A 51,997-nucleotide genomic window follows, 5' to 3' on the forward strand; every position below is an offset into this window, starting at 1 on the left:
GATGCTTTAGTCCTCTCTCCTAAGGTAGGAGAGAGTTAGAGTGAGGTCTGAAAATGATTTTAAAATTTTTAAATTACATTTTAGACTTGGAGATCTATAAATAATTTTTAAACTAAAACCTAATTTAATATATAAAAATAACTTACATAGGATAGCTCCTATCGTACAACTAACCTACTATTAAATTTACTTACTTTAAAGTATAATATTTCACTCTTTAATTTTATAGGTATCATTATAAATTGTCAAACCTAATAAACTTCATTAAACTAGTACTTTGTTATAAAGTTTAAATATTAATCCAAGGAAAACAAAAATTATATTAGCCTAGAACATATTACCTAAAAAATATCTATATATTTAGAATAAATAATTTAGATAAAAACATCTGCTGTTTAAATTATAAATTCAAGTTAAAAAAAGCTATTCCTCAAAATCATGAAAGGAATAGCATAGAATTATACACCCCTAACCTCTTTTGGTAATCTGGCAATCATAGTATAAGATTATACCTTAGACCCTCAGTTTTGCGACCTTACCTTTCAATAAGTGTGCCCTTTTCAAAAAAAATTAATTATTAATGATTATTCATTTGGTATATCTTAAGTATAATATTTTTAAATATGCTATAACTTAAATGTTTAAGATATCTTAATCTATTATACTAGTTATGTCTTTATACTACAATATCTCTTTAAATATTAATAAATATTTTGAATAATATATGTAAAAATACTTTATTAACAAAGATTTAAAAGTTAATTTATTCAACATAAAGAGAAAGTATAAGAATATTCTTATACTTTCTCTTTATCTCTTTGAGTAAAGACTTTACTTGAATTTATCTAGACCCTCAATTAGGCGATCATTTAAAATTTTAATATATGTTCCCTTCATCCCTAAGGATTTTGATTCTATTACACCAGCACTTTCAAATTTCCTTAAAGCATTAACTATAACAGAACGAGTAATACCTACTCTATCTGCAATCTTACTTGCAACTAACAAACCTTCTGTCCCATCTAATTCTTCAAAGATATGCTCAACAGCTTCTAATTCAGAATATGATAGGGTCTGTAAAGCTATATCTACTGCTGCTTTTTTCCGAGCTTCTTCTTCCATCTTCTCACTTCTTAACCTTAATATCTCCATTCCAACTACAGTAGCTCCATACTCAGCTAATAATAAATCATTGGAATCAAACTCTTTACCAAATCTAGCAGCTATCAAAGTACCTAATCTTTCTCCTCCACCATTAATAGGAACAACTGTTGTGAGCTTATGTTTAAAAATACATTCTTCTTTATCTTTAAATACACATAGTCCCTCTTGTTGTTCATAATTAGAACGAGTATGATAGATACCCAATAGCCAATCATTATAACTTCTAGGGAACTGTTCTGAGCTAATAACCTCCTCAAACATCAAATCACATTCAAAAGCATCAATCAAAGTATACCCTAACAATTTTCCATTTTCATCTACTATGTACACATTAGCCTCAATAGTCTCACTTAAAACATGAGACATCTCTTCAAAGTTAACAGGATGACCAGCAGATCTTTGAATTAACCTATTTATCTTACGGGTCTTATTTAGTAACTCTTCCATAGACTTTTCCCCCTTAACCCTCACCGATTTTACATTGGAGTTAATCAAATTATACACAAATCATACTTTTATTTCAAATAATTATAGTATATATTTACTCAAATCTTTGTCTTCAACTATATTATCCAGTTTATCCTTAACATAGCCCTTATCTATAACAACCTTCTTATCTTCTATCTCTGGAGCTTTAAAAGATAATTCTTCTAATAATTTCTCTATAATAGTATGTAATCTTCTAGCACCTATATTCTCTGTCTGCTCATTAACTCTAAAAGCTATCTCTGCCAATTCATCAATAGCATCCTCCGTAAAGATTATCTCTACATCTTCAGTCTTAAGTAAAGCTTTATATTGTTTAATCAATGCATTCTGTGGTTTGATTAATATCTCCTTAAAGTCCTCTTTTGATAAACTATTTAATTCTACTCTAATTGGGAATCTCCCTTGTAATTCTGGAATTAAATCTGTAGGGCTAGCTACATGAAAAGCACCAGCAGAGATAAATAATATGTGATCTGTTCTTACTGGTCCATATTTGGTCATTACAGTAGAACCTTCTACAATAGGCAAGATATCCCGTTGTACCCCACCTCTAGAAACATCTGTATTAGAAGATGTATTATGCCCTGCTATCTTATCAATTTCATCTAAAAAGATAATCCCTGACTCTTCTACCCTTTTAATAGCTTCTCTACTAACTTCATCCATATCAATTAATTTCTGTGCCTCTTCTTCTTTTAAAATAACTTTAGCTTCTTCAATACTCACTTTACGCTTCTTCTTTTGAGTTGGAAACATTCCTCCAAAGATATCTTGGAAGTTAACACCCATCTCTTCTACACCAGCTCCAGAGAAGATTTCAACCATCTGAGAAGGAGTATCTTCTACCTCAATCTCTACAATTCTATCATCTAATTCTCCTAACTTAAGCTGATGGTATAACTTACTACGTTGTCTTTCAAAACGTTCTTCTCTTTCATCATTAGAATTATCATCTTCTTCTGCTGTTTCTCCAAATAATGCACCAAAAGGGTTGTTTCCTTTCTTCTTAGGTCTTGGTAAGAGTAAATCTATAATTCTATCTTCTGCAAGTTTAATTGCTTTGTCTTCAACTCGCTCCATCTTCTCTTTTTTTATCATTCTAATAGCAATCTGTAATAAATCTCTAATCATAGATTCTACATCACGACCAACATAACCAACCTCAGTAAATTTAGTTACTTCAACTTTAATGAAAGGTGCTTGAACCAATTTAGCTAATCTTCTAGCTATCTCAGTTTTTCCAACACCTGTTGGTCCCATCATTAGGATATTTTTTGGTACAACCTCATCTTTTAATTCATCAGGTAATTTCTTCCTTCTATACCTATTTCTAATTGCAACAGCAACTGATTTTTTGGCATTACCTTGTCCAATAATATATTTATCTAAGCTCTTAACTATCTCCTGAGGAGTTAACTCTTCCATTTTATAACCTCCCTATTAAATCTCCATTACAGTAATATTATCATTGGTATAAATACAGATATCTGCAGCTATCTTCAAAGACTTCTCTGCAATTTCTGCAGGATTTAGATCAGAATATTCTATCAAAGCTCTAGCAGCAGCTAAAGCATAGGAACCTCCTGAACCAATAGCTGTCACACCATCATCAGGCTCAATCACATCTCCAGTTCCTGAAATAACGAGTAAAGATTCTTTATTGGCAACGATTAATAAAGCCTCTAACTTTCTTAACATCTTATCAGTTCTCCACTCTTTAGCCAGTTCTACCGCTGCTCTTTGTAAATTACCACGATACTCTTCTAGCTTCATCTCAAACTTCTCAAACAGGGTAAATGCATCAGCTGCTGCCCCTGCAAATCCAGCCAATACCTTCCCATTATAGATCTTTCTAACCTTTCTAGCTCCATGCTTCATAACAGTATGTTGCATAGTAACCTGACCATCGCCAGCTATAGCCACTGTATCATCTTTCTTTACAGCTATTACAGTAGTTGCTTCAAACATATTTTTCACCCCTTTATTAAGTACAGTGACGGGTAATCAGTAACGAGTAACCAGTGAAACAATAATCATTATCAAAACCTCTTCACTCTTCACTCTTCACTCTTCACTCTTCACTCTTCACTCTTCACTCTTCACTCTTCACTCTTCACTCTTCATACAATCTTTTCATATCCACAATCTTCATTGCTACAGTATAACTTAGTTTCTTTTTTAGTACTTTTTCTTAATAAGAAATTATTTTCACACTCAGGACACTCTTCTTCAACAGGCTCATCCCAACTTATAAATTCACAATCGGGATAATTACTACAACCATAAAAGACCCTGCCCTTCTTGCTCTTACGCTTTACTACCTCTCCATCACCACATTCTGGACAATCTATTCCTACTTTATTCAAGAAAGGCTTAGTGTTCTTACAATCTGGATATCCTGGACAAGCCAAAAACTTACCATAGCGACCATATTTAATGACCATATTCTTTCCACATTTTTCACAGACTTCATCTGTCTCTTCTTCCATTGAAACACTTTCCATATTCTCATAAGCCTCTTCAAGCCTGTGCTCAAAAGGAAAATATAAATCATTTAATAACTTAACCCAATCAACCTTACCTGATTCAATCTCATCTAAATCACTTTCTAATTTAGCTGTAAACTCTATATCAGTAACCTGTGGAAAATGCTTTGATAATAGCTCATTAACTATCTTTCCTAAATCTGTTGCTATAAATTTTCCACTTTGCTTCTCAACATAACCACGGTTTTGAATAGTTCCGACAATGGTCGCATAAGTACTTGGACGCCCAATTCCCTTCTTCTCTAAAACCTTTACTAGCTTCGCCTCTGTATAACGTGCTGGTGGTTGAGTAAAGTGCTGTTCAGGAATAACTTTGAGTAAGTTAATTGCTTCTCCTTCTTTCAACTCTGGTAATAGCTCATCCTTAGTACTTTGTTTACTGCTATCCACCTTTAAAAATCCAGCAAATAACTCTATTGACCCTTTAGCCAATAAAGAATATCTTCCTCCTCTAATATCCACAGTCAAAGTCTTATAGACAGCTGGACTCATCTGACTTGCTACAAAGCGTTCCCAGATTAATCTATATAATTTATATTGTTCCTTATTTAAGTAATCTTTCACCTTATCTGGTGTTCTATGTACCGAAGTAGGTCTAATTGCCTCATGAGCATCTTGAGAGCCTGATTTGGCTTTATAACTCTTAGCTTTTTTAGAGAGATACTTATCACCATACTCACCTTTAATAAAATCTCTTAACTGCCCTTTAGCTTCATCTGAAATTCTTGTAGAATCAGTTCTCATATAGGTAATTAAACCTACAGTTCCATCAGCACCTAATTCTAAACCTTCATATAATTGTTGTGCTACATACATAGTCTTCTTAGTTGTAAAGTTAATCTTATTAGCAGCTTGTTGTTGTAAAGTACTTGTAGTAAAGGGTGGAGATGGATAACGTCTTCTTTTCTTCTCTTCAATCTTAGCAATCTTCAGCTCTTCTTCTTTTAAATTTTGAGCAATCTTATCTGCCTGCTCTTGATTAGCTATTCTAAATTTCTTATTATCGATCCTATGTAACTTAGCATCAAACTCTTCACTGCCCCCTGCTTTTACTTTGGTATCTATTGTCCAATATTCTTCTGCTTCGAATTTATCAATCTCTTCTTCTCTATCACAGATAATCTTAACTGCTACAGATTGGACTCGCCCAGCACTCAAACCCTTTCTAACCTTCTGCCATAATAATGGACTTAACTTATAGCCGACCAATCTATCTAAAATTCTTCTTGCTTGCTGAGCATTTACTCTATCTAAATCAATAGAACGAACCTCTTTTAATGCTTTCTGTATTGCCCCTTTAGTGATCTCATTAAACTCTATTCTACATTCACTCTTCTCATCTATCTTTAAAGCATGAGCTAAATGCCAAGAAATAGCTTCTCCTTCACGATCGGGGTCTGTTGCCAACAATACATCTTCTGCTTTTTTAGCTTTCTTTCTCAAGTTTTGTAGAGTCTTTCCTTTACCTCTAATAGTAATATATTTAGGTTTAAAGTCATTTTCAGTATCCACACCCAATTGACTTTTGGGTAAATCTATTACATGTCCCATTGAGGCTTCTACTTCAAACCCTCGCCCTAAAAACTTACTGATTGTCTTGGCTTTAGCTGGCGATTCTACAATTACTAATTTTTTCTTTTTCTTGGATTTAGGCATCTTAACACCTCCATAGCTTAGATTAATTTAAATATTTATCCTTTGTATCAATTATCTCTTGAAATTCACTAATTTGATTGGTAATAGCAAGTAGCCTCAAATCATTATCAATTACCTCTTCTAATATGTCCCAAAATTCTGTAATATCAATAACTCTAGTCTGCTCTACTAAGGATCTAGCTATTATTCTTTCTAGTTCATCTTCTTTGATTAAATTTAAAGTATTTAGCTTAATAATAATCCCTTGTACCTTTAGACTAAACTTAAACCTCTCTCTAAAATCAAGTACTCTTTGTCTAAACCTATTTACCTTAACTTTAGTTCTTTTCTGTTCTTTTTCTGGTAAATCTATTATTTCCGAAGAAGAAAATATAAATTCAAAAGCTTGGTTAATCTCATCTAAGTCATATCCTTCATCCCTCAAAGAATTAATTAAGCTCTCTTCATCTCTAACAATATCTCCATCATATAATAATCTTCTTACTAGTTGACTAATTATTTCAAATATATTCTGATTCATATTTATGTATGTGTATGGTAAATTCATTTACCATACTTCCTCCTTTCCTTGCCTTTAATAGTTCTTCTTTTATGTAAAAACAAATAATCTCCTATAACTGTTAATTAAGATAAACTCCTAATAACCCTGCTTCTTATTATAACATTTATAGAAATTTATATTTAGAGAATAGATATAAATATAAAAGTATAAATTATACTATACCTTCTAATAATCAACCTTTGAATATAGCTAGCATCACCATATTGTAACCATTATCTACTAAATACAAATTAACTAGCTAAACGAGATCTTTTATAATATTATCATCTACTCCACTATTAATATAATTATGTAAAGATATCTAGAATAGAATTAATTTCAAAAATTTCATAATATTAATACATAAAAATCTAATCTATTCTAAATTGTTCTATAGGTATGTGAATTCAAAATGAAACTTAATGGGGATATTGCGACACTTTTAAAATTAGCGTGAGTGGGTGTGTGAGTGTGAGTGAACCCCAATAAAAAGAAGTTTTACACACACTTACACTCATAGCTCACACTCGACACAAAGTGTCCCATTATCTCTATATAGCATTATGGTTAAATTTTATTCTAGATTCACAAATCTATAAATAATAATTTTAATACAATAACTAAGTTGCTAATTAGCTAATCTAAATCTCTTACCAGGTAACTGCTCTATCAGCCCTTTAAGCTCTAATTCTAATAAAACTGTATTTAACTGTGCTGAATTTAAGGAAAGGGTATTTAATAAATATTCAAACTGTTGAGGGCTATAAGATAATCTCCTATATACTATTTCCTGCTTTTCACTTAATTCATCCATCAATTTATTCTTTCTACTTTCTAACTCATTCCCCTTCTGTAAATTCACACCACATTCTTCATAAGAGGTTTTCATACTTGCTGATAAGGAGAGTTCCTCTAAAATATCATCTATATTCTGTACCAATTTTGCTCCAGATTTGATCAGCTTATTAGTCCCTTTACTCTGTTCTCTTGTGATATCTCCTGGGATAGAAAAGACCTCTCTACCTTGTTCTAAAGCCATTTCAGCAGTAATCAGTGATCCACTTTTTTTGGTAGCCTCTACCACAACAGTTCCTAGTGTCAGACCACTGATTATCCTATTTCTAACAGGGAAGTTTTTAGCAAAGGGCCTAGTACCTAACGGAAATGAACTAATAACAGCTCCTTCTTCACCTATTTGTTTGGCAAGAGTGGCATTTTCAGGAGGATAAATATGATCAATACCTGATCCCAAAACTGCATAAGTTATACCAGCTTCTAAAGCACCTTGATGGGCAAAAGTATCTATTCCTCTAGCCATCCCGCTAACAATATTCATTCCTAACTCAGCCAACCTCTTGCTGAGCTTATTAGCTATCGCCTTGCCATAAGTAGTATACTTTCTAGAACCAACAATCGATAGTGATGGTCTGTTAATCTTAGATAAATCACCTTTATAATATAATATGGGAGGAGAATCATATATCTCCTTTAATAATTTAGGATAACATTTATCTGCCAAAGTTACAACCTTAACTCCAAATTTATTTAAAGTTATGTACTCCTTTTCAAAATCAAACTTCTCCTTTGAAGTAATAATTCTCTTTCCTAAAGAAGTTCCAATTCCTCTAACAGCAGTTATTTCTTCTATATTAGCTTCCCAAATACCTTTAGCATTAGCAAAATAGTCCAATAAATTCTTAACCTTGATAGGACCTAACCCTCTAATCTTATTTAACCAAACCCAGTAAAGCTTATCTTCCATCTTCTTCCCTCCTACTTGTTTAACTTACTTTTTAGATAATAAATATTTATTATTTGTCTATTTAGAGTTTCAAAATTAAACAGTAGGTTATTATCCCAATCACATTACATTTTTATACATTAAATAAAAAATATCCTTTTTAGTCCTTTAAATTAACTTAGATTTATTTTATAGAAAAAAGAAGTCTTACTTAGTAAGACTTCTTTTTTCTATACTCTTCTAAGTCTATTATGTTATCTGTAAAATTTAGCTTTGTTTGAGAATGAGATTTAACTTGCTTTTGATAAGTTTCTTCATTTTCCAAATCATCTAATAACTCTTCAAAGAAGTCTAACAAACCATCTTCATCTATCTCCTCATCACCCTTACCTGATATGAATAATTTATTCTCTGGAAATAAAACATCATAAAGCTCCCTCTCTTTAAAGGATAACTTATTTCTCATGTCACGTTGTGCTTCTTCTTGTTTAGTGAGAATACTATCAAAAAGAACCTTATCTTCACCAGAAAGATTATCTTTAATTTGATTTTCAAATAATTGACTCAAAAACAATCTGTTATCTATTATATCATCTAAACTCCAATCACCTACAAATACCTGTTGAAATTCATTAAAACTATTATAATTACGGATCAAAGCAATCAAATCATCACATTTAATTATCTCCCCATTGGGGAATACAATCTTAATCTTGGCAGAATTAAGCATTAGATATCTCCTTCCTTAATAGTTCAAATTATATTCCATTAATTTATCTTTATTCAAATCAGCTCTAAATGTGAAATCTAAACTACATCTACATAGATTTTATTGATTCTAGGTAGAATATTTGCGATAATACAATAAAAAAACTACTCTTACTCTTTTAATACGATAAAAAGAATCCTTCTCCTTTTCTATTAGAGAAATTTATTAGCTAATTTTAAAATCATAATAATATAATAACACCTTGTATTGTTTAAACAACTGATACAATTTAGAGATAGTGGGACACTTTGTGTCGAGTGTGAGCTATGAGTGTGAGTAAACCACCCTCTCCTAAATCCTCTCCCTGATAAGGAGAAAACTTTAACTTCTTTGTGTTCCTCCCTTTTTAAGGGGGAGGTTAGGTGGGGGTATATTACTAAATTGTCGTAATATCTCCATTAAGGTTCATTTTAGACTTGGACATCTATAATTAATAATTTGATATAAAAACTATAAGTATTGTATAATGATAATAAAGAATTAAAAAAGGAGTTAAGTAATGAATATAAAAATTGTTGTAGACAGTGGTTGTGATTTCAATCAAGAGTTGACGGAGAAAATAAATACAGAATCAGTTCCCCTAACTATCCAATTAGATAATGTTGAATATAAGGATAACCAAAATTTAAACCTTCAAAATCTACTTGAAATGATGAAAAATAGTAAGAACAGCCCTAAAACAGCTAGTCCTTCACCCCATTCCTTTATAGAGGCTTATCAAGGTAAAGAGAGTATCTTTGTAGTGACTTTAACCTCTAAACTAAGTAGCACCTATAACAATGCTCTCTTAGCTAAAGATATCTTCTTAACAGAGGTTGAGGATAAATTCATCCATGTCTTCGATTCTTGTAGTGCTTCAATCGGTGAAGCTTTAGTCAGCTTAAAGGTAAATGAATTAGCAGAACAAGGATTAAAGGAAATAGAAATTATAGATAGAGTCAATAGTTATATCCAACAGATGAAGACCTTCTTCTTACTTGAATCTTTAGATAATCTTATCAAATCTGGTAGAATGAATAAAATTAAAGGCAAATTGGCCTCACTTTTATCAATCAAACCAATTTTAGGTGAGAAAGATGGTGAAATAAGTCTCTTTGATAAAGCTAGAGGGTCTAAACGTGCCTTTAGAAAGTTAGTTGATATTATTGAAAAATATGGAGAGAACCTTGAAGATAAAATTCTTGGTATTGCCCATTGTAATGCTTTAGATAAAGCCGAAAAATTTAAAGCAGAAGTCATAAAGAGATATAACTTTAAAGATATTATTATAGTGCCAACTGGTGGCTTAAGCAGTGTCTATGCTAATGAAGGTGGAATAATCATCTCATTTTAATTAAGTATAGCTATAGTTTCGTGAATCTAGAGTAAAACTTAATCATAACGCTATATAAAGATAGTGGGACACTTTTAGGAATCAGTGACGAGTGATTAGTGTGAGTGTGAGTAAACCACCCTCTCCTAAATCCTCTCCCTGATAAGGAGAGGACTTTAAATTATTTTTGTTCCTCCCCTTTTAAGGGGGACATTTAAAAATTGAGATTCCACGAAGAGTTTTTGGTCTTTTAAAAACTCGTAGGGGAGGTTAGGTGGGGGTATATTACTAAAGTATCGCAATATCCCCGTTAAGTTTCATTTTGAATTCACATACCTATAGGGAAAGTTTTACATAGCTTTAATTTCTATCACCATTAGTTATCTTCTCCATTGCTTCTTTAGTAGAAGAGAAGTAATATTTATTAGCAAAAAATATATTCTCCTCACCAATCTTCTCAATAATTCCAAAATTATTTAAAGGATCATATAACTTTGGACTGATGCCACTTAATAAAACTTCACCATTATTTCTATAAACTTTTTCAATAAAATTATCCAACTCTTTCATAGATGTTATATCAATAACATCTACCTCTCTCATTCTTAAGATAAAGGTTCTACCTTCAATAAAACTTTCATTTAATTGATTCTTTAAATTTTTTGCTGAATTAAAATGCAAATTTCCTGCTAGATTAATTAATATCTCTTGCTTCTTATTTAACTCTTTAGAGTTATGCTGATAAAAGGGATATCTACTATCTGTCTGATAATTCATATAGGTAAAATTAATCTTATCTGTATGGCGTAATACCAAGGTTAAAGAGACTAATACTCCAAAATAAACAGCATAATCTAAACGAGGAGTAGATATTGTAGTTAAAAAGGTAACTAAGAATACTATCATATCAAATCTTGTTATACTAAGCACCTGCTTGATATCCCTAATATCTATCATAGAATAGGCAACTAGTAGCACTAACGTAGCTAGACTAGCCACAGGAACATAATTAATAACTGGACTTAATAAGAGAATAGAGAGAATAATTATTAAAGCTGTAAAGAGTTCAGATAATCTAGTTTTAGCTCCTGCTTGATAATTGCTAAAGGAATTTGTAAAAGAGCCTGAGATAGCAAAGCTACTGAAGAAAGAACAGCATAAATTAATAATACCTTGCCCTATAAATTCTTTATTTAATTCTACCTCCTCTGATGATCTATCTTCTAAAGATTTTGTAATCGATAAGACCTGAATAAAACCTAAGATCGAAATGGAGAGTGCTGAAGCAAACAGCTGATCAATCTGCTCAAGATTAAATTTAAATAAATTAAACCTAGGCAGAGAAGCAGAAAAGTTATCTACTACCGCTACTTTTGTAGATAAATCGAAAGTATATACTACTAACATGGGTATTAAGATTGCTAATAAATAAGCCGGTATCTTAGCTGATATTCTTTGAGAAAGAATAATAATAGTTCCAGATATAATAGCAAGTCCTAACGCATAATAATTAACCCCCCCTAAACCATTGATTATATTGTAGATATTAGAAAAGAGATTAAAACCCGAGTCAATCTCTATGCCTAGAATATTACCTATCTGCCCCACCCCAATTAGCAAAGCAATTCCTGTCGTAAGTCCTACAATTACAGAATGGGGAACATATTTAACGAGGTTACTTAATTGCAAAACCCCTAACAATATCTGTAACAGACCAATCATGCAGGTTAGCAGTAGCAAAGTATTAAAATAGTTCCCTGAACCAACATTAGTCAGAGCGCTGGCTAAAGCTACAGAGATTAAATTGGTAGGACCAACTACCATATAGTTAGAATTTCCAACAAAAGTAGCAACTATCATAGAAACTATAGATGTATATAACCCATAAATAGGATCAACACCAACAATTAAAGCATAAGCCATATTTTGAGGTAAGGCAATCGCTGCTACTGACAGTCCTGCTGAAATATCATATTTTAAAGTATTAAATTTATACTTGTCCCAAAACCCAGATGCTTTCATCAATAATGCTTCCTCCTTTAAACGTAAATTTACGTCTTGTGCTAATAAAGAAACTTGTACAATATAGAGAAAGTGCGACACTTTTTACTTTAGTGTATAGTGTAAAGTTGATAGTGGATAGTTAAATTCAAAACCTTGAAACATAAAGACTTTAATCTTTTTACTATCAACTATACACTATCAACTGTCAACTCAAAAGAAGTGTCCCAATATACTCATAAAAAGATATTATTAAAATATAAATTTAACTAGCATATCAGATTCAAATTATGTTTTGATCTTAACTATATTCCCCAAAAGAAAACAATTCCCAATGATGTAACTATAGCTAATAACAACTGTAATGGAGCACCAACGATCATATAATCTCTGAATTTATATCCACCAGGACCATATACCATTAGATTAGTCTGATAACCTAATGGAGTCATAAAGACTGTACTAGCAGCAAAAGTGACTGCTAAGACAAAAGAAAAGGGATTAAGACCCAATTGATTTGCTGCATTTACAGCTACTGGTAACATCAAGACTACACTAGCATTATTACTAATAATATTTGTTAAAACTGATGTGAGTAGATAAAATAAGATCAAAGTTATAACAGGTGGAAATAAGTTTGAATAGACCAACAATTTATCAGCTATGTACCTGGCAGTTCCAGTCTTTTCTATGGCTATTCCTAAGGGAATTAATCCTGACAATAAAAAGATAATCTCCCAATTTATCACCTCATAGATCTTATTTTGATTGATAGTCTTAGTAGCAACCATAGCAATTACTCCCGCTAAAGCAGAAATAGCTATAGGCAAGATATTGAAAGCAGCTAATAAAACTACAGAGATAATAATTGTTAAGACCGTTGGAATTTTATTGGTATTATAATCTTCAGTATCAAGTTCTTTAGTTATAATAAAGTTACTATTCTTCTGTAAGCGATCTATAGTATTTTCATTGGCTATTAATAACAAGACATCACCAGGTTCAATAACTAAATCACCCATCTTTTGATGTGATAACTTACTACCTCTTCTGATTGCTAAGACAGTAGTGTTATATCTTTCTAAAAAATTTACCTCTTCAAGGGTTTGTCCAACTAAAAAGGACGCATGAGGAACAACAACTTCTAATAACTTTTGCCCTTTAATCGGTTCTTCAAAGTATTTATCATTCACCTTAACTTCTGGTAATAGCTTCAACCCTTCAGCTTTAATTATCTTTAGCAAAGTAGCATGATTACTACGAATAATTAAGTTATCCCCTGCTTTAAGGTCTTTTTCCTTAATTGGCTCTATAAACTTCTCACTATCTCTAACTATCTGTACTACATTTATATCAAGATCAAGTCTATCTAGTGTCTCTCCTATATTCTGATTAATAAGTGTCGAGTCATCTTGAATAACAACTTGGGTTAAAAAATCCTCCATCTGATATTCAGTGATTAAATCATCTTCAGTATCTATTCTTTTAGGTATTAGATGTCTTCCTATGAAAAATAGATATAAAAAACCTACTATTAATATTATCAAGCCCAGCTTAGTGAATTCAAACATAGAGAAGCGATGTCCAATTAAGCGAGCAGAGATATCACTAGCTAACAAGTTGGTAGATGTACCAAGTAAGGTCATCATTCCTCCCATCATAGATGCATAAGATAAAGGAATTAATAGCTTAGAAGGTGAGGTCTTTGTCTTACGTGCTAAATTTGTAACCATGGGAATAAAGGTTGCAACTACTGGAGTATTATTAATAATACCAGCTACTACGCCTGATAATCCCATTATTACTGCTAACTGCTTACTCTCCTCTCCATTTGTTAGCTTGGCAATCTTATCACCTAATATCTGTACTAAGCCACTATTTTTAACTCCCTCACTTAAGATAAACATTGCTAAAACTGTGATTGTAGCTTTATTAGCAAAACCAGATAACACCTCTGTAGTAGTGACCTTAGTCCATGGTTTAAATACAATTAAGATCACCGGAATGCTTAGAGCTAATATATCTAAGCGTAAAGGTTCCCATAAAGATAAGACTACAAAGACCAAGACTAAAGCACTAACTATAAGCATCCCACTGTTAATTCCAGAAATTATATTACTCTGAACATCATTTATTGCTTTAGCATAGGCATTCTGCTCTGATAGTTGAGCTAAACAAAAAATAATCAAAGATATAAATAAAGTAGACCAAGGTTGCTTTATATTAGGATTATCTTTTAGCTTATTCAAGTAATCCCCCCTAATATAGTTATTTAAATCTTATTTTCATTATAGGAGATATCAATTTCAAATGCAAGCTACTATAAGCACTTAACTACATTACTTAACCTAAACCTTAAACCCAAACTGTCATAATATCTCCCTATTAAACTTTCATCTTAAAGTTACAATAACTCACCTACTATTTACTATATCTTTTATTGACCTTCTCAACTAAAAATCATAATAAAGGTTAAAAGCTAGATTAAAATCTTTATCCTGATTATCATAAGCTAAATAGCCTTCTACATCTAAGGGCTTAAGACCTAAAAATCCTAGCTTAGCTCTGCTTCCTACCCCTATTGCTAGTGATGAATTCCTATCTTTTTGATAGTCAGTAAATAAGTATGTCTGCCTATCAGTTAATTTCAATAAATCAATAAATTCTATCTCGTTAACATTTTTATGGTTATAAGCCAAGTTCAATGATAACTGCAACTTAACAAAGGGATTAGGTTTTATTCCATGATAAATTAATGGTGATTCCATCGTCTCTGTATTATTAAAGACAAGCTGAGGTTCTAAAGTCCAAAAACTATTTAATTGATAGTTAATCTGGTGAGATGTCAATATCTTGGGTTCACTATCTTCAACAGGAAATAAGACGTCACTTTCTCCTTCTAATAAAATTGACTCTCCCTTAAATTGATAATTATTATCTAGATATATAAAGTTATTTTGATTTAGATACCCTCTTCCTCCTCCAATAGTATATTTATCATCATAATAGACTAATCCCAACAGATAATCTCGATTATCACTCCATCTATAGTTACTTAGCAAATCAATATCTTCAGTCAATTTTGTCCATCTTACTTTTAATTCAACATCATCTTGTTTATTATTAGCAGTGCTAGAGAGAGTACTTATACCTAAATGTTCTTTATTAAATCTCAGACCATATTGTAGATGGTGTGAAGGTGATTTGATTAACTCTTGTTTAAAGAAAGAATTGTCTTTACCATAATAAAAAATAGGAGCTAGGTTAGTCTTATCAAGTAAGAGCCTATCATATTTAACATCATTAAGCTTATTAGAATAATTGATATTCAAACTTTTATCATTGTTTTCTTTTAAGGAGATATTTTTATCTCTTAATAGCCTCTTTATCTTAGGAATCTCTGCTTTAGTGCTCTTATACCCAATCTCTATATAGTCCTCTAGCGATTTAAAGTCCATAAAGGAGTACTCAGCTACATCACCTTCTATTACTATATCTGCATAGTTTTCTATTATCTGTTCTTTATATCTCTTTTGCACCAAGGATATATACCTGAAAAAAGAACGACCAGGAGTATCATACTCTTTAGATGATGAATTATCAGGAATAATAGTAGCAATAACTATATCTGCTCCTAATACTTTAGTAGACTTAGCAGGACTTATCTCTACAATCCCTGCATCTACTAAGAACTTATCACCTGAATTATACATAGGAAAGTAAAAGGGAATTGAATAAGAACTTTGTATCACCTTAGAAATCCTACCCGTAGTAGCCAAATACTTATCTCCATTACTTAAATCAAAACTTAACAATGCTGTAGGGATTACAAAATCTTCTAAATTATTTGCAAGAGCAATCTCTTCAATAAACTTGTTGACTCTAGCTGTATCTAGCAGAGAAGAAGAAGCAATAAAATTAAATTTTAACATATCCTCAAAGGAAACCTTCATTAAAATATCTTCAATTACAGTTATCGGTAACCCACTTCCATACATAGTACCTACAATTGCGCCCATACTACTGCCAACAATCAAGTCAATTGGAATCCCTTCCTCTTCTAATGCTTTAATTACACCTACATTAAATAATGCTGGTGCCCCTCCCCCTGTCAAAGCCAATCCTACCGCTGGACTCTCTATAGACTTAAATCTTTGATAATCCTCTATAATATATCTATCATTTTCTTCTTTTATATAAGTCAGCCCACTATCTGCAAAACCTTGGGCAATAAATAAATTAAAGATAATAATAGATAAGATTATTATCTTTATAACTTTAAACCCCATAATGATTACACCTCCCCTTTAAGCTATTCAAAAAACCTCTCAATTTCGCTCTGTAATAGATAACTTTTAGAGTAGATGGATATAAATTATATAGTCTATAAATATTCTTATAAAATTCGTATCAGTATTATTCTACTTTATATATAATTCTAAAGTGAAACTTAATAGGGATATTGCGACACTTTTAGATCAGTTGACAGTTGATGGTATACAGTTTACAGTTAAAGAACTAAAAACATGGTTTTGAAAGGTTTGAACTTAACTGTCAACCGTCAACTGTGCACTGTCAACTAAGACACGAAAGTGTCGTAATATCTCTATATAACAATACTAAAGTTGGATGACTATAGAATATTTTAACGCTATAGTATATTTTTATTCCATTAAAAGGGAAATGTGACTACTAAAGAGAAAAAAATAAGCCCCTGCCTTTTGACAGGAGCTTATCTGCTAGTTTTAAAATTCATAATTTACTACCATTGAGATATAATCATTTTCATCAAATTGACCAAATAATGTATCGCCATCACCTTCAAATAATTTATAATTGAACTTGATACTGGTATCATCTTTGACAATAAACTCTAATTGGTTATCTAAAATATAGTCTTGACTTTCTAGATTATACATTAAAGATACTTCTGGTAGTATTCTCTGGTTATTAAAATCATCAGAGACCTTTAATACCATCATATTTGTAAAATAATCTTCACTATAATCTATATCTGCTGGATTATCATCGACCTTATCCTTGTCTAAAATCAATTCACTCTTCATTTGAAGATTAACATTTACATTATGTAATGGAAGGTCTCTATCTCCACCAATAATCCAAGCCAGCTTATTATTATGAACTGTGGGGTCATCCCCATCACTATCATCTGTTAAATAATAAGCTAACTCTCCTCGAGAATTGATACCAAACAGTACTGAGCTGAACTCAGCTCCCAATACCGTCACCTTATCATAATGCAAATCAAGGTCATTTAAAAATGCTTGGGAATCTCGATAGACTCCTTTTTCTAATTTTGCTATAGCACTTCTATCCATACTAAGATTTTTCAAGCGACCTTGATAGATTGAAAAACCATAATCATATCCACCTTTGGAGTTGGTATATCTTAAAGCCAACTGACCATCTTTAAGCTCTTTACTCTCATCACCTACTAAGCTATCTTCTATTTCTAGGGCAGCTGTTAAGCCAAACTCCTTAACAGCTATAGGCTTTAGTTCTTTCATTTTGCTAACCTTAGATAACACCCAATCTCCTTCTCTATCTAATTTGTTTGCTGTAAATTCTGGTGTATAAACTGCTTCTAATTTTCCAGTACCCAAATAATAATTTAATTTGACCATCTTCTCTGCTATTTGGCGATCTAAGTACTCAGGATTGATAAAATCAGTTAAATCCTCTCCATTTAAATTATCTACTACATGTAATTTATCACCTTTACCCCAGACCACCTTCATCTTACCTGCCTCTAGATCAAAGTTATCATAATATAATCGGATAAAGGCTTCATCTAAAGCTACATCTCCATTATCATCAAAGGCTAGTGTAGCCTTTAGATCAGAATTATCTCTGCTATAATCTAATCCTAACTCTAATTCACTCTCAGAGTTACTAGGATAACTTAAGTCACTATCTGACTTTTTATCTAAGATACTTCTAATTTTATATTCCAAGCTTCCTGAAAATTCAAGACTAGAGGTTTTATTATCTCCAAAACCACTGTCACCAGAAGAGCTATCTTGGTCAAAGGCACTTTCAAAAGCACAGATCTTTGCTGTAGATAAACTGAACATTAAAGTAAAAGCAATCAAGAATGTTAATAATCTTCTCATTATTTAACCTCCTTTATATTAAAGGTGGAGTAATTACTCCACCTTTAAGCTTCTATTCCTTAATTAATCTTCTTATCTTCCTGTCTTTAAGAACCTTTTAGTAAATCTTACAGGGCTAATCTTCTTATTATATTCAATATATGGTGCTCCTGATTTGCCCCTAATAATATATAACTTAGTGGAATGTCCACTCTCCATATCTTTCATAAGTGCATCAAACACAGTCCAGATACCATCTATCTTCTTAATGTTATGCTTTACTGTAAGTAGCTTCTGTAAGTCACCTGTCTTTTTACTATACATTTCTACCCTTACAGGTACAAAATGTTCTTTTGTTACCCAAGAGATTCTTTTGGCATATTGAGCATCCTCTGAATTCTTAGGAATACTTTCAACTACATAACAATCATAATCACCTAATTTCTCTTCCCTTAAAATCTTATGGTTATCCTCATCTACTTCTCTACTAGACATATCATCATAGGTAAAATCAGATCCCACAAAGGATTTACTACCTTCAGATGATGAAATCCTTCTAACCCTGCCTAGAGAAGGCAAATAAATCCATTTATCATCATCACGACCGTCATTCTCAACCTGTAAGAACCTTGTCCCTTTAATAGAAGCAGGAGTTCTAAATTCCATTACCACCTTTGACAAGTCCTTAGACTGATTGTAGGTAATCCCCCAAACTTCTATTTTACGAGCTTGCACCTCACCATCATCATCTATCAAATCCATTCCCATTAAAGCATGCATACTGTCACCATCATTAATAATATCCTTTGCTTTATCCATAACATCTCTTCCAGTCATAGCAAATGCCTGACTAGTAAAGGTTAAAGTTATAATTAAAAATAAGATTGATATTCTTCTTCTCATCTTTTAATTACCTCCCACTTATTGATTTAATGTAGCAGAAGCCTCATTACCCTCTACCCTACTATTTTTACTGATAAATTTTGGTTTAATAAGATTCAACAAGATTGGCAAGACAGTCATTGAGGCCACTGATGAGCTAAACATTGTAATACTTACTAATAGCCCTAAATTTACTAAAGGGTTGAAGTTTGAGAATAATAGTACTGCAAAGCCTGTAGCTACTGAAACTGCGTTGAAAACAATCGCCTTTCCTGAACTAAGCAGTGTATTTTTAGTTACTACCTCCAAATCATCAGTCTCTCTTCTCTGATCTTCATAGGTTGATAGAAAGTGAATAGTATAATCGACTCCAATACCAATAGCAATAGAGGCTACCATTGCTGTCCCTATATCCAGCTTAATTCCTAAAAAGCCCATCAATCCAAAATTGACCAACAAGGAGATTACTAGAGGTATAATACCAAATATTCCAGCTACAAATGATCTATAAGAGAGTGCAACAATAATAAATACAATTAGCAGAGATACAATAATACTTCTAATCTGGCTAGATACTATCAAATTATTGACTGCTAAAGACATATCAGCTGTACCAGCTACTGTTACCTCATAACCTTTTGGAAAGTTCTTCTTAACATATTGATCTACTGTCTTCTCAATAGCCTTAGTTGTAATATTGCTTGCAGTTTTAATCTGTACCATCATCCTTGCTTTAGAGGGATCTAATTGATAATTAATTAAGTCATCTAGGCTCCCTGAATACATCAATAAATATCCATTAATTAATTTAGAAAGTTGCTTTTTACTACTCTTGTTATATTTATCTAAATCATAAGGAATTTCATTGTAGGCTTCCCCTTGATAGTTTAGCTTCTTATTGATTAATTCTACAAACTCTTCTGCTGTCAAATTTAGCTCTTTAGCCTTAAGCAAAGCTTGATTAAATAATAGAGCCAGTTCTTTTTCTGATAGTTTTTCAGTTGATGGTCCCTTTATCTTCATCTCTGAACTATTCTGCTTTACAGAGCTATTAGAGTTATCCTCTCCGAAGTTACTAGTTGTTTCTTGGCTAAAGCTATCACTATCTTCTCCAAAACTACTTGTCGTCTCTTGACTAAAACTACTGCTATCTTCTCCAAAGTTACTAGTTGTCTCCTGACCAAAACTACTAGTATTCTCTTCAAAGCTACTATCCTGTTTATCAGTTGTTTTCTCCTTTTGACTAGATGTTTCTGCTGGATAGTGCATAACCTTATTCATCCTTTTCACAAAATCTGCAAAGGAGGTTACCTTGCCTACCTCTGTAAAGTTATCTTTCAAATAAATTCCCAGCTGATCCATCTTCTTTAAGATATCAGGGTCTGTTAATGCTCCCCTCTGATTACCTTCAATCAGCACGTTAAGAATATTTGTACCATTTAAATTGTCATTAGCAAATTTATCAGCCTGTCTAATCTCAGTTTTCTTTTTAAACATCTCCACAAGTATACTATCAGTAACCACCTTTGACATACCTATAATTGAGAGTATAATTATAACTAAGGTAAAGGCTAGAACTTTGATTCGTCTTTTAGAAAAGTAATGATATAAAAACATTAAAATTCTGTCTAACAGATCTTCTTGCTCATCTTCTTTCTCTTGATACTTTAACTCTTTATTTCTTACTATCAAGATTGCTGGTATTAAAGTAATTGCTACTATCAAGGCTGTAGCCACACCTATTGCTGTAAAAATTCCAAAGTGTTTAATTGGCATTATCCGACTTGTCGCCAACGAAGCAAAGCCAACTATTGTTGTTATTCCTGCCAAGGCTACTGGCTTACCCACCTTTTTAACAACTTCTAAGACCATTTCCTTATTCTTCTGTGGACTTAATTCACCTGTAGTACTTCTAATTTCATCATAATAATGGCTGATAATATGTATTCCATAGGCACTTCCTACTGCTATTAATAGTACAGGAATTACTGTAGATACCATAGTCAGATTAATCCCGAATATAGCCATAATCCCTAATGCCCAGACAGTACTAATCAATACTGTCATAATTGGTAATACTACTCCTCCTAAATTCCTAAAGGAAAGGTATAATGATATAAGTACTACCAAAATTACAAAAGGAATCAAGCGCTTTAAATCACTTTGCATATTCTCTCCTAATAATACTGTTACTGCTGGAGAGCCTGCTATATAGAACTTTAAATCATCCTGCTTATATCCTTTTAATATATCCTTAATCTTAAAATAGACATCTTCTTTTGCCTTAATGTCTACTCCAGCCTTTAGTTTAATCATAATTTGGCTTGCTTTGAAATCATTGCTATAAAGATTCCCCTTATAGATATCCCAAGAGATCAACTTTCTTTTTATCTCTGAAATTTCCTGAGAGTTTTTAGGAATTTCTTTGGCTAAAGGTGCTACTTCTAGCCCTTCTGCTGTTCCATCTATATAATCAGCATTAGATAATGACTTAACATCATCGACATCTTTAATATTTTCTAACTTCTCTGTTAGCTCACTAATCAACTTAATATTCTCTTGGTCTAAGATAGTGCTTTTTTTAGCATCAATAGCTATTACCATTGTCTCTGAACCACCATAAATATCCTCCATCTTCCGATTAGCAACTCTTGATGGATGATCATTAGGTAAGAAGATATCAACCTCATTATTTATCTTTAAATCAGGAAGTTGATAGGCAAAAAATGCTGTTAAGATAAAGATTATCACTATAATTAATTTGGAATGATTAAAAATTTTATTCAATTTAACCCTCCTTAAGTAAGATTATAGAATCTTAAATTCGTCATCTTTAATCTTATTGAACAATATCTCTAAATTCTTCAATATAATATCTACCTCTTCTTCTGGAATACCCTCCATTATTATAGAAAACCACTCTCGGTATGTATCTTTAATCAAATTCCTTAGTTTATTTCCATTATCACTTAAATAAATTAAGTAGACCCTTTTATCATCTTCTGAGCGTTTTTTAAAGATATATCCACCTTTAATTAAACTTTTAATTCCCCTGGAAATTGTAGACTTGTCAACCCCCATCTCAGAAGTCAACTCTTCTTGATTAATCCCATCACCATTATTATAAAGATAGATTAAAATGCTAGATTGACTCCGATTTAAGTTATAATCTTTTAACCTCTCACTAATAAATTTTTCATTATGCTTATGAATACCTAAAATCCACTTTCCAACTGGTTTATTTAACTCCATCTTAACCTCCTTAAAGAAAATTAATCAGATAACTGTTTTTTAATTTAGTTGCGTCTGCAACTACTATATTAACATAATTTAGTTGCACTTGCAACCATTGTGCTTTCTATATAGAAACCGATAAAAATTTCATATTAACAGTTATAGTAATACTAACAAGCTCAAATAATTTTTTGCAACGAATCTCACGAATTGACGCGAATTAAAATCAAGGGCTTTTAAATCTTTAATTTAATCTATTAATATCCTAATTCGTGTGATTGACATTAATTCGCACCCCAAGAGTACTTCTTCGGATAAATTACCTTAGAGCGTTGCTAAATTAATTTAAATTCTTTTTCATATTCTATATAGTACCTTTTTATTTAGAAAATATATCTTTAAAATTAAAAAAAGAGCATATATAGGATATGCCCTTATTGTACAAATTAGAATTTAATCCATCTTAAATAATCGATTTTTATCTAAATATCTATTTAGATAAATAATCAATCCTGCCAATAATAAGAAGTATGATATAACCACTCCATAGCCAAATCTAACACCAAATAAATCATTACAAAATCCAATAAATAGATTACCTAAGAGAATAGCTCCTATACTCCCTGTGGTCATCGTCAGACCAATGATAGTGGGAAGATTCTTATCAAAGATTTCAAACATCGTTGCTTGCATTGTGGGGAAATGGGTAGCTATAAATAATCCTGAAATGGAGAAGAAGATAGCAAAGGAGTCAGGACCAAAAATCCCTAATAAGACAGAGATTAAGGAACCGATAGCTGAGATTAATACTAAACGTAAATACCCTACTCTCTCTACTATCACACTTGCCAAAAAACGCCCTGTACTAAATAAGATAAAGAATAATGAAAAATAAAAACCTGCCTCAACTTCACTTCTTCCTTGAATCTCCTTTAAATAAAGCACCAACCAAGTAACAACACCTAACTCTCCACCACCATTAGCCAAGAACATTAAGGCAAAGACTCTTACCCTAGCATCCTTTAATACTCCTCTAAAGCTGATATCTTCCTTCTTTGTATTCTCACTTACTGTATCTGCTTTAGGAAATTTAGAATACATAGTAAAAATAAGAATAGCTGATACCAATATGATTGAAAAGGTATAAATCATCTCCCATTCAAAGCCTAGACCTAAAATGGCATTGGCATAAATAGGAGTAATTACTCCACCTATTCCAAAAAATAGATGTAAGCGATTCATCATCTTACCCTTGTTTCTAGTAAACACTTCAGAGGCTAGAGTATTCATCGAAATATTTATAATACCTAAACCTATACCTATAGTCAAAATAACTATAATAAGTAAATAATACTGACTAATATAGTTAAGCCAGATAAAGCTTAAAATTGACAACAAGGTTCCTGCTATTAGTACCTTCTTTAAACTGAACCTCCGTATCGAGATTCCACTTAAAAAATTAGCAATAATTCCTCCAATAGAGAGACACCCTAGAACAAACCCTAGCTTAGAGTGGTTAATTTGATAATCCTGCTGTATTAAAGGACCAATCTGACCTCTTAAATTACCGATAATACCAAAGATAAACATCATAAAAAATACTAGTATAATCAATTTCTTGCGATTAACATTATCTAACATATCTTATCTGCTCCTATTCTTATATTCTAGAGTTATATTCTTCACTCAATACCACTTACTGATACTTTTATCAAATAAATTTTATTATATACTTAAGTATAATGGCTATATAAGTTGAACTAATGTTTTTCTTTAAAGAATCAGAAAGTCTTTTTTGCAACGAATTAACACGAATAAAAGGCAAAAAGAATAAATTAATAGTTTAGAAATTTCTTTGTTTTAAATTCGCTAGATTCGTTGCTAAATAAGTTGAATTATTGATTTTTAATTAATGAAATTATTTAATTCAATCTATATATGATAAATTTGATTTAGATAAATAAAACCAGATAATCTACCATTTTATTGGTCAATCATCTGGCAAATATGTAGCTTTTATAATATCTTAGAAATTTTCTTTAATATAGTCTACAAACTGCCCTAGGCTTCCTCTCCAATCTGGAATAATCTCTTCTTCTGACTCTCGATCGATTAAATAGTCTTCTACTAAGAAGGTTTTAATCCCTAGTTTACCTGCCACAATATCCTCTTGCAAGTCATTACCAACTAAAATACATGATTTAGCACTAACATTCAATTTATCAATCACCTCTTGAAAGTAGGCTAAATTAGGCTTAGCATGATGCATCTCTTCATAGCTGGTTACTAGCACAAAATCTTCAGGATTTAGACCAGCCCAGCTAATCCTCTGCATGATAGCCTCTCTTGGAAACAATGGGTTGGTAGTTATAGCCATAGTATAACCTAATTCTTTCAATAACTCTATCATCTCTAAAACCTTAGTATTAGCCCTGACATCTTGTCCTAGTAATGGAAATTTATTTTTGTAGAAAGTATCAAATCTCCTTTTGGTACTTTCTATATCATCTACTTCTATCATAGAGAAGAAGGAAGCCATAAAAGCCTCTTCATTGGTCAAAGTCCCATCATTTAATATCATCTCTTGAGTAGACTTCATCAATACCTTGATAAATAATTCTGGTTTAGCCAAATCTGTAAACTCTTCTGTCAATGCCTTAAAATACCTATTCAAGAAATCATCAAAATCTATTCTCAACAAAGTTCCATCTAAATCAAATAAGATCATATCCCTTTTCTCCATCAAACCAACTCCTATTCTAATTGCTACTATAATTAAAATTTTCTCTACACTACTAGATTCTATACTAATCACAACTATCCTGTTGTTAATCTAAATAAATAAAATTTATTATATTTTACACTAGTTTATATAGGATATTCAAGTTTAAAGTGATGCTTAATGAGTATATTGCGACACTTTTAAAATTAGTGTGAGTGGGTGTGTGAGTCTGAGTAAACCCCAATAAAAAGAAGTTTTACACACACTCACACTCATAGCTCACACTCGACACAAAGTGTCGCACTATCTCTATATAGCAATATACTCAAATTTTAGAACTCTAACTATATATGCCAATAAAACAATTATACTGGTTATAGACCCAAAATCAAAATATTGATATTTGACATCAGCTATTATATAATTTTAATGAGAATCATTACCATTTTTCTAAATTTTAATACAAAGGAGCTATTAGTACTATGCTAAAAGACCTCTTTATCAATAGTAGTATTTTAATTTCCTTCTTATTTTTAGGTGGAGAAATCTTTAAAGATACTCCGCTTTCCCCCTCTGCTCCATTTAAGATGAGAATTTTTGGTGGTATTGTTTCAGGGATTTTAGGCAGTATATTAATGATTTTTAGTGTCAGAATTTCTCCTGAAATAGTCTTAGACCTACGACACTTTGCAATTATTATTGTAGCTATTTATGGTGGACTAACATCCTCTATAATAACTGCTCTGATAATAGCTGCTTTTCGTATCTATTATTTTCCTATTGGTTCTTTATCAATAACAGCAGGCTCTATCATTATCTTATTGGGGCTAATTAGTGGACTAATCAGCCAACTGCATATCTCCCAAAAAAGAAAGTGGCTATATATGAATGTAGTTAATACAGCAATTATATCTACAGACCTATTGCTTGTTGTTAAAGAGAATGACTTGGTCTTAGAATCAACTATTTATTTTGTAATGATGTCTATAATTACAGGGCTATTAGTGTATCACTTTTCTAACTACATTACAGTATCAAATAGCCTTTATAAAAAATTCAAAATCGAGGCTACTCAAGATTTTCTGACTGGCCTTAATAATGTTAGAAGCTTTGATAACAAACTCAATGATGTGATAACAAGACTAGATAGAAATAAAGAAGATCTTTCTATTATCATCCTAGATATTGACCACTTTAAAAGAATAAACGATACTTATGGCCATGTGGCAGGTGACTATGTCTTAAAAAAATTGGCTAAAGTTCTATCTAGTTCATGTAGAGACCTTGATATAGTAGCAAGAACTGGTGGGGAAGAGTTCTGTATTCTATTACCTGATTGCCCTAACAAAAAAGCCCTAGCAGTGGCAGAACGGATTAGAAAAAATGTAGAAAAGCATCAATTTATCTTAGCAGATCAACAAAAAATTAATATCACTGTCTCCCTTGGAATAACTACTTATCCAGATAAGACTACAAATTTAAATAGTATAGTTGAAGAAGCAGACTATGCCTTATATCAGGCTAAACAGACAGGAAGAAATAGAGTATGTACAGGTTGATAATTAATAAATCCAAACCATAATAACTCTTAAAGTAGAGTATCCTATGGTTTGGATTTTTATATTCTCTTAAAACAAAGGTGTTTTAGAGCTAATATAGAATTAAAATTAATACATCAAGGAATATTAAAATCGTAGGGAAAGGTGGCTGGTATTTTGTTTAATAATAGAAAAGATCAGAATGAAATAATCGATCTAAATCAAGAGGAAATTGAAATAAGCACAGAAAAGGAGAATGAAAACAAATCTAAAGCTGACTTTGAAGAGAATACTATCATTGATGATAAACCTTTGCTTGAAAGATTCTCATATTATTTTCAAACTGCTTCTTCTTATAGTAAAAGAGCTCTATCAATTTTATTTCTAATAGCTTCAATGCTCTTTACCGGTATACTGATTATAGAATTATATACTAAGAACTTCTCACTACTTTGGTCTGATAAACCAGTTAAGCTGATAGCTCTTGCACTAACTACAACTATACCTGTCTACTCAATCAATATTCTCCTGCTAACTACCCTAAATGCTTTCAAAAACACTCTATTTTCCAAAGAAGAGATCAGCGAATTAAAAGTAAGCTTGACCAAAAATATATTCTCTGGAACCTTATTCTCTTTTACTTTAATCCTAATATTACTAAATTATGACTTCTTCAGCTATAAGGTACTCTTTAGTGATAGAGTCTTAACTATTGCTGACTTTATTAGACATATTCTAGTTTTAGAGGTAACAGTATTTTTAGGAATGTTCTATGAGAAGATTAGAAAGAAGTATCTTCTGTATGGATTGCTAATCATCTCAACTCTGCTGATTTATTTTACTATAAGGTATATTATTTATACTTAGAACTAGCTGTTACTTTGAAAATTAGCTAGTTTGGAGGTAGGTAGTTAGGTCAAACCTAACCGTCCAACCTCCTATCAAAAGTGTTATTTTACTCCCATTAAATGTCACTTTAAACTCAAACTCCACCAATGTACTTCCTATCTAGACTCCGATATTGTATTGCTTCAGCTATGTGTTCTGCTAAGATTATCTCTTCACCTACTAAATCAGCTATAGTCCTAGCCAATTTCAATATCCGATCATAGGCTCTAGCACTTAGGTTTAAGCTGCTAATCGCCTGCTCCAATAAATTAACAGCAGCTTGATTCATAATACAGTATTTTTCTACCATCGAGCTAGTCATCTCTACATTACAGTTAATCTCTTCAGCTTTAAACCTAGCTGCTTGAAGCTCCCGTGCCACTTCTACCCTCTTTTTGATATCAACAGAGCCTTCACTTTTTTGATAATTAGTTAACTCTTCAACCTCCAAGCGAGGAACTTCAAGGTGAATATCAATTCTATCAAGCAAAGGACCTGATATTTTACCAAGATAACGATTAACCTGCTTAGGAGTACAAGCACATTCCTGTTTGATATCCCCATAATAACCACAAGGACAAGGATTCATCGCTGCAATCAGCATGAATTTAGCAGGATAATCTAGACTAGTTAATGCTCTTGAGATAGTAACTCTTCCTTCTTCTAAAGGCTGGCGTAAGACCTCCAATACATTTTTCTTAAATTCAGGCAGTTCATCTAAAAATAGGACACCATGATGAGCTAAACTGACCTCACCAGGCTTTGGAATCCTCCCACCTCCAATTAGACCAACATCAGAGGTTGTGTGGTGGGGACTACGAAAGGGTCGGTTGGTAATTAGAGATTTTTCCTTTGCCAATCGACCGATTATACTGAAAATCCTAGTAACTTCAATAGCTTCTTCTTTAGTCAAGCTAGGCAAGATAGTAGGTAATCTCTTAGCCAGCATCGTCTTTCCTGACCCTGGCGGTCCAATCATAATCAGATTATGACCACCTGCTGCTGCAACCTCCAAAGCTCTCTTAGCAGCTTCTTGCCCCTTAACATCAGAAAAGTCAATCTTATACTCTTGATTATTAGACAATTGATAATTCTCTTTAATAGCCTCAATCTTTAAAGTCCCATTAAGATAAGCAATAGTCTCCTCTAAATTCTTGACAGCAATTACCTCTAATCCCTCTACTACACTAGCCTCCTGAGAGTTTTCAACTGGTAGAATAAAGCCTTTCTTTCCTGACTCTTTTGCTGCTAATGCCATCGATAAAACCCCTTTGACACCTCTAATCTGGCCATCTAAAGAGAGTTCTCCAATCAATGCATAATCATCCAACCTCCTATTATCTATCAGGCCTGAAGCTGCTAAAATAGAGATTGCAATAGGTAAGTCAAAAGCTGCTCCTTCCTTTTTAATATCAGCAGGGGCTAAGTTGACAGTAATCCTCTTAATTGGAAAGGGATAACCAGAGTTCTTAATGGCAGAACGTACCCTCTCCTTGGCCTCTCTAACAGCCACATCAGGCAATCCAACTATATTAAAAGCAGGTAATCCCTTAGCCAAATCAACTTCCACCTCTACCAAATAACCATCTATCCCTAATACTGCATTACTTATCGCCTTTGCTAACATTCTATTTCCTCCTAACAATAAAAAGCATTTTTAAACAATTCTATCTCTCTATCTCTTTTGTCTCCAGAGATTGCCACTACATCAAAGCGAAAATCACTCTCTACTTGCTTATTACTCAAATAGTATCTAGCTACCTGCTCTAACTTCTTCTGCTTTCGATAGTCAACCTTCTCCTGTGGGCTCATATATGATTTATTATTACTTAACTTAACCTCTACAAAAACCAGATATTCCTCTTCTTTAGCTATTAAATCAATCTCTCCATAACGGCACCAGAAGTTCTCTTCTATAATCTGATATCCTTCTTTTTCTAGAAATAATTTAGCTAATTCTTCTCCCATTCTGCCTAAACTTCTTGTATCCAAATTAATACCTCCTAATATCATTACTAGGATATGGTAACCATTCTATCTGTAATTATACATATATATAGAATATTTAGTGGCTAATAAACTCTTTTTTCTCATTACATCTGCCTCGTAACCACTTACTGTCATACAACTTTAAAATTAAATTTAAACTCGTCTCTATATAGAGATAGTGCGACACTTTTTATTAATGATAAATTTACTAGCCACAGGTTTCAACCTGTGGTGATGATGACATGTTACACTACGGGTTAAAACCCGTAGCTAAAACTTAAACTGTCTCAATATCCCCATTAAGTCTTACTTTACAACTTCTTATTCATCTAAAGTTAATTACATTTAATATACAATACTAACATAATCTTTTAAATGAAAGAGTACTTATTTTTCTACTTTTGCATATAATAAGATTAAAGGTAATCTTCGAGGTTACCTTTTAATATAGATAGCCCCATCAAGTTAACTTGATGGGGCTTTTATTTTCTATATATTATTATAATCATTTTCAAATAATACTTCATTTATGAATATAACTTATGTTATAATTATGGTAAATAAGTTAATTTTATAGTTAATAAACCAGATAAGAAGGTGACAATATGGAAGATGATAAAGCTATCCAAGAGTATATTGAAAAAAATTTAGAATATAGTAATTTATTATTAAATTTTACAGAAATGCTAGTAATGATGACAAAAAAAGACTCTACAGTCAAAATTGAAAAGGTTGAGGCTGAAGAGCTAGCAGAAGAATTTGATCAAGAATTATGGGGATTAGACCTTACAATCAGTATAGTACTAGGTAATGAAGCCTATGGAAAGACAGAATTATTCTTATTTGAAGATAAAAACAATAGAGATAACTTGTATGACTATTTAAATCAACTAGTCTCTCTTTAAAAAATCAGAACCTAAACTCTTATATCTATAGAGTTTGAGCCAAGTCCATCATCTTTATTTAAGACTTTAAGCAGCAGCTTACCATTATACCAGCCCTTGATCTTGACTTTAATCTTCTCCCCTTCTGCTAGCTCTGCCTTACAACTTGCTTCAATTGCCCTTCTACCAAATTTAATAACCACACTCTCTGTTTTAACCTCCAATACCGTACCTTCTATGATATCTCCAGCTTTAAGCATCTTATCACCCATTCATGGATTCTCTGACTATCCCAAAGGAAGTACGGTGTAAAGGGGTTATCCCATATCTCTTTAAAGCTTGGATATGCTCTCCTGTACCATAGCCTTTATTTGAAGCAAATTTATACTGTGGATACTTACTATCATATTCAACTAACATTCTATCTCTAGTGACTTTAGCTACAATTGAAGCTGCTGCAATAGAGACACTATGGGCATCTCCTTCAATGATTCCTGCTTGAGCAATAGTGATATCTGGAATCGTTTCAGCATCAACTAATAAGTAATCTGGTCTATGCTCTAAACTATTTATAGCTTCCCTCATTGCCTGATATGTAGCCTGTAGAATATTAATCTCATCAATCCTCTTATTATCAACAATTCCTACCCCTATATCTATTGCCTTCTCCTGAATTATTCTAAAGAGCTCTTCTCTTTTCTTCTCAGATAACTTTTTAGAGTCATCTAAGCCTAAAATCTGTTCATCCTCTGGTAGAATAACTACAGCTGCTACCACAGGTCCAGCTAAAGGTCCCCTGCCTGCCTCATCAATACCTCCAATTACCCTATACCCCTTCTCTTTTACTCTCTTCTCATGGATACTCATCTTCTTATACTTTGCTTTTAGCTCCTCTTCTTTTCTCTGCTGACGTATCAGTTGTTGGGCTAAGCGCTGTACACCCTTTCTTGAATCTAAAGCTAGACTTTCAACTAATTCATCAGTAACCTCTTCCATCTCATCTAACTTAACTTTAATCTCTTTGATACTTAAATTAGATAAATCCATAATTTATCCCCCTTATATAATTCAGTTCAGTAATGAGTAACTAGTGACAAGTAACTACTAATAAGCTACAATAAAAGTTTTTACTCGTCACCCGTAACTTGTTACTTCGTCACTAATCTAATTCCTGTGGCGGTAACTCTAAAGTTAAATTGCCAAACTTGCCATCTCTAAACTCTTTGATAATTATATCTGAAGTTCGGTCCCGATCAATTCGACCACCAGATTGTAAGCAACCACGCTTTCTACCAATATCGGCTACCAATTCATAGTTGTCAGGATTTAAATAATCTAATTTAAATCTCTCCTCTAACTTCTCTGGGGCAACTTCACTTAATAGTTCCACTAATTTATAAGCAAGTAGTTCACTATCAAAGATGGTCTCTTTAATCGCTCCAGCAAGAGCCAATCTAAAACCAACCTGCTGATCTTCAAATTTAGGCCATAAGATACCAGGTGTATCTAATAACTCAAAACCTTTTTTAAGCTTAACCCACTGCTGACCTCTAGTAACCCCAGGTCTATTACCAGTTTTAGCACTACTTTTATTACTTAGTTGATTAATTAATTGGGATTTTCCTACATTAGGGATTCCTACAATCATCATTCTGATATTCCGTTCATTTCTACCTTTCGCTTTTAAAGCTACAAACTCTTCATCCATTAAATCCCTAGCCAACTTCAAAATCTGATTTATCCCTTGTCCTGTCAAAGAGTTGACTGCTACTGTAGGAGCAATCTTGGAGAAGTATCTCTTCCACTCCTTGGTTCTTGCTGGGTCAGCCAGATCGATCTTATTAAGGACTATTATCCTCTTTTGCCCTTTTAACGTATCATCGATATCAGGATTTCTACTACTAAAGGGAATTCTTGCATCTAATAGTTCAATCACTACATCTATTAATTTTAATCTATCCTCAACCTGCCTTTTGGCTCTTACCATATGACCTGGATACCATTGTATTGTCATTAATTTCCCTCCCTAATTAGACCCATCCTATTTAAAGGCCAGAAAATAACAAATGCTTTTCCTACTATATTCTTACGAGGTACAAAGCCCCAAAACCTACTATCTTCACTATTATTACGATTATCACCTAACATAAAATAATGCCCTTTAGGTACTTTAACCTCAGGAAAATCGGTATAGCTTCTTTCTAATGTATAATTCTCTTCTAAAGGCTTATCATTAATATATACCTGCCCTTCAACTATCTTCACTTTATCACCTGGTAAACCAATTAGCCTTTTGATAAACCTACGCTTGGGATCAACTGGCCATCTAAATACAATTATCTCTTGCCTTTTAGGTTCACGAAACCTATAGATAAACTTATTGGCAAAGATTCTATCACCAGGCTTTAAGGTCGGAATCATAGAACCTGATGGGATATAGAAGGCCTGTACCACAAAAGTAATGATAAAAAAAGAGATTAAAAGAGCAATTACTATCGATTTTAAATATTCCTTAAACAATTCAACTCCACTCCCTTATTATAATTAAGTTTTAAGGATAAACCTGAGCATAAATTGGACTTAAACTCATGCTTATCCTTAATTATGTAGAATAGAAAAAAAGGACAGGCTTAAATAGCCAGTCCCTCTTGTAATCTAAGTTAATTAGAATCTCTTTTCTTTTACTTGAGCAGCCTTACCTCTACGTTCTCTTAGGTAATATAATTTAGCTCTATTTACATCTCCACGTCTTGCTACTTCAATTTTAGCAATTTTTGGGGAATGAATTGGGAAAACACGTTCAACTCCAACTCCAAAAGAAATCTTTCTTACAGTGAAAGTCTCTCTGACTCCTCCACCTTGCTTTTTGATAACGATTCCTTGGAAAATTTGGATTCTCTCTTTCCCACCCTCTTTAACTTTTACGTGTACTTTAACAGTATCACCAGAGTTAAATTCAGGAATATCATTTTTTAATTGTTGGCTTTCGATAGCATCAATTATGTTCATTGGTCTTGCCTCCTCTCTCAAAACGTTCTTAAACCCTTGGGGCCAGAGGACCGTCTGTCTTCACACTAGGATATTATAACATAAGAATTTATAGATTACAAGAGAATTTATTAAATTGTCATAAACTTAAATTTAAGATTAAGTCTAAGCTTAAGTAGTTCTTAAATCTATACTTATACTCAAGCTTAGGCTTAACCAAACCAGCTTTCACCTAATAGCCTGTCCAAAATAATAGCTGCAGCACTTCTAACTGATAGATGGTTATAGTCTCCTCTGCCATAGATTGGCTCTAAGATATACTCTGTTGAGTTCATAACCTCTTTAGTCAAGCCCCATCCTGTACCTAATAGAACTAAATAAGGTCTATCACCACTATGTATCTTCTCTCTTAAAGCTTTATATGTTATCGTATTAGGATAAGTTCTAGCATCAGTGGTTATCAAGACTGGGGCTTCTTTTTCTATGCTCTTGATATCAGCTACAACCTCGGCTAATTCTGCCTTAATATCGAGGATACTAAAAGCCTCTTTTCTATCTGGATTATATTCTGCCCCAAAATCACCTGACCAATACTCCTTCATTCTCCCTACTAGCTTCTGCTGTGATTCTAGATGGTTAACAATATAATATTTATTTACATCATAGGTTTTACTAGAACGGGCAATGTCATGTAAATCAAAGTTGGTCACAGTTGTAGTAATAACTTCCATCCGCTTATTATAAACAGGATTATGTAATAATGCTAGATAAAATCTAGGTTCTGCCATCTTAGCCCTCCTTCTGCAATTCTTCTTTAATTTCTGCTAATAGCTCTTTATCTTCTGCAGATAGTTCAATCTCTTCTAACAAATCTGCTCTTCTTAATAATGTCTTCTTTAATGCTTCTTTTCTTCTCCAACGGGCAATCTTTCCATGGTCTCCACTTAATAAGATACTAGGAACCTCTAAATCCCTAAACTCCTGTGGCCGGGTGTATTGGGGATAATCTAATATCCCATGGTAAAAAGAATCTTCTATATAGGACTCATCACTTCCTAACACCCCTGGTAGCATTCTTGAGATAGCATCGACTAAAACCATAGCAGGCAACTCTCCACCTGTCAAAACAAAATCACCAATTGAGACCTCATGGGTAACTAACTCATCTCTAACTCTTTGGTCAATACCTTCATAATGACCACATAACAAGACCAATCTCTCCCTCTTAGCAAAATCCTTTGCCATCTGTTGATTAAAGGTCTTACCTTGCGGTGTTAATAAGATAACTGGAATACCTTCATCTATCTCCAAATCATCAACTGCTCTAAAGATAGGCTCTGGCTTCATCACCATTCCTGCTCCACCACCATAAGGGTAATCATCAGCCTGCTTATGTTTATCAGTAGCATAATCACGAATATTGATAGTCTCTATATCAATTAAATCTCTCTGTTGTGCTTTATTTAAAATACTATTCCCCAAAACCCCTTCGAACATTTCAGGAAATAATGTCAAAATCTCAAACTTCATTATATCACCTTACCTCAATCCTGGTAATAGTTTAACTACCATCTTCTGTGTACTTAAATCAACATTTAAGATAACATCTTTGATCGCAGGTAATAATAGCTCTTCACCATCATTACTTATTATATAAACATCATTGGCGCCAGTCTCCAAGACCTCTTGTACACTTCCTAAATACTCTCCACTTTCAGTATAGACCTCCACCCCAATTATCTCATCTACATAATAATTATCTTCTGCTAACTCCACCTTATCTTCTTCAGCTATCTGGATTAAATAGCCTTTATGGTCAATAGCTTCTGCAATTCCATCAAAGCCTTCAAACTTTAAGATAACAAACTGCTTATGATACCAGACATCCTCTAGATAGACCTCTTTTTTGATTCTATTTTTAACTAAATAGACTCTATCTAACATTTCAAACCTTTCAATAAAATCAGTTAAAGGCTTAACTCTAACCTCTCCTTTATTTCCCTGATAACGAATAATCTCTCCTATAGTGATTAATTTCTCAGTCATAAGAGCACCCCCATTTATTATATCCTATTAGTAGATATAAATTAAAGTATTTATCAGAAATTAGCAAAAGGCTAGAGATTTACTCTAGCCTTTTATCAAATAAGTAGATTTTATAAAATCAATCTATAATCTTAACTAAAACATGTTTGTCTGTTTTAGTTGCTGCTGCACCAATGACAGTTCTAATAGCTTTGGCAACTCTTCCACCTTTACCAATAACTTTACCCATATCATCAGCAGCAACCTTTAATTCTAAAATCGTAGATTGACCTTCTTCTTTTTGATTTATTAGAATCTCTTCAGGATTGTCCACAATATATTTAACGATTGTTCGCAATACCTCTTTCAAAAAGAGCACCTCCAAAGCTAAACTTTAAGCAAAAATTATTTTCTCTTCATCTCGTCAAACTTTTTCATAATCCCTTGACGACTTAAAATATTTCTTACAGTATTAGAAGGTTGTGCCCCATTGCTTAACCAATTTAGTGCAGCCTCTTCATTAACTTTAACTGTTTCTGGATCAGTTGTAGGGTTGTAGTATCCAAGCTCTTCGATGAATCGTCCGTCTCTAGGCTTACGAGAATCAGCAACAACTAATCTATAAAAAGGATTTCTTTTAGAACCCATTCTTTTTAATCTAATCTTAACTGCCATTATACTTCACCTCCTTTAAAGTAGTAATTAGTGTGAGTCTTGAGTGTGAGTAAAATAAATCTGAATTTAATCAATTCACACTCACACTGATTTCTGACATTGTTTTACATAAAAGGTAATTTAAACTTACCTTTCATCTTACCTGAACCTAATCCTTTACTCATCTCACCCATCTGTTTCATCATCTTTCTAGTCTGCTGGAATTGCTTTAATAAACGATTTACATCTTGAACTGTTGTTCCACTTCCCTTTGCAATTCTACGGCGACGACTACCCTTAATCAACTCAGGATTACGACGTTCTTCTACTGTCATAGAATTAATAATTGCTTCAATCTTATCTAACTCTTTTTCATCAACCTTAATTCCTTTCAACTGTTTGCCGACACCAGGAATCATTCCCATTATTTCTTCAAGAGGTCCCATATTTCTGACCTGCTTCATCTGGTCTAAGAAATCCTCAAAGCTAAACTCTTGCTTTCTTAGCTTCTCTTCTAATTCCCTAGCTTTTTTCTCATCAAATTGAGCTTCAGCTTTCTCAATTAGAGTTAGTACATCACCCATTCCTAAAATTCTAGATGCCATCCGGTCTGGATGAAACTCTCTTAAATCTTCTAACTTTTCTCCAAAACCTCCAAATTTAATCGGTTTTCCTGTTACTGAGCTGATAGATAAAGCAGCACCACCACGAGCGTCGCCATCTAACTTAGTTAACACAACACCATCAACACCCAAAGCCTGATCAAAGTTTTTGGCAACATTAACGGCATCCTGCCCAGTCATAGAATCTACCACCAATAATATCTCATGGGGCTTTACAGCCTTCTTAACATTCTTTAGCTCATCCATTAAGGCTTCATCTATATGTAAGCGACCCGCAGTATCTATAATTACTACATCATTACCATTAGACTCTGCATGGCTAATTGCAGCCTTGGCTATATCAACAGGGTCTTGCTTATCCCCCATAGTGAATACTGGCTGCTCTACCTGCTGACCTAATACCTGTAACTGCTTAATTGCAGCTGGTCGATAGATATCAGCAGCTACTAGCAGAGGATTCTTACCTTGAGATTTTAGTAATTTAGCCAATTTACCAACAGTGGTCGTCTTACCAGCACCTTGTAAACCAGCCATCATAATAATTGTTGGAGGATTAGAAGCAAAGGTTATCTTACTTTGAGTTCCTCCCATCAACTCTGTTAGCTCTTCATTTACTATCTTAATTACCTGCTGAGCTGGTGTCAAACTAGTTAATACTTCATGCCCTACAGCCCTTGCTTCAATCTTTTTAACAAACTTCTTAACAACTTTAAAGTTTACATCAGCCTCTAACAAAGCCAACTTTACTTCTCTTAAAGCTGTCTTAACATCCTTTTCTGATAGCTTGCCTTTTCCCTTTAATTTATCAAAAGCTCCTTGTAGCTTATCTGCTAATCCTTCAAAGATCACATCAATTCCCCCTCTTGGTAGGCTTGCAATCTAGCCAAAACATCTTTTAAATTCCTTACATTATCTTCATCCAATCTGGGTTCTATCTTATCTACTATGTTATTTAGCTTATCAAGCTCATCTCGTATACCATCATAATACTTAAGTAATTGCAATTTTTCTTCATAATCCTCTAGGGACTCTTCTGAACGTTTTAAATTATCATAAACTGCTTGGCGACTAATCCCTTGTTGCTTAGCAATCTCACCTAAAGACAAGTCATGATGATAATATAATCGAATAAACTCTTGTTGCCGTTCTGTTAAAAGTGGTGCATAAAAACTGAATAATCTGGCAACTCTAACAACCTTATCTATATTTAACAACAAAATCACCTTCATTTACTGTTAAGGAATTTCCCTTTACAGATGATAATATACCATATGATTAATCTATTGTCAAGAAATAAATTTGACACTTATTGTAGTTATCCAATTTTGGAATGAAGTTTAACTATGACTTTATATATAGATATTAGGACCTTTAGTAACTAGTAACAAGTGACTAATAACTAGTAAAGAACTTAACTTGTCACCTGTCACTCTTCACTCGTTACTGCTTTATTCTCCAAATAATGCTTCAATAAATGATTCTGCCTCAAAGTCTTGCAAATCTTCTGCAGACTCCCCTACACCAATTAGCTTGATAGGAATTCCTAGTTCCTCTTTAATTGCAATTACCACTCCACCTTTAGCTGTTCCATCTAGCTTAGTTAGAGCAATACCATCTATAGCTACTGCATCATTAAACAATTTGGCTTGATTGACAGCATTTTGTCCAGTAGTAGCATCTAATACCAATAATACCTCTACTTTCATCTCTCCAGCTTCACGAGTAATTACTCTCTTAACCTTCTCTAGCTCTTGCATCAAATTTGATTGGGTATGTAGCCGACCTGCAGTATCAACAATTAATAAATCTACTCCTCTAGACTTAGCTGCTTGTACAGCATCATAGGCTACAGCTGCTGAATCTGCTCCTTCTTGGTGGGCAATAATATCTACCCCTACTCTAGAACTCCAAACCTTTAACTGATCAATAGCAGCAGCCCTAAAGGTATCTCCAGCTCCTAATAAAACCTTCATCCCTGCTTCTTTAGTTCTTTGAGCTATCTTACCAATAGTTGTAGTCTTTCCAGCACCATTTACTCCTACCACCATCAAAATTGTGGCTTCGTCACTATCTTCTTTTTCGTCACCTTTACTTAAGATCTCAATTAATTGATTCTTAAATAACTCAGTTAGATCTTTAGGCTCTTTGATATTATCTTTTTTAGCCTTTTCTCTTAAATCATCTACCAAATTCATTGTAGTATGTACACCAACATCTGCTTGAATTAAAATCTCCTCTAACTCTTCAAATAACTCTTCATCAATACTAGTAAATTTACTAAAAAGATTCTCTACTTGTGCCACAAAACCATTTCTAGTCTTACTTAAACCTTTCTTTAATCTACCAAAGAAACTGAGCTTAGTCTCTTCTGGTTGCGACTCTTCAACCTCTACTTCCTCTTTTTGAACTATATCTTCTTCAATTACCTCTTCTTGTTCAGCTACTACTTCTTTCTTTTCACTCACATCTTCTTTAATCTCTTCCTCTGTTTGAGGTTGTTGAATCTCTTCAACTTTAGTAACTTCTTCACCCTTTTGCATCTCTTCTTCTTTCTTCTTCTTTTTCTTAGCAAATCCAAAAATCTTCTTTAACATAATCTCTCCCCCTTACTTCAATTCCAATGACTTACATAAATCTGTATACTCTTGTGCAATTCCAAAACGTCTTTTTCTAATCTCTGCTTCTTGTTCTGGAGTCTCAGCAAGATAATATTTTTGACCTACCTCTTCATATTCATCAGCCAACTCAGCTACCTCTTCTCTTAGCTCAATTACAGTAGCACCTTTGATAGTACCTTCCTTATCATGGCCGATAGCTATTACTGGCCTGCCCCAGCTTCCTGGTCCAGCCATAGCATCACCCATATGCATTACTCCTGTTCCACCAGGATGGGTATGTACAATTGCAATATTGTGAGGAATAATATCTGTATAAGCCTCTTTTAAAGAGATACCTGAAATATCAGTATAGCTAGAAGCCAACATCCTAGAAGGAACATAACCCATCCCTCCAACAACTATCTCTCCTTTTTGGATGATATGACCATCGATTATCTCTCCAATTGCTGCAACTTCTCTTCCTTGTTCTACTTCAGTGGATTTAGCAACCAAGCGCTTAGCAAACTCTTCATCAATAGAATTTACTTCAATTGCTGGTATCTGCCACTCTTTCTCTGGAATTTGGGCTAAGTTCAGCTCTCCTTCTGGAATATCTACTTGCTTTAATTCTTTACAGATATCCAAATAGTTGAGCTGTAAATTGAAGGATTCTCGTAAAATCTCTCTCTCTTCCTCCATAGTCTTAGCTGTCAATCTATGTAACTGAATATCTTCAGATTCAGTAGACAAATCAAAGTACTCCTTTTTAGGATAAATTAATCCTACTCCAGCTGCTTTACCCATCTTAACTCCAATACTAATTAATGGTATATTGAAGATATCAAGACCACCTGTACCTACGATAATACCAGTCTTTCCAGGATTTGTAGTAATAATCACTGCATTTTCAGGTAGCTGATTGATAATTTCTAGTAAAGATTCTCCATCAGTCTTGGCGACCTTAGATAACATCTGTCGATAAGGTAAGCCAGATATCCCACCATTAACTATTTCAGTTATTGAGTCAATATATCCTTCTTGATTAATAAAACCTATCGCTCCTGCAGAACGCCCTTGACTTAAGTGGTTACTTCTATCAACCAATCTATCTATTATAAAACTTGCTATTCCTTTAACTTTCATTATACGCCCTCCTTTGAGACTATATTTTTCCTGTTTATCTAAGACAATATACTAAGATTTTATATTGAAGTAAAAACTGAGATAATAGAAGGATAGTGCGACACTTTTACTTCAGTGTACAGTTAACAGTTGGCGGTTGACAGTTAAGTTCAAAAGCACTAAATCCCTTTAAAGTATAAGGTTTTGTCTTTTTACTGTAAACTGTCCACTGTCAACCGTCAACTCTAAGGAAGTGTCGCAATATCCCCATAGTCCGAATTAAAATTCTGCCTAGTTTCATCACTTGTCACTCATTACTCTTCATAATCTCCAATCTCATCTACCTTCAATGATAATAATTGTGATACTCCAGACTCCTGCATAGTAACTCCATATAAGGCATTGGCTGCTGCCATAGTCCCTTTTCTATGAGTAATTACAATAAACTGGGCAATCTCTGATAATTGATTTAAATAATTAGCAAACCTATTTACATTTGCGTCATCTAAAGGGGCATCAAGCTCATCTAAGACATAAAATGGACTTGGATTAACCTTTAGCAGTGAGAAGATTAATGCTGTTGCTGTCAGAGCCTTCTCGCCACCAGACATCAATGACAACTTCTGTAGCTTCTTACCTGGTGGCTGAGCATTAATCTCAATTCCTGTCTCTAACAAATCATCTTCATCTTCTAATGATAGTTGAGCCTGACCACCTTCAAACAAGTCTGTAAATATCTTTTCAAACTCTACTTTTACTTTATGGAAATTGTCTAAGAACTTCTCTTTCATCTCATCCTCTATCTCGCTAATTACCTCTTCTAAGGACTCTTTGGATTCAACTAAATCCTGATGCTGTTCCTGTAAGAAATTAAATCGTTTACTTAGAGTTTCATACTCTTCAATTGCCCCTAAATTAACAGGTTCTAACCTCTTCATTGATCTCTTGAGATTCTTAATCTCTTTTTCAACTTGGTTCTGGTCAGCAATCTTTTTAATATCAACACTTGCCTCTTCAACACTCAGCTCATACTCTTCTTGTAGCTTGCTTTGAATATTCTCTAATTTAACCTGTAGCTGTGCTACATCAATCTCAACCTTATTATAGTCTTTTTGTAAATTCTCATATTTGGCTCTAATATCTTTAGACTCCTGCTGATAGTCTTGAATCTTAGCTTTAATCTCTGAAATCTCTATTCTAAACTCATCAAGAAGTTTTTTTAAACGGACAACCGCTTTACTCATCTCTTCCTTCTCTTTATCTAGCTCTTGCTTTCTAAAGCTAAGTTGTTTGTCTTTACCTTCTAAACGCTTAATCTCTTCTTTTTTATTATTAATCTCCTCTTTAGCATAAGCTATTGCCTTCTCTTTAGACTCTAGTTCTTCAGATAAGCTACCCTTTTCTTGCTTTAAAGCAGCTATAGCTACCTTTAACTCTGTAATTTCATCTGTATATAAAGCCTTATTCTTCTCAAGCTTCTTTATCTCTTCTTCTAACTTTATGACCTTCTCCTTAATACTAGAATCATCATTATTCAACCTGCTTAATGCTTGGGATAACTCTTTACTTTCAGACTCTAAGTTAGCAACTTCTTGCTCAATTCTTTTTATATTATAATCTTTATCAGCTAGCTCACCTTTTAAACGTTCAACCTCTCTATTAGCCTGCTGATAATCCTTTAAGTAATTCGCCTCTTCTAACTCCAATTGATGGATTCTATCTTCTAACTTAGTCAATTTTTTTTCAGATTCAACTAATCTATCTTTGACCTTTAAACCTAATGCTTCTCTTTCATTTAATCGAAGGTTCAATTCTTCAACCTCATCAGATAAGCTTTCAATCTCTCTTGATCTACCTAATAGATTATTGTTCTGATTTCGGCTCCCTCCAGTCATAGCTCCTCCTGGGTTAACAACATCACCATCTAAAGTTACTACCTTGATCCTTTTGTTAGCAGCCTTAGATACTTCAACAGCAGCATCAATATCTTTAGCAATTACTACCCTACCAAGGAGATTCTCAATAACACTTCTGTATTTAGAATCATAACTAATCAAATCTTTGGCAATACCGATAGCACCCTCTATCTCTAAAGCAGAGAGTTCTCGTTGATTTAAAGAACGAGAAGATATTAAATTGAGAGGAAGAAAGGTAGCTCGTCCACCTTTACTTGATTTTAGGTAGGCAATTGCTGTTTTAGCAACTTGATCATCTTCTACAACTACATTCTGTAAAGTACTACCTAAGGAAACTTCAATAGCAGTTTCATACTCTTGGGGTGTATTAATTAATTCTGCTATTACCCCACAAACTCCTTCTATTTGAGCGGTCTCTTCAATATGCTTGAATAGATTTTTAACACCTCTATAATACCCTTCATAATTCTCTTCCATTCCCTCAAGCACCTTTAGTCTTGATTTCTTAGAATTCAAACTATCTTTTATCTCTTCATATTGATCTCTTAGAGAGTTTAGGTTATTTTGAAGCTGACTATAATTGGATTTCTCTCTGTTATGTTCCTTACGATAACCGTTAACCTTTTCTTTAATCTCTTCAAGCTTACCTTCTTTATTTTCCATCTTTTCTAATGCTTTATCAACTTCTATAATTATAGATTCTTTTTGCTCCAGCAAGGCAGTTATATCCTCTTGATAACGTTTAATATCTCTACTTGCTGTTTCTAATTGATGTTGCTGCCTATTAATTTTGGTGATTTGATTTAGTTGATTATCTTGAAACCCCTTCTTAATCTCAGATTTCTCTTCTAATGATTTAGATAAAGTAGCTAGCTCTCCATTCTTTTTCTCAAGCAATAGAGACTTTGCTTTAACCTTCTCTACTAACTCTGCCTCTTTACTATCTTTTTTAGCAATCTCTTCTTTATTTAAATTAATTCTATCTTCCAAACGGTTAATCTCATTTTCTAATCTATTCTTCTGCTCTATAATATTATCTTGTTGCTGTTTGGCTAAAGCTAACTTGTTATCAATCCGCTCCACACTACTTTTAGCCTCAAAGATATTCTCTTTTTGCTGGTCAGAATCTAGAGTTAGCTCTTCTAGGCGTTTCTTCTCTTTATCTATCCTTAAATCATATTCACTAACAGCTGATTTAGCCTCTGTTAATTGATAGGATAATCTCTGCTTACTAGTAATATCTTGGTCAAGCTTCTCCTCTAATTCCAAATAAATATTAGCTAATAAGTTAACTTCTAACTCTTTTAGTTCACTTCTATACTCTTGATATTTTTTCGCCTTCTTAGACTCTTTCTCTAAAGGCTCTACTTGCCTCTCTATTTCATGGATAATATCCTTTATTCGCTGTAGCTTCTGCTCTGTACTATCTAACTTCTTTTCAGCCTCTTCTTTACGGTTTTTATGTTTGCTGATTCCAGCAGCCTCTTCAAAAAGCTCCCTTCTATCTACAGAGTTTTCACTTAATATAGCTTCAACCTTCCCTTGCCCAATTATCGAATAAGCATCCTTACCTATCCCTGTATCCATAAATAGCTCTTTAATATCCTTTAAACGACAGCTATTGTTATTAATTAAGTAATCACTCTCTCCACTGCGAGTTACTCTCCTACCAATAGTCACCTCTTTATAGTCAATTGGCAAAGCACCATCTCGATTATCAAGGGTTAAAGTAACCTCTGCTAAGCCTAAAGCCCTTCTTTTACCACTACCTGCAAAGATAACATCCTCCATCTTACCCCCTCTTAGGGTTTTGGCACTCTGCTCACCTAATACCCAGCGGATAGCATCAGAAATATTACTCTTTCCACTACCATTAGGACCTATAATCCCGGTAATAGCAGGTTCAAAGTCTACTTTTACTCTATCAGCAAAGGACTTAAATCCTTTGATTGTTATACTCTTTAGAAACATACATTTCCCCCTTTCTTGCATAAAAATCATGAATTCATCCAATAAATCAAATATATTTGTATAATAAAAACATCATAATAATTTTAGTCTAAGATTAAGGTTAATCCTGAGCAAACATGAAAAATTATTTTAATCTTTTGCTTAGACTTAAGCTTAAATTAATTCTGTATTTTATAAAGACTCAAATTTTATTTTAACATAAATATATCAAAAAATAAACAAAACTATAACCTCCTTAGTAAAAACAATAGAGGTTATAGTCTTTATTAAATATTTGTTTTAATTATCTTGGCTCAACAATAAACTTAATAGCCGTTCTTTCTTGACCATCAATCTCAATTTCAGAAAAAGCAGGAATTGCAACTAAATCTATACCATTTGGTGCTATAAACCCTCTTACAATAGCAATTGCTTTTACAGCTTGATTTATAGCTCCAGCTCCAACACCCTGTAACTCTGCTCTACCTTCTTCACGTATTACAGCAGCTAACGCTCCAGCTACAGACTTAGGCTTTGAAGATGATGATACTTTCAACATTTCCATATTATTTCCTCCCTTAATTTAGCCTATTAATTATTCCTTATATTCATATATAGTAAGTTAGTTGTTATATTATTACTAATTTAGAAAATAAATTTTATTTTAATATCTCCCCTTGCTAAAGTATCATCATCGCTAATAATTACCTCTTCAATTTGATATCTGTTATAGAGGTAGGCTAAATTACTGTTTTTCTGTCCTCTTAGGTTAGACATATCTTTAGGATTGATTATCAATTTTAACTTCTTAATAGCTCTTTGACTAATCTCATCTTCAATCTTATTCAACAACAGCTTAGACTCTACTAGCTGTCTGAATGAAGGGTGGAAGGGTCCTGCCAGAACCTCTTTAGAATTGACACCTTCAGAAGGCTGTAAGCCTATTCTAATTACATTAATCCCCGCTTTTTTAAACATCTCTAATAATTTAGCACTGATATCAACTGCTTCTTCTAAAGATAATGGTTGATACTTACCCAATCTATATAGGTTGGCTAACTCAGTATTCCTGATAACCAAGGTAGGATATATCCGTACAAAATCAGGATTAAACTCAATAATCTCTGCTACTGTAGCCAACTCCGTAGCTTCTGTACTATTAGGTAACCCAGGCATGACCTGTAATCCTAATTTAAAACCATAGCTCTTGATTAAAGAGACTGCTCTTTTAACATCTGCTTTACTATGCCCCCTAGTTGAAGCAAATAATACATCATCATCTAGAGATTGAACCCCTAACTCAATAATACCTACACCATACTCCTTTAACCTCTCTAAAATCTCTTTATCTATATAATCAGGTCTAGTAGATAATCTAATACCAGTAATAAAGCCTTTATCTAAAAACATTTTAGCAGCAGAGAGTAGCTCCAACTGATATCTAGGATCAATCCCTGTAAAACTTCCCCCATAAAAAGCAACCTCAATCCTTTTGGCTGATTTAGGAATTGTGCTTAAGTAATCATTAATTTTATCTATAACTTCATCACCAGTTAACTCTCTTTTAATCCCAGTAATCTCCCGTTGATTGCAGAATACACAATCATGAGGACAACCTAAGTGAGGAACAAAAACTGGAATAATATAATTACTCTTGCTCATTTTCCTTTACCTGCCTAGCAATCTCTTTAAGTTCATCAATCTCATCCTTATCTAAAAATCTATATGTACCTAACTTTAAATCTTCATCTAAGGATAAAGGTCCCATTTTAATCCTTTTTAGCTCTAATACTGGATGACCTACTGACTTGAGCATCCTTTTAACCTGATGCTTTCTACCCTCGTGAATCTCTAAAGATACTATAGATTTGTTATTAAACTCTACAACCCTTTCTGCCTTAGCAGGTGCAGTCCACCCATCACCCAATTGCACTCCACGCTCTAGGGCCTTTAATTTAGCATCATTAGGCACACCATCAACGGTAGCCAAATATTCCTTACTGATTTGATGGCTAGGATGGGTTAAAGCATAAGCAACCTCTCCATCATTGGTTAATAATAATAATCCTTCGGTATCATAATCTAATCTACCTACTGGATATATTCTCTCTTTTACCTTAACTAGATCTATTACTGTCTTTCTTCCCTTAGGATCACTTACTGTTGTAACACATTCTCTAGGTTTATTTAACAAAATATAGACCAACTTCTCTTTTCTAATCTTCTTATCATTGACCTCTATATCATCTTTCTGTGGATTAACCTTAAATCCTAATTCCTTTACTACCTTGCCATTAACCTTAACTTTCCCTTGCTCTATCAATTTTTCACTCTGTCTTCTTGATGCTACTCCTGCTCTAGCCATTACTTTCTGTAATCTTTCCATCAACTAACACCTCAATTTATTTATTTATTACTACAATTATTCTTATTCTAGTATAATAGTAAATCTCCTTGTTAAAAATAGATTTGGATTTTAGCTGATAACTTTTTCCAAAAATTATTTACTGCAGTATCTTCAACATAACGATCAGAAATCAACTCTATTCTATCCAATAACTTGTCATCTTGATCATATAAAGCAAGACTTCCAAGCTTCTCCCCCTTCTTGATCGGTAAAGTTATATTCTTCTTGATTTCAATTACTTTTTTTATCTTAGTACTACTACCTTTAGGGAGAACGTAATTAAATTCTTTAGCAGCTTTTAGCTTGACCTCTTGCTCATGAATAGATATTTGGTGAACCTCTTCCCCCTTAGCAATTACTTCTACCTTTTGATAATGGTTGAACCCATAATTTAATAATGCTAAAGATTCATTCCACATAGCTCCACTCTTTAAGACTACACTGACCAACTGCTGACCATCTTTGGTAGCAGAAGAGACTAAACACCTTCCAGCTGCTCTAGTATAACCAGTTTTAACACCGTCAACTATATCAGAACGGGTTAATAGTTTATTAGTATTGGTTAAAATTCTATCCCAACTATGGCCTGGCCACTCGATTCTCTTCTTATGTGTTGAAACTATCTTTGCAAAAAGTGGATTCTGTAGAGCATAACGAGCTATTTGTGCCAAATCATAAGCTGTTGTTAAATGACCTTCTTGGGGTAGACCATTGGGATTTTTAAAGGTTGTATGTAATGCTCCTATTTCTCTTGCTTTAAGGTTCATCATTTTAGCAAAATTTTCTACAGAACCACCAATGTGTTCAGCAATTGCTACAGCAGCATCATTGCCTGATTTTAACAAAAGTCCATAGACCATCTCTTCTAAAGTTAAAGTTTCATTAGGAACTAAATAGATAGATGAGCCACCTTCATAAGCTGCTCGTTTACTAGCAGTGACTTTATCAGAAAGGTTTCCATTCTCTATTGCTAAAATTCCAGTCATAATCTTAGTGGTACTGGCAGGGGCACGACGCTGATGAACATTCTTCTGATAAAGTATCTGACCTGTTTCTACATCAATTAAAATAGCAGATTGTGCCGAAACTTGAGGATATGCTAAAGCAGTTGTATTGATTGCTAATATTAAAGTAAATATCATTGTTAATATTATTAAATATTTTTTGACCATGGTTACACCTCCAAAAATTCAAAGGAAAAGTGAAGGTCTCCCCTTCACTTTAGTCTGTTATAAACTAACCTCTACATCTGTATTATCTTCTTTTTTGTTCTTGTTATTTTGCTTAGTAAGACCTTTGAGATGATCTAATAATTCTGGAGCCAAGTTTACTAAGCGCTCAACAACTGCATTATTATTTACTGGTAATAACCTAACCTGCCCTTCACTGACTACCAAAAAAGCAATCGGTTGTAGCATTACTCCAGCTCCACTACCTCCACCAAAATTTGTACCTTTATTAGATGAGCCTTTTTCCTTATCATCCTCTTCACCACTATTCTCTCTTAATAGATATTCAGCACCACCTGCTGCAAAACCAAAATTAACCTTTGAAACAGGGATGATTACACTGCCGTCCTGAGTCTCTACTGGATCCCCCACAATAGTATTTACATCAACCATAGTTTTTATATTCTCCATTGCTGTAGACATTATATTTTCAATTGGGTGGTCGGCCATTTTTCTTTAACCTCCTTTTAAGCTGAGAAATTAATATCTTCAATCCCATATGTATAATATCACCTATCTTAAAAGTAAATATACCCTCAAACTCCATCCCAAAATCCTGGGGATAATTAAAGGAAGGGTCTACTTTGATAACAGGGGTAGCTTCAAATCTTATAAAATTTTGTAAAATAGAAACAACAGAACCTTTAACTGCCCAAATCATTCCTGTTAAGATTCCTGTGTAAGCCTGATTTACCAATCCAAAATTGGTAACCCACCAAAAATCATCGCATTTATCAATTATTACCACAACATCTTCTATATGTGTAAAGACCTTTTTAACTTGATTAAAGAAGTTAATAATATGTGCTATATCCCCTTTATTTCTCTCTCCTTCTTCTAACTTCTCATCTATCTTTACTTCCCTTTTAAACCTTTCATTTACTCTACCTATAAACTCAAAATCTGAAAAGGAAAACCGTTCCTCAATCTCTACATAAGGTAATTTGAATCTATATTTAAAGAAGGTAAAATTGAGTTTAGCTACCAAATCATCACCTTCTTGCTGGACATTAATATCAATCATAAACCTTATCTTGCCAAAACGTAAAATAATTAAGATTAAAAGGATTAAAATTAATATTATCATGTGACCCCCCTTTCAACCTATAATAGTTATCTTATCCATAGCTTCTAAATTGTATACTAAATTTATTAATTTGCTAAGCTTTCTAAAGCTAAATCTAAGATCTAAAAAGTAAAGATACAATTTCATTATTCCTTTTAGGATAATATAAAATACAGACTAGTAAAAATTTATAATTGTATCTTTAAATGACAAAAGCACTTGAGCTAGCTCAAGTGCTTTAATTTAGATTAAACTATATAAAATATTGATACTCATACAGAGTAAACCTTAATAGAGAAAAAACGACACTTTTTATAATGATAAATTTACTAGCCACAGGTTTCAACCTGTGGTGATGATGACATGTTACACTACGGGTTAAAACCCGTAGCTAAAACTTATTATCAATTGCTTTCTCTAGCTCTTCATCATGTAACTCTGTAAACTCCTGAGCTGGTGGTAGCTCATCTAAACCATTCATCCCCATATACTGCAAAAACTCGACTGTAGTACCATAGAGAATTGGATTTCCGATAGTATCCTTTCTCCCTTGCTCTTCTATTAAACCCCGCTTCTGTAACGTCTTTAAAGCCTTCTCGACATTGACCCCTCTAATATCCTCAACCTCTGCTCTAGTAGCAGGCTGTTTATAAGCAATAATCGCTAAGGTCTCTAAAGCAGCTTGGCTTAAAGTATTATTCATCTCCGGTTTATGTAGTTCTTTGATAAAAGGAAGAAATTCCGCTTTAGTCTGTAATTGATAGCCATTACTGACCTGTACCAACTCAATCCCCTTATCTCCTCTAGTATACTCTGCTTCAAGTAACTCTAAAGCATCTTTGATATCCTTAACTCCAATCTCTAAGACCTCTTTGAATACCTTGATTGGCAAAGGGTCTGTTGCCATAAACAATAATGCTTCTATCGCAGCCTTTACTTCAACTTTACTTAGCACCGACCACCACTCCCTAAACGGTAAATCATAATCTCATCAAAGTTGTTATCCTGTTTAATCTTGACTTCATTGATTTTAATTAACTCTAATAATGCCATAAAAGTAACAACTACCTCTAACCTAGAGCTGAATTGAGAGAACAGGTCCATAAAGCTAATCCCACTATCAATTGCAACCAATTTCTGCATAATATAGCCCTGTTGCTCTTTAATAGTAATCTCTTCTGCTTGTAAATGGTCTAAAGCATCTACCTTATCTTCTTGATTATCACTCTTTTTTCTCTTCTTTTTCTTCAAAGCTTTATGAAAAGCAGAAATAAATTGATCTATCGTAACCCCTTCTAGAGGATTAGACTTTTCAAACTCCAACTCACTTAACAAAGGAGCTACATTACGAGTATATGACTTCCTCTGTTTCTGCTCAAAATCCTGTAGCTCTAAAGCCAATTGTTTATACTTCTTATACTCTAATAGCTTCTCCACCAACTCTTGACGAGGGTCTATTTCTTCCTCATCATCGCCATTTCTCTCTTTAGGCAATAAGGTCTGGGCTTTGATCTCCATTAGCTGTGCTGCCATAATTAGAAACTCGCTAGCTACATCTAAATCTAACCTCTGCATATTAGCAATATAATCTAAATACTGGCGAGTAATCTTAGCAATAGGAATATCATAAATCTCTACTTTATTCTTCTTCAATAAATGCATCAATAGATCAATAGGACCTTGAAAAGCATCAATCTTCACTTCATAGCCCATACGCTCACCTCTAATCTTATCTTAGATTCATGGCAGTTCTGACTTGAGTTAATGTCTCTTTAGCTATAGCTCTAGCTTTCTTAGCACCTTCAGCTAAAATCTCATCAACAATTTCTGGATTAGCCTCTAGCTCTCTTCTCTTTTCATGGATTTCAGCTAAGTAATCGACAATTGAATCTGCTAATATCTTCTTACAGTCCATACAGCCTAAAGTAGCATTACGACAGCCCTCTCCCACCTCTTCAACTCTATCTGGAGTAAATAATTTATGGTAAGAATAGACTGAACAGACCTCAGGATTACCAGGGTCTTTTAATCTGATTCTTTGTGGATCTGTCACCATACTCTTAACCTTTCTTGCAATCTCTTCAGGGCTATCAGCCAAATAGATAGAGTTACCATAGCTTTTACTCATCTTACGACCATCTAAACCTAATAACTTAGTAACCTCACCTAGCTTAGCCTCTGGCTCTGGGAAGGTCTCACCATATAAGTGGTTAAATCTTCGAGCAAGCTCTCTAGTAATTTCAATATGTGGTAATTGATCTTCACCAACTGGAACTGTAGTCCCTTTAAAGACCAAAATATCAGCAGCCTGTAAGACTGGATACTCTAACAATCCAAAGGGAATAGAGTCCTTTACGCCCAGCTCTTGGACCTGCTCTTTATAAGTTGGATTTCTCTCTAAGCGTGAAACCGATACAATCATTGATAGTAATAAATTCAGCTCAGCAATCTCTGGTACATGGGATTGAACAAAAATAATACTTCTTTCAGGATCAATTCCTGCAGCAATCCAATCGATTACTTGCCCTCTGATGTTATCTTGCAATTGAGTAGTATCTTCATATTTAGTAGTCAAGGCATGCCAATCGGCAACCTCAAAGATACAGTTATATTCATCTTGGAGCTGTTTCCAGTTATCAAGTACCCCAATTAAATGTCCTAGATGTAATTTTCCAGTAGGACGCATCCCACTTAATATTGTTCCTTTCTTCGACATAACAAATCCTCCCTTTTTAAATACAATGAATAGTTAATAATTAATGGTGAATAGTAAAAAATTCAAAACTATATATAGATATCCAAGTCTAAAGTGTAATAAAAGACTAAAGATCAAAAGCTAAAGATTAGCAGCAAATTAACACGAATTAAAGATTAAAAGATTAATTAATCTTTTAGTTTTATTCGCGTAAATTCGGTAGATTCGTTGCTGAAAGTTATCTTTTAAGGTTTTT

Annotated in this window: 46 protein-coding genes and 1 riboswitch; of the genes, 4 read left to right on the forward strand and 42 right to left on the reverse strand. The window is 33.3% G+C overall.

From position 1 onward, the window contains the following. Window positions 1-477: 477 nt before the first annotated feature. Window positions 478-566: riboswitch (cyclic di-GMP riboswitch) on the reverse strand. Between the two features lie 265 nt (window positions 567-831). The 7 genes from codY to ACTCDL_RS00525 all read right to left on the reverse strand — a co-directional run bounded on the left by codY (window position 832) and on the right by ACTCDL_RS00525 (window position 8,867). Continuing rightward, the gene (gene codY, locus ACTCDL_RS00495) at window positions 832-1,611 is read right to left on the reverse strand and encodes a GTP-sensing pleiotropic transcriptional regulator CodY (RefSeq protein WP_463173255.1); all 780 of its coding nucleotides are present in this window, start codon (window positions 1,609-1,611) and stop codon (window positions 832-834) included. 81 nt (window positions 1,612-1,692) lie between these two features. Beyond that, window positions 1,693-3,078, reverse strand: coding sequence for an ATP-dependent protease ATPase subunit HslU (hslU, locus tag ACTCDL_RS00500; RefSeq protein ID WP_463173256.1), 1,386 nt, complete (start codon window positions 3,076-3,078; stop codon window positions 1,693-1,695). Between the two features lie 15 nt (window positions 3,079-3,093). Then, window positions 3,094-3,621, reverse strand: coding sequence for an ATP-dependent protease subunit HslV (gene hslV, locus ACTCDL_RS00505; protein ID WP_463173258.1), 528 nt, complete (start codon window positions 3,619-3,621; stop codon window positions 3,094-3,096). Window positions 3,622-3,773: 152 nt separating this feature from the next. After that, window positions 3,774-5,855 carry a type I DNA topoisomerase gene (topA, locus tag ACTCDL_RS00510; protein WP_463173259.1) on the reverse strand — a complete coding sequence of 694 codons (2,082 nt, stop codon included), beginning with the start codon at window positions 5,853-5,855 and terminating at the stop codon, window positions 3,774-3,776. Between the two features lie 22 nt (window positions 5,856-5,877). Beyond that, window positions 5,878-6,402, reverse strand: coding sequence for a DUF494 family protein (locus ACTCDL_RS00515; protein WP_463173261.1), 525 nt, complete (start codon window positions 6,400-6,402; stop codon window positions 5,878-5,880). Window positions 6,403-7,024: 622 nt separating this feature from the next. Next, complete coding sequence (gene dprA, locus ACTCDL_RS00520) at window positions 7,025-8,158, reverse strand: DNA-processing protein DprA (RefSeq protein WP_463173262.1); 1,134 nt, start codon at window positions 8,156-8,158, stop codon at window positions 7,025-7,027. Window positions 8,159-8,348: 190 nt separating this feature from the next. Continuing rightward, window positions 8,349-8,867, reverse strand: coding sequence for a hypothetical protein (locus tag ACTCDL_RS00525; protein ID WP_463173263.1), 519 nt, complete (start codon window positions 8,865-8,867; stop codon window positions 8,349-8,351). A gap of 538 nt (window positions 8,868-9,405) precedes the next feature. On the opposite strand from ACTCDL_RS00525, the gene ACTCDL_RS00530 reads away from it, so the two are divergent. After that, the gene (locus ACTCDL_RS00530; protein WP_463173264.1) at window positions 9,406-10,239 is read left to right on the forward strand and encodes a DegV family protein; all 834 of its coding nucleotides are present in this window, start codon (window positions 9,406-9,408) and stop codon (window positions 10,237-10,239) included. A gap of 339 nt (window positions 10,240-10,578) precedes the next feature. On the opposite strand, the gene ACTCDL_RS00535 is transcribed toward ACTCDL_RS00530, so the two are convergent. From ACTCDL_RS00535 to ACTCDL_RS00575, 9 genes are all read right to left on the reverse strand, one after another. Continuing rightward, window positions 10,579-12,240, reverse strand: a complete 1,662-nt coding sequence (locus ACTCDL_RS00535; RefSeq protein WP_463173265.1) for a SulP family inorganic anion transporter — start codon at window positions 12,238-12,240, stop codon at window positions 10,579-10,581. 284 nt (window positions 12,241-12,524) lie between these two features. Next, window positions 12,525-14,468 (reverse strand): SLC13 family permease, encoded by a 1,944-nt coding sequence (locus ACTCDL_RS00540; RefSeq protein WP_463173266.1) that lies wholly within the window; start codon window positions 14,466-14,468, stop codon window positions 12,525-12,527. A 204-nt stretch (window positions 14,469-14,672) separates the two neighbouring features. Beyond that, window positions 14,673-16,508 carry a patatin-like phospholipase family protein gene (locus ACTCDL_RS00545; protein ID WP_463173267.1) on the reverse strand — a complete coding sequence of 612 codons (1,836 nt, stop codon included), beginning with the start codon at window positions 16,506-16,508 and terminating at the stop codon, window positions 14,673-14,675. A 456-nt stretch (window positions 16,509-16,964) separates the two neighbouring features. Continuing rightward, window positions 16,965-18,353 (reverse strand): hypothetical protein, encoded by a 1,389-nt coding sequence (locus tag ACTCDL_RS00550; protein ID WP_463173268.1) that lies wholly within the window; start codon window positions 18,351-18,353, stop codon window positions 16,965-16,967. Window positions 18,354-18,425: 72 nt separating this feature from the next. Further along, the gene (locus ACTCDL_RS00555; RefSeq protein ID WP_463173269.1) at window positions 18,426-19,235 is read right to left on the reverse strand and encodes an outer membrane lipoprotein-sorting protein; all 810 of its coding nucleotides are present in this window, start codon (window positions 19,233-19,235) and stop codon (window positions 18,426-18,428) included. 18 nt (window positions 19,236-19,253) lie between these two features. Beyond that, complete coding sequence (locus ACTCDL_RS00560; protein WP_463173270.1) at window positions 19,254-22,001, reverse strand: efflux RND transporter permease subunit; 2,748 nt, start codon at window positions 21,999-22,001, stop codon at window positions 19,254-19,256. A 21-nt stretch (window positions 22,002-22,022) separates the two neighbouring features. Beyond that, entirely contained in the window at window positions 22,023-22,466 is a 444-nt protein-coding gene (locus tag ACTCDL_RS00565) for a MarR family winged helix-turn-helix transcriptional regulator (RefSeq protein ID WP_463173271.1), read from the reverse strand. Between the two features lie 435 nt (window positions 22,467-22,901). Beyond that, window positions 22,902-24,089, reverse strand: a complete 1,188-nt coding sequence (locus ACTCDL_RS00570; RefSeq protein ID WP_463173272.1) for an MFS transporter — start codon at window positions 24,087-24,089, stop codon at window positions 22,902-22,904. A 385-nt stretch (window positions 24,090-24,474) separates the two neighbouring features. Further along, window positions 24,475-25,263, reverse strand: coding sequence for an HAD family hydrolase (locus ACTCDL_RS00575; protein WP_463173273.1), 789 nt, complete (start codon window positions 25,261-25,263; stop codon window positions 24,475-24,477). 389 nt (window positions 25,264-25,652) lie between these two features. Between ACTCDL_RS00575 and ACTCDL_RS00580 the strand changes: the two genes are divergently transcribed. Both ACTCDL_RS00580 and ACTCDL_RS00585 read left to right on the forward strand, forming a co-directional pair. After that, window positions 25,653-26,729: a diguanylate cyclase gene (locus ACTCDL_RS00580; protein WP_463173274.1), complete on the forward strand. Its 1,077-nt coding sequence runs from the start codon at window positions 25,653-25,655 to the stop codon at window positions 26,727-26,729. 156 nt (window positions 26,730-26,885) lie between these two features. Continuing rightward, a complete protein-coding gene (locus ACTCDL_RS00585) occupies window positions 26,886-27,575 on the forward strand; it encodes a hypothetical protein (protein WP_463173275.1) in 690 nt (229 codons plus the stop codon). Window positions 27,576-27,690: 115 nt separating this feature from the next. Here the strand turns inward: ACTCDL_RS00585 and ACTCDL_RS00590 are convergent, their stop codons facing one another. Both ACTCDL_RS00590 and ACTCDL_RS00595 read right to left on the reverse strand, forming a co-directional pair. Next, window positions 27,691-29,223: a YifB family Mg chelatase-like AAA ATPase gene (locus ACTCDL_RS00590; RefSeq protein ID WP_463173276.1), complete on the reverse strand. Its 1,533-nt coding sequence runs from the start codon at window positions 29,221-29,223 to the stop codon at window positions 27,691-27,693. A gap of 11 nt (window positions 29,224-29,234) precedes the next feature. Then, window positions 29,235-29,588 carry a YraN family protein gene (locus ACTCDL_RS00595; RefSeq protein WP_463173277.1) on the reverse strand — a complete coding sequence of 118 codons (354 nt, stop codon included), beginning with the start codon at window positions 29,586-29,588 and terminating at the stop codon, window positions 29,235-29,237. A 602-nt stretch (window positions 29,589-30,190) separates the two neighbouring features. On the opposite strand from ACTCDL_RS00595, the gene ACTCDL_RS00600 reads away from it, so the two are divergent. Beyond that, entirely contained in the window at window positions 30,191-30,490 is a 300-nt protein-coding gene (locus ACTCDL_RS00600) for a hypothetical protein (protein WP_463173278.1), read from the forward strand. An 11-nt stretch (window positions 30,491-30,501) separates the two neighbouring features. Here ACTCDL_RS00600 and ACTCDL_RS00605 read toward each other — a convergent pair whose 3' ends face one another. The 24 genes from ACTCDL_RS00605 to trpS form a co-directional block, all read right to left on the reverse strand. Next, on the reverse strand, window positions 30,502-30,729 hold the full coding sequence (locus ACTCDL_RS00605) for a hypothetical protein (RefSeq protein ID WP_463173279.1): 228 nt from the start codon (window positions 30,727-30,729) through the stop codon (window positions 30,502-30,504). Window positions 30,730-30,733: 4 nt separating this feature from the next. Continuing rightward, window positions 30,734-31,516 carry a ribonuclease HII gene (locus tag ACTCDL_RS00610; RefSeq protein WP_463173280.1) on the reverse strand — a complete coding sequence of 261 codons (783 nt, stop codon included), beginning with the start codon at window positions 31,514-31,516 and terminating at the stop codon, window positions 30,734-30,736. Between the two features lie 112 nt (window positions 31,517-31,628). Beyond that, window positions 31,629-32,483, reverse strand: coding sequence for a ribosome biogenesis GTPase YlqF (ylqF, locus tag ACTCDL_RS00615; RefSeq protein ID WP_463173281.1), 855 nt, complete (start codon window positions 32,481-32,483; stop codon window positions 31,629-31,631). Then, window positions 32,483-32,989, reverse strand: a complete 507-nt coding sequence (gene lepB, locus ACTCDL_RS00620) for a signal peptidase I (protein WP_463173282.1) — start codon at window positions 32,987-32,989, stop codon at window positions 32,483-32,485. The genes ylqF and lepB overlap by 1 nt, the downstream gene beginning before the upstream one ends. A gap of 144 nt (window positions 32,990-33,133) precedes the next feature. Further along, a complete protein-coding gene (rplS, locus tag ACTCDL_RS00625; protein WP_463173283.1) occupies window positions 33,134-33,478 on the reverse strand; it encodes a 50S ribosomal protein L19 in 345 nt (114 codons plus the stop codon). A gap of 191 nt (window positions 33,479-33,669) precedes the next feature. Next, entirely contained in the window at window positions 33,670-34,245 is a 576-nt protein-coding gene (locus ACTCDL_RS00630) for an RNA methyltransferase (protein ID WP_463173284.1), read from the reverse strand. 1 nt (window position 34,246) lies between these two features. Beyond that, window positions 34,247-34,987, reverse strand: coding sequence for a tRNA (guanosine(37)-N1)-methyltransferase TrmD (gene trmD / locus ACTCDL_RS00635; RefSeq protein WP_463173285.1), 741 nt, complete (start codon window positions 34,985-34,987; stop codon window positions 34,247-34,249). Window positions 34,988-34,996: 9 nt separating this feature from the next. Beyond that, window positions 34,997-35,503, reverse strand: coding sequence for a ribosome maturation factor RimM (gene rimM, locus ACTCDL_RS00640; protein WP_463173286.1), 507 nt, complete (start codon window positions 35,501-35,503; stop codon window positions 34,997-34,999). A 118-nt stretch (window positions 35,504-35,621) separates the two neighbouring features. Further along, window positions 35,622-35,852: a KH domain-containing protein gene (locus ACTCDL_RS00645; protein WP_463173287.1), complete on the reverse strand. Its 231-nt coding sequence runs from the start codon at window positions 35,850-35,852 to the stop codon at window positions 35,622-35,624. 35 nt (window positions 35,853-35,887) lie between these two features. Continuing rightward, entirely contained in the window at window positions 35,888-36,157 is a 270-nt protein-coding gene (gene rpsP / locus ACTCDL_RS00650) for a 30S ribosomal protein S16 (RefSeq protein ID WP_097018571.1), read from the reverse strand. Between the two features lie 104 nt (window positions 36,158-36,261). Further along, window positions 36,262-37,608 (reverse strand): signal recognition particle protein, encoded by a 1,347-nt coding sequence (gene ffh, locus ACTCDL_RS00655; protein WP_463173288.1) that lies wholly within the window; start codon window positions 37,606-37,608, stop codon window positions 36,262-36,264. Then, window positions 37,605-37,973 (reverse strand): YlxM family DNA-binding protein, encoded by a 369-nt coding sequence (gene ylxM / locus ACTCDL_RS00660; protein ID WP_463173289.1) that lies wholly within the window; start codon window positions 37,971-37,973, stop codon window positions 37,605-37,607. The genes ffh and ylxM overlap by 4 nt, the downstream gene beginning before the upstream one ends. A gap of 234 nt (window positions 37,974-38,207) precedes the next feature. Then, window positions 38,208-39,353, reverse strand: a complete 1,146-nt coding sequence (gene ftsY / locus ACTCDL_RS00665; RefSeq protein WP_463173290.1) for a signal recognition particle-docking protein FtsY — start codon at window positions 39,351-39,353, stop codon at window positions 38,208-38,210. Between the two features lie 12 nt (window positions 39,354-39,365). Next, on the reverse strand, window positions 39,366-40,499 hold the full coding sequence (locus ACTCDL_RS00670) for a peptidase S7 (protein ID WP_463173291.1): 1,134 nt from the start codon (window positions 40,497-40,499) through the stop codon (window positions 39,366-39,368). Between the two features lie 293 nt (window positions 40,500-40,792). Further along, on the reverse strand, window positions 40,793-44,365 hold the full coding sequence (smc, locus tag ACTCDL_RS00675; RefSeq protein ID WP_463173292.1) for a chromosome segregation protein SMC: 3,573 nt from the start codon (window positions 44,363-44,365) through the stop codon (window positions 40,793-40,795). Between the two features lie 283 nt (window positions 44,366-44,648). After that, window positions 44,649-44,909, reverse strand: coding sequence for a stage V sporulation protein S (locus tag ACTCDL_RS00680; RefSeq protein ID WP_463173293.1), 261 nt, complete (start codon window positions 44,907-44,909; stop codon window positions 44,649-44,651). Between the two features lie 80 nt (window positions 44,910-44,989). Further along, complete coding sequence (locus ACTCDL_RS00685) at window positions 44,990-46,006, reverse strand: elongator complex protein 3 (protein ID WP_463173294.1); 1,017 nt, start codon at window positions 46,004-46,006, stop codon at window positions 44,990-44,992. Beyond that, a complete protein-coding gene (locus ACTCDL_RS00690) occupies window positions 45,993-46,730 on the reverse strand; it encodes a pseudouridine synthase (protein WP_463173295.1) in 738 nt (245 codons plus the stop codon). The genes ACTCDL_RS00685 and ACTCDL_RS00690 overlap by 14 nt, the downstream gene beginning before the upstream one ends. A gap of 71 nt (window positions 46,731-46,801) precedes the next feature. Continuing rightward, a complete protein-coding gene (locus tag ACTCDL_RS00695) occupies window positions 46,802-47,923 on the reverse strand; it encodes a D-alanyl-D-alanine carboxypeptidase family protein (RefSeq protein ID WP_463173296.1) in 1,122 nt (373 codons plus the stop codon). Window positions 47,924-47,980: 57 nt separating this feature from the next. Next, window positions 47,981-48,430 (reverse strand): GerW family sporulation protein, encoded by a 450-nt coding sequence (ytfJ, locus tag ACTCDL_RS00700; RefSeq protein WP_463173297.1) that lies wholly within the window; start codon window positions 48,428-48,430, stop codon window positions 47,981-47,983. After that, window positions 48,411-49,067 carry a DUF2953 domain-containing protein gene (locus ACTCDL_RS00705; RefSeq protein WP_463173298.1) on the reverse strand — a complete coding sequence of 219 codons (657 nt, stop codon included), beginning with the start codon at window positions 49,065-49,067 and terminating at the stop codon, window positions 48,411-48,413. The genes ytfJ and ACTCDL_RS00705 overlap by 20 nt, the downstream gene beginning before the upstream one ends. Before the next feature lie 370 nt (window positions 49,068-49,437). After that, complete coding sequence (gene scpB, locus ACTCDL_RS00710; RefSeq protein ID WP_463173299.1) at window positions 49,438-50,001, reverse strand: SMC-Scp complex subunit ScpB; 564 nt, start codon at window positions 49,999-50,001, stop codon at window positions 49,438-49,440. After that, window positions 49,995-50,759: a segregation and condensation protein A gene (locus ACTCDL_RS00715; protein ID WP_463173300.1), complete on the reverse strand. Its 765-nt coding sequence runs from the start codon at window positions 50,757-50,759 to the stop codon at window positions 49,995-49,997. Before ACTCDL_RS00715 ends, scpB begins: the two co-directional genes overlap by 7 nt. Before the next feature lie 16 nt (window positions 50,760-50,775). Then, on the reverse strand, window positions 50,776-51,762 hold the full coding sequence (gene trpS / locus ACTCDL_RS00720; protein WP_463173301.1) for a tryptophan--tRNA ligase: 987 nt from the start codon (window positions 51,760-51,762) through the stop codon (window positions 50,776-50,778). Window positions 51,763-51,997 lie beyond the last annotated feature (235 nt).

The sequence above is a fragment of the Orenia sp. genome (assembly GCF_055140805.1).

Excerpts from the sequence above, each read along its gene's own strand:
- codY (WP_463173255.1), bottom strand. The coding sequence starts at position 1,611 with ATGGAAGAGTTACTAAATAAGACCCGTAAGATAAATAGGTTAATTCAA.
- hslU (WP_463173256.1), bottom strand. The coding sequence starts at position 3,078 with ATGGAAGAGTTAACTCCTCAGGAGATAGTTAAGAGCTTAGATAAATAT.
- hslV (WP_463173258.1), bottom strand. The coding sequence starts at position 3,621 with ATGTTTGAAGCAACTACTGTAATAGCTGTAAAGAAAGATGATACAGTG.
- topA (WP_463173259.1), bottom strand. The coding sequence starts at position 5,855 with ATGCCTAAATCCAAGAAAAAGAAAAAATTAGTAATTGTAGAATCGCCA.
- ACTCDL_RS00515 (WP_463173261.1), bottom strand. The coding sequence starts at position 6,402 with ATGAATTTACCATACACATACATAAATATGAATCAGAATATATTTGAA.
- dprA (WP_463173262.1), bottom strand. The coding sequence starts at position 8,158 with ATGGAAGATAAGCTTTACTGGGTTTGGTTAAATAAGATTAGAGGGTTA.
- ACTCDL_RS00525 (WP_463173263.1), bottom strand. The coding sequence starts at position 8,867 with ATGCTTAATTCTGCCAAGATTAAGATTGTATTCCCCAATGGGGAGATA.
- ACTCDL_RS00530 (WP_463173264.1), top strand. The coding sequence starts at position 9,406 with ATGAATATAAAAATTGTTGTAGACAGTGGTTGTGATTTCAATCAAGAG.
- ACTCDL_RS00535 (WP_463173265.1), bottom strand. The coding sequence starts at position 12,240 with ATGAAAGCATCTGGGTTTTGGGACAAGTATAAATTTAATACTTTAAAA.
- ACTCDL_RS00545 (WP_463173267.1), bottom strand. The coding sequence starts at position 16,508 with ATGGGGTTTAAAGTTATAAAGATAATAATCTTATCTATTATTATCTTT.
- ACTCDL_RS00550 (WP_463173268.1), bottom strand. The coding sequence starts at position 18,353 with ATGAGAAGATTATTAACATTCTTGATTGCTTTTACTTTAATGTTCAGT.
- ACTCDL_RS00555 (WP_463173269.1), bottom strand. The coding sequence starts at position 19,235 with ATGAGAAGAAGAATATCAATCTTATTTTTAATTATAACTTTAACCTTT.
- ACTCDL_RS00565 (WP_463173271.1), bottom strand. The coding sequence starts at position 22,466 with ATGGAGTTAAATAAACCAGTTGGAAAGTGGATTTTAGGTATTCATAAG.
- ACTCDL_RS00570 (WP_463173272.1), bottom strand. The coding sequence starts at position 24,089 with ATGTTAGATAATGTTAATCGCAAGAAATTGATTATACTAGTATTTTTT.
- ACTCDL_RS00580 (WP_463173274.1), top strand. The coding sequence starts at position 25,653 with ATGCTAAAAGACCTCTTTATCAATAGTAGTATTTTAATTTCCTTCTTA.
- ACTCDL_RS00590 (WP_463173276.1), bottom strand. The coding sequence starts at position 29,223 with ATGTTAGCAAAGGCGATAAGTAATGCAGTATTAGGGATAGATGGTTAT.
- ACTCDL_RS00600 (WP_463173278.1), top strand. The coding sequence starts at position 30,191 with ATGGAAGATGATAAAGCTATCCAAGAGTATATTGAAAAAAATTTAGAA.
- ACTCDL_RS00605 (WP_463173279.1), bottom strand. The coding sequence starts at position 30,729 with ATGCTTAAAGCTGGAGATATCATAGAAGGTACGGTATTGGAGGTTAAA.
- ACTCDL_RS00610 (WP_463173280.1), bottom strand. The coding sequence starts at position 31,516 with ATGGATTTATCTAATTTAAGTATCAAAGAGATTAAAGTTAAGTTAGAT.
- ylqF (WP_463173281.1), bottom strand. The coding sequence starts at position 32,483 with ATGACAATACAATGGTATCCAGGTCATATGGTAAGAGCCAAAAGGCAG.
- rplS (WP_463173283.1), bottom strand. The coding sequence starts at position 33,478 with ATGAACATAATTGATGCTATCGAAAGCCAACAATTAAAAAATGATATT.
- ACTCDL_RS00630 (WP_463173284.1), bottom strand. The coding sequence starts at position 34,245 with ATGGCAGAACCTAGATTTTATCTAGCATTATTACATAATCCTGTTTAT.
- trmD (WP_463173285.1), bottom strand. The coding sequence starts at position 34,987 with ATGAAGTTTGAGATTTTGACATTATTTCCTGAAATGTTCGAAGGGGTT.
- rimM (WP_463173286.1), bottom strand. The coding sequence starts at position 35,503 with ATGACTGAGAAATTAATCACTATAGGAGAGATTATTCGTTATCAGGGA.
- rpsP (WP_097018571.1), bottom strand. The coding sequence starts at position 36,157 with ATGGCAGTTAAGATTAGATTAAAAAGAATGGGTTCTAAAAGAAATCCT.
- ftsY (WP_463173290.1), bottom strand. The coding sequence starts at position 39,353 with ATGTTAAAGAAGATTTTTGGATTTGCTAAGAAAAAGAAGAAGAAAGAA.
- ACTCDL_RS00670 (WP_463173291.1), bottom strand. The coding sequence starts at position 40,499 with ATGAAAGTTAAAGGAATAGCAAGTTTTATAATAGATAGATTGGTTGAT.
- smc (WP_463173292.1), bottom strand. The coding sequence starts at position 44,365 with ATGTTTCTAAAGAGTATAACAATCAAAGGATTTAAGTCCTTTGCTGAT.
- ACTCDL_RS00680 (WP_463173293.1), bottom strand. The coding sequence starts at position 44,909 with ATGGAAATGTTGAAAGTATCATCATCTTCAAAGCCTAAGTCTGTAGCT.
- ACTCDL_RS00685 (WP_463173294.1), bottom strand. The coding sequence starts at position 46,006 with ATGAGCAAGAGTAATTATATTATTCCAGTTTTTGTTCCTCACTTAGGT.
- ACTCDL_RS00690 (WP_463173295.1), bottom strand. The coding sequence starts at position 46,730 with ATGGAAAGATTACAGAAAGTAATGGCTAGAGCAGGAGTAGCATCAAGA.
- ACTCDL_RS00695 (WP_463173296.1), bottom strand. The coding sequence starts at position 47,923 with ATGGTCAAAAAATATTTAATAATATTAACAATGATATTTACTTTAATA.
- ytfJ (WP_463173297.1), bottom strand. The coding sequence starts at position 48,430 with ATGGCCGACCACCCAATTGAAAATATAATGTCTACAGCAATGGAGAAT.
- ACTCDL_RS00705 (WP_463173298.1), bottom strand. The coding sequence starts at position 49,067 with ATGATAATATTAATTTTAATCCTTTTAATCTTAATTATTTTACGTTTT.
- ACTCDL_RS00715 (WP_463173300.1), bottom strand. The coding sequence starts at position 50,759 with ATGGGCTATGAAGTGAAGATTGATGCTTTTCAAGGTCCTATTGATCTA.
- trpS (WP_463173301.1), bottom strand. The coding sequence starts at position 51,762 with ATGTCGAAGAAAGGAACAATATTAAGTGGGATGCGTCCTACTGGAAAA.